Source organism: Cedecea sp. AS113, assembly GCF_037152415.1.
In the GTDB taxonomy this organism is placed as follows: Bacteria; Pseudomonadota; Gammaproteobacteria; order Enterobacterales; family Enterobacteriaceae; genus Cedecea.
In genome coordinates, this window is sequence record NZ_JBBCMI010000006.1 from 53958 (window position 1) to 110049 (window position 56092).

The following is a 56092-nucleotide window of genomic DNA, read 5'->3' on the forward strand; positions in this document are numbered from 1 at the left end:
GGTCGTTGACCGGGCTACGTTCGCCGTTGGCGCTCAGCACGTAAATAGGCACGCGCTGCATCAAGGCTTTCAGGCGCTCGGCCAGGGAAGATTTACCGCCGCCCACCGGCCCCAGCAGATAGAGAATTTGTTTCTTCTCTTCCAACCCCTGAGCCGCGTGTTTCAGGTAGGCCACGATCTGTTCGATAGCCTCTTCCATGCCATAAAACTCTTCAAACGCCGGGTAACGGGCAACCACCCGGTTTGAAAAGAGACGGGACAGCCGTGGCTCTGTGGCAGTGTCTACCATCACTGGCTCACCAATGGCCGTCAATAGCCGTTCTGCCGCATTCGCGTAGGCACTGCGATCTTGTTTACAGATAGCAAGAAATTCCTGCAGTGTGAACTCTTCGTCCTTGGCAGCTTCATAACGCTGGCGATAGTGATCGAATATATTCATGGCATGCCGTCCTTTCGTTTTTAGCACAGGTTAAAGAGCCGTTGGTATGTGTAATAGAGGCTCCCCGGAAGACGTCTGCTAAATGAACAGCAACCCTTGTGCCAGGTTGATACCGGGCGCTCACGCCGCCGTCTCAGCGTTTCACCTTCCTAAAATAAAGCGTAGATGGCATTTGCAAAACTTGCATACGGCCAACGCTCAATTTCAATGACATATCAATAACTCATCCTAAAAATTTCGTATTTGAGATAAGCGACAGTGTTTGCTTTCATCTGGCTGACATAAAGCTGAAAATCCGCCGTCATCTGATTGCGGGAAGCTAAAAAGTTGGTTGAAGGTTGTGACTAAGTAAATTATTTGGGATGGGAGCCAAGGGCGGTTACACTTCCTGCGCTGATTATTTGATTAAAGGACTGAAAGGATTGTGACCAAATTCAAAATTCTCGCATTAGGCGTACTGTTAGCCTCTTCCGTTACCGCTGCGCACGCAGAGGGCCCATGGTCTATCGGTGCGGGGGCGCTGGTTTCGCCAAACCCTTACAAAGGTGACCAGAACCGCGTCTATCCGGCGCCTCTGCTGGGCTATGAAGGTGACAATTTCTACTTCCGCGGGTTCAACGCGGGTTACTACTTGTGGAATGACCAGGCCGATAAGCTGTCCGTCACCGCCTATTATTCGCCGCTGCATTTCAGGCCGAAAGACAGCAATTACGACAGCATGCGCGCGCTGGACTACCGCCATTCTACCGTGATGGCGGGCCTGTCCTGGGTGCATAACACCGACTATGGCTTCCTGCGTACCGTGCTGGCCGGGGATATCCTGAACAACAGCAACGGCATCACCTGGGATACCGCCTGGCTGTATCGCTACAACGCGGATAGCCTGACGGTCACGCCGGGGATTGGTGTCGTGTGGGACAGCAAGAATCAAAACGACTACTACTACGGCGTGAGCGGCAAGGAGTCCAACCGCAGCGGCCTGAACGAGTACGACGCGGGTAACAGCTGGTCACCGTACGTTGAGCTGTCCGTCAACTATAAGCTGAACGCCGACTGGAACGTGTTCGGTATGGGCCGCTACATGCGTTTGTCCAAAGAAGTGACCGACAGCCCAATGGTCGACAGCAACTGGACTGGTGTGCTGCTGACGGGCGTCAACTACAGCTTCTAATAGGTGCAATCAGTGCACTAAAACGGGGCGCTTGCGCCCCGTTTGCTTTTTAATGGGGCAGAGGTTGACGGCCTTTGCCCTAAGCTGGTGAAAGTCGCTTAGCCTTTCTTCGCCACGCTGATGGTCTGGCTCAGACGGGTCGGTTTTTCCGCGCTGGCTTTCTGTTTTTTAGATGCGCAGGCGGTTTCTACGCAGACGAAGGTTTTGTAGCCGTCGTCCGGCATATCGCCCATCGAAACGGACAGCGCCGGGCCTGGGTTCCAGCCCACCACGTTGTAATGATGGTGATGAACCACGTTCAGGATGCGCTTCAACTGGCTGGCATCATGAATGACGCTGCACTCTTCCGGCTCCAGATAAAGACGATCGGTGCGGTCCGGGAAGGTTTGTACGCCGTCGGTCAACTGGCCCGGGGCTTCATTCAGCACTTTATCGATATACGGATTACCCAGGCCGCTGACCTTCACATCTGCGATGTCGCCGACGTTGAAGTAGGTGTGCAGGGCCGAGGTAGTTTCGAACTCACCGTGTGCTTCCAGCTCGATTTCACAGGTTTTGCCCAGCTTGAAGCGGGCATACAGCGTGAATTCATGCGGCCACAGCTTCAGCGTCTCGGCATTGTTATGCAGCTCAAAGGTCAGCACCACGCCGCTGGCGTCTTCATTGTGCGCGCTCAGCGTCCACGGCTGGTTGCGGGCAAAACCGTGCGCCGGCAGGCCAGGCTGCTCCGCCGGACCAAACCACGGCCAGCAAATAGGCACACCGCCGCGCAGCGCTTTGCCTTTATGGAACGGGGTGATGTCGCTCAGCCACAGCACCTCATCTTCACCGGCAGGCTGCCAGGAGAGCAGGTGTGCGCCCTGAAGTGCGAAAGATGCCCGAACCTGTGGGTGATCAACGACGATGACGTCCAGCTCATCGTTTACGCGGCGGGTAAGCACAGGGGTAATTTGTTCGACGACCGGAAGTGCAAAAATTTTATTAATCATTTCTTTTTTCCTTAGTCCTGGTGATTTGAGGCAAAAAAAAGAGCGACCGAAGTCGCCCTTTAGGATCAGGTTCTCATCTCAACTTATTTGGAGATGTGAGCGATCAGATCCAGTACTTTGTTGGAGTAGCCAGTTTCGTTATCGTACCAGGAAACCAGTTTCACAAAGTTGTCGTTCAGTGCGATACCAGCTTTAGCATCAAACACGGAAGTCAGTACTTCGCCGTTGAAGTCGGTAGACACTACGTCGTCTTCGGTGTAGCCCAGAACGCCTTTCATTGCGCCTTCGGAAGCAGCTTTGATTGCTTTCTTAATTTCTTCGTAAGAAGCAGCTTTTTCCAGACGAACGGTCAGATCAACAACGGACACGTTAGGGGTAGGAACGCGGAACGCCATACCAGTCAGTTTGCCTTTCAGCTCTGGCAGTACAACGCCTACAGCTTTAGCAGCACCGGTAGAAGAAGGGATGATGTTCTGAGCTGCGCCGCGGCCGCCGCGCCAGTCTTTGTGAGACGGGCCATCAACGGTTTTCTGAGTTGCGGTGGTAGCGTGAACGGTAGTCATCAGGCCTTCAACGATACCGAAGTTGTCGTTGATAACTTTAGCCAGTGGAGCCAGGCAGTTGGTGGTGCAAGATGCGTTGGAAACGATGTCCTGGCCTGCGTATTTTTCGAAGTTAGCGCCGCGAACGAACATTGGGGTGTTGTCTTTGGAAGGACCAGTCAGAACAACTTTTTTCGCGCCAGCAGTGATGTGCTTACGTGCGGTTTCGTCAGTCAGGAACAGACCTGTTGCTTCAGCAACAACGTCAACGTTCACTTCGTTCCACTTCAGGTTAGCCGGGTCACGTTCTGCGGTAACACGGATAGTTTTACCGTTAACAACCAGGTTGCCGTCTTTAACTTCTACAGTACCGTTGAAACGACCGTGAGTTGAGTCGTACTTCAGCATGTAAGCCATATAGTCAGCGTCTAACAGGTCGTTGATTGCAACGATTTCGATGTCAGAACGTTCCTGAGCAGCACGGAAAACGATACGGCCGATACGACCAAAACCGTTGATACCTACTTTGATAGTCATAGTATTCCACCAGCTATTTTTTAGTGAATAAAAGGTTGGCTGTAAAATTACAAAAACCTTACGCAGCGTCAAGCGGAATCGTGTCAATCATTGCGACAAATCAATCCTGTGACCAGGGTTTGTACGACTGAACGCCTCACGCTTCCTTTTGGGCTTAAATCCAAATGGGGACGATGCGGGGGATTTTAAACGCCAGTCCCAACAATAATGTGATTCACGTCACGCTTTGTGCCGTGCCAGAATTTCAGGGCTAAGTTTAGAACAAAAAGCAGCACGGTGTTGTTAATTTTTTGTTAGAATGGGGCCGTGAGCTGTCCCAATTGAACTGACCGAGATGTACACCTATGTCTAATCAATTACCCCCTGATTCAAATAAGAAAAACCTCAGCGAGATGCAATACTACGTGACCCAGAAGCACGGCACTGAACCGCCGTATTCAGGGCGTTTACTGCATAATAAGCGTGACGGGATTTATCACTGCCTGGTGTGTGAGGCCCCGCTGTTTCTTTCGGAAACAAAATACGACTCAGGCTGCGGCTGGCCAAGCTTCTACGAGCCTGTCAGCCCCGATGCCATCCGCTATCTGACCGATAATTCCCACGGCATGGAACGCGTTGAAATCCGCTGCGGCAGCTGCGACGCGCACCTGGGCCATGTGTTCCCGGATGGCCCGCAGCCGACCGGGGAGCGGTATTGCGTTAACTCGGCCTCGCTGAGCTTCACCGATGGGCAAAATGGTGAGCAGGTTGAGGGTTGAAGAATCGATTCAGCTAATTATTCTGCGACGGGGTGCCCAATGAGCAATCTGGATGAGATGTTGAGCGTGATGACGCCGGAGATTTATCAGCGCCTGGCGACCGCGGTCGAGCTGGGAAAGTGGCCTGATGGCGTGGCGCTGACCCAGGAGCAAAAAGACAACAGCCTCCAGCTGGTGATGCTGTGGCAGGCGCGCCACAACACGGAGGCGCAGCACATGACTATCGACACCAATGGCCAGATGGTGATGAAGAGCAAGCAGCAGCTGAAAGCGGAGTTTGGCATCGAGCCTGCGCCGTTTGTGACGATGAAGCTGCAGTAAACAAAAGGGAGACTCACTGGTCTCCCTTCGTTTTTCTGCGTTAACCGCTATTTAGCGTGATCGATGCCCAGCGACTCGGCGAGCTGTTTCGCCAACTGGTTGTTGTCATCCGCGCCGTATTCCCAGAACATCGCGCCGCCCAGCCCCTTCTCCTTGATGTACTCGGCTTTGATTTTCACCGAGCGCGGATTCTCATAGGAAATGGCAAACAGCGGTTTACCTTCAGCAGACTTCAGCGTCAGGTACGGCACCTTCGCGTCGTCATCCCACTCTTCGGTGAAGCGCTTCTGCGGGTCGTTCAGCATTTTCTTCACCAGGTCGTTGTATTTGACGTAAGTGTCTTTCGTCAGATCCACGCCCAGCGCGGTTTTAAACAGCTCCAGCTCACGCTCGCCGAAGTAGGGCTGTGTGACCGGATTTTTCTGCGCGTCGGGTTTTGACCAGTCAATGCCCGGCTCTACGGCACGCTTAGGTACGCGGCCATAGAAGCCGATGCCGAGGTTCATCTGCGCTGGTTTCAGCCCGGCTGCGAGATAGTTATTTACTACGAAATCAGCGCTGTACTTGTCGGCTTCGGCCACGGTCGGCCACTTTTTCGAATCATAGAGATTCGAGTTGAAGTACTGCGTGCCGTACGCCATGTCGTAGGTCATCAGGTTGATGTAGTTCAGCACCGGCGCAATGGCTTTCACATCAACCCAGCTTTTCGGGCTTTCGGCATTGGCCCCGACGGCAATGGTAACCAGTTTTTTGTCGCCCACGGCTTTGCGCAACTCTTTCAGCAGGGCGGTGAAATTATCCCGGTCGGCGTCCAGCTTATCCACCAGGCCCCAGGCGCCATTTACCGGGAACTCCCAGTCAAGGTCGATCCCATCCAGGCCATATTTGTCCATCACTTCCTGCACCGAGCGGATAAACACCGCGCGGTTTTCAGGCGTTGCTGCTGCGGCAGAGAAACCGCGAGCCCCCCAGCCACCAACGGACAGCAAGATTTTCAGCTGTGGATTCTGTTTCCGCAGTGCCGGCAGGGTTTCAAGGTCGGAGACAACTTTCGGGGAAAGATAGATTTGATGCAGTTTTGACGAATCTTTCAGCGCTTCGTTGGTTTCGCCTTTCTCGTCGTTATAAATCAGGCCAAAGGAGTAATTGAGGTGGGTAATCTGGCGAACATCAAGCTTATTGATATCCCCCCCGGGACCGGCAGTGACGTCGCCACCGCCGTTGAAGTAACCCACGGAAAGCAAAGATTCAGCCTGCGCAACGCCGCTGCAGGCGAGCGTCACCGCGGCCACCAGCGGTAACATTTTACGTGTGAATGACATAATGATTCCTCTTTGACGGGCACAACATAAAAGCTCCCCGGCCACGCTTAACAGACGAAAACGGCGGAAAGCGAAATCAGCTAACATGCTGAATAAATTCACTGAATATGATTATGAGAGCGCTCCCAGGCTAGGGCGAGCAAAAAAAGCGTAGATTGTGAGCGGAATCGATACAAAAGTGTGGGGCGGGGGGCCGCCCCTACGATTATTGGCAGGTAAAATCGGCGAAGGTCATTAGCGTGGCGCCTTCAACCGCCATCTCCTGGAATGCCTCCAGGCTGCTCTGGGGCCGCAGGTTCACGCCGCGACAGCCATCGGTGATGACTATCACTTCATAACCCAGCTCCAGCGCGTCAAGCACGGTAAATTTCACGCAGAAATCCGTTGCCAGCCCCAACACCACCAGGCTGCTGATGTCGTGCTCGCGCAGCCAGGCATCCAGCTCGGTTTGCTGCCGGTGGCCGTTATCGAAAAACGCGCTGTAGCTGTCGATAGCCGGATTTTGGCCTTTATAGACGATCTTATGGACGCCGGAAGCCTTCAGCAGCGGGTGAAGTTTCGCCCCTTCGCTGTTCTGAATGCAGTGATCGGGCCACCAGGTTTGCGCCAGGCCGTCGAGCATGCCCTCAGAAAAAGATTCAGTGCCTTGCGTACTGGCGAAACTTCCGTGCTTTGCCGGGTGCCAGTCTTGAGTGGCAACCACGTTTTCACCGCGGGCGTTAAACAGTTCGATAAGCTGGTTAGCGACCTCAACGGTGCTGTCACCTTCCGGGACCGCGAGCGTGCCACCGGCACAAAAATCGTTCTGCAAATCAATCAACAGCAAAGCACGTCGCGCCATTGGCGTTCCTTATTCGTCGGGGGTGAGTTCACCACGCAGGTTGCACGACATGGCATCACGGATCGCCTGGGCATCCAGACCCTGGCTCAGCAGATAGTGAAGCTTGGTTAACGTCGCTTCCACCGTCATATCAAAGCCGCTGATAACGCCCGCCTGCGCCAGCGCGTTGCCGGTAGCATAGCCGCCCATGTTCACTTTGCCGGACATACACTGCGTGAGGTTAACCACCACGATGCCGCGCGCGCTAGCTTCCTGCAACTCTTTAATGAACGCGCCCTGCTGCGGGGCATTACCCACGCCGTAAGAACGCAGGATCAGCGCCTTGACCGGCTGACGCAGGAAGTTGCCCACGACGTCGGCAGAAATGCCTGGATAGATGGTGACCACGCCAATCGGCTGCGGCGTGATCGGGTGGACAATCAGTTCGCCTTCGCCGTGCGGGGCCGGCGGCGTATTCAGCTTGCGGATGTGGATCCCGGCTTCCAGCAGCGGCGCAAGGTTAGGTGAAGCAAAGGCATCAAAGCCGTCGGCATGGGCTTTGGTGGTGCGGTTCCCGCGATAGAGACGATTGTTGAAGAACAGCGTCACTTCGTTGATCGGGTAGTTGGCCGCCACGTACAGCGAATTAAGCAGGTTGATTTGCCCGTCAGAACGCAGCTCCGCCAGCGGAATCTGTGAACCCGTGACGATCACCGGCTTGCTGAGGTTCTCCAGCATGAACGAGAGCGCCGAGGCGGTAAACGCCATGGTGTCCGTGCCGTGGAGGATCACGAAGCCGTCATACTCGTCGTAGTGGGCTTTGATGTCGTCGGCGATGTGCTGCCAGTCTTCAGGCGTCATGTCCGAAGAGTCCATCAGCGGATCGTATTCGTGGATCGTGAAGTCCGGCATTTCCGGGCGGTGGAATTCAGGCATCATCGCCAGCTGGCGCTGAAGATGGCCGGAAACAGGAATGTAGCCGTGTTCAGAACGCTGCATCCCGATAGTACCGCCGGTGTAGGCAACGTAGATAGATTTCTTTGGCATAGTTTTGCTCGAGGCTTTCGATATTTGCGGCAGAGTATAGAGAGGATGACGGAAAAAAAAAGCCCGGTTTAACCGGGCTTTGATTCATTTGAGTAAATTAACGCACATCGCCGCAGGTGAGGCAGAAGGCGTAACGGTTTTGCGGATCGTTCATGGTGCCGAATTTGTCATTCTGGGCCTTGACCGCCAGCGCGGCATCCGCCAGTGGCGCTGGCAGGTAAGCCTGAATGGCCTGCGGCAGCGCGGCGCGTACCGAGCCGGTCATGGCGTTAAAGACCATGTCGGTGAAGGTCGCGTCATCCTGCCAGAACGCCAGGTGCCAGCTTTTCAGCTTCGCCAGCTCGGCGGCTTTGGCCACGGCGTCGTCAAAGTCACCCAGGCTGTCCACCAGGCCGTTGGCTTTGGCATCTTCCCCGGTCCAGACGTGGCCCTGAGCAATCTGATCGATTTGCTCCGGCGTTTTCTTACGGGACGCCGCCACCAGGCCAATAAAGCGCTTGTAGCCGTTATCGATGCTGAGCTGCATCATCTGCTGTACTTCAGGCGGCAGTTTCTTGGTCACGGCCACGTCGGCCAGCGGCGACGTTGATACGCCGTCGGTATGCACACCAATCGCATCGAGGGTGTTTTCTACGGTGTTGATGACACCGAAAATACCAATCGAGCCAGTCAGCGTGCTTGAGTTGGCGATGATGTAGTTCGCCGGGGTGGAGATCCAGTACCCGCCGGATGCCGCCATGCCGCCCATGGAAACCACAATTGGCTTCCCGGCTTCACGCGCGGCCACAAGCTCTTCACGGATGGTTTCGGACGCAGTGACGCTGCCGCCAGGGCTGTTCACGCGGAAGACGATGGCTTTCACCTTCGGATCCAGACGCGCTTCACGGATCTGCATGGCCGTAGTATCGCCGCCGACCTGGCCCGGGGTTTCTTCCCCGTCCATAATCGCGCCGTTGGCGAAGATCACCGCGATGGCATCGCCTTGCTCAGACGGTTTTTTCACGGTGTAGTCGTAAATACTGGTGTAGCTAAAGTCTTTGTTGGCTTTGCTCCAGCCGAACTGCTTCACCAGTGCTTTGTCTACAGCAGCACTGCTCGCCAGCTCGTCCACGAGTTTATTGTCCAGGGCATATTTTGCGGTGTCGCCACCCAGTTTTTGCAGGTTATCCAGCAGCGCCTGAGCGCCAGGGAAAGCCTGCTGAGCGGTGATCTGGCGGTTGGCCGCGATGGTGTTCAGGTAGTTTTGCCACAGCTCACCAATCCAGCGGCTGTCCGCGTCGCGCGCGGCAGGGGACATATCGTCGCGGATATACGGCTCAACCGCTGATTTGTAAGTGCCGACGCGGAAGACGTGCGTTGAGACCTTCAGCTTATCCAGCAGGGTTTTGTAATACAGCGCGTTGGTGGCAAACCCGTGCAGGTCAACCATGCCCTGCGGTGAGAGCCAGATTTTATTGGCAAAGCTTGCCAGGTAGTACTGACTCTGGTTATAGCTGTCGCCCATGGCATAAACCGGCTTGCCGCCGTCGCGGAACTCGCGCAGCGCTTTACCGATGTACTGCATTGACGGCTGGTCGGCCCCGGCGAAATCTTTCAGATCCAGCACGATGCCGGTGATATTGCGGTCGTCTTTCGCCTGACGAATGGCGTCGACGATGTCGAACAGGGAATTCTCCTGCAGACGGTCAGAGCTGGCGCCCACCAGCTGGCGGCCAATCACGCCCAGCTTATTGCTGACCGACGGTTTGTCTACCACCACGCCGGTGATATCCAGCAGCAGCGCCCCGCGCGCAGGTTCTGCAGGCGTGCTTTTTACCTGCATCCAGATGCCGACTCCGACCAGGATCAGCAGGATAAGGAACAAGTTGAGAATAAATTCCCGAATAAAATTAAGCAGACGCCAGGTCCACTTAAAAAAGCCGCTAATAAATCGCCCAATGGTGCGCATGTTTTCTCCATAACCTTCAACAGGGGTATTACCCGCACGCCGCAATGAAGCTGGCTAAAGCGGCGAAAGTAAAGGCTATCCTAAAGAGAGGGCGAGGAAATGTCAGCAGGAAATCGGGGCGGCGCTGTAACAAAAACTACGGCTGTGTTAATTTTGTGAATGAAAATCATTTGACGGACTGGGGCAACCTCCACGCTTTGCCAGTCATTTCCTGTCAGTAAGGGGCTTTTAAATGGATGCACTTGAACTTTTGATTAACCGCCGTAGCGCCTCCCGTCTGGCCGAGCCGGCTCCGGCGGGTGAAGTGCTGGAAAATATTCTGCGTGCCGGAATGCGCGCGCCGGACCACGGTATGCTCCAGCCGTGGCGCTTCATTGTTATTGAAGGGGAAGGGCGCGAGCGCTTTGCTCAGCTTTTAGAGAAAGCAGCCCTTGCGGCCGGCATGGATGAAAAAAGCGTTGAAAAGGCGCGTACATCGCCGTTCCGCGCCCCGCAAATCATTGCTGTGGTCGCGCATTGCGAGACTAACCATAAAGTGCCGGTGTGGGAGCAGGTGGTTTCCGCAGGCTGTGCGGTGATGGCGATGCAAATGGCGGCGGTGGCCCAGGGCTTTAACGGTATCTGGCGCAGCGGCGCGTGGACTGAAAATGATTTGGTGCGCGAAGGACTGGGTGGCCGCGAGCAGGACAAAGTGGTGGGCTTCCTCTACCTCGGCACGCCGCAGTTGAAAGCGTCGACGACCATCAGCACCCCGGATACTTCTGCGTTCGTTTCTCGCTTCTGATTGGACATTATCCTGCCGGGCGCGCCCGGCAGGTTCCATTTCTTATTTCTTCTGCTGTTTCGCAAACTCGTCTTTCGCTTTCTGCAGCTGCTGCTGGAAGGCGGCGTTGGTATGCAGCGTGGCCACTACGGCAGATCCCACGACGCGAGCGGCATCAATATCGCTTTGCCAGTGGTAACCGCAAATCACCCGGCTTTGCCCCAGATCAAACCCGCGTTTCAGGATCTCGTTCTGGCGCTGCGGGTTGATTTCCGCCAGCACCAGCGCGGTAGCCCAGCCAATTGAGGTATGCCCGGACGGATAAGAGCCATTTTTCGACAGCTTATCCTGCTCTTTGGTGTTACAGGTTGGCACACCGTAGAAGGCAAACGGGCGGATGCGCATGTACTTTTCTTTTGCACCGCGCGTGGCGAGGTCACCGGCGTCCTCAATCATGTTGGTCAGCAGCTTGTGCAGTTCCGGCGCATCTTTTTCGGTAATTGGCGAGCCAAACGCGCCGGAGAAAGCGTTAGCCACGCCGCCACCGCTCAGGTTGGCATCTTCTTCGGCCAGCTTGCCGCGTTCGGTGGCGCGCAGCAGGCGGCCTTTCTCATACATCGCCTGATCGTTCAGAAACGCAATGCTGCCGATTTCAGGCGGCGGCGGCAGCAGCGCCAGGCTGTCAATGGCCTGGGCGTTGGTCAGGTAATAGAGATCGGGCTTGGTGGTGGCGTCATTTCCCGGAGGGGCAAGGGCAAAGGCCGCAGAGGAGAACAGGCCGGCAATACAGAAGGCTAATACGCGTTTTTTCATTGTTATTCCTTACATGCGTGGGTTGTCCAGATAGTTGCCTCGATGGTTGTAACATCACTGTCATATTTGAGTAAAAGAGCGCATCGGCAAAATGCGGCCTGGCTTCAAAAAACTTCCGCTTTGCCTGCTTAGTGAGCAACGGCACGCGAATTAGGACTGCCAGACTTACCACCAGGGCGTTTGAGCGCTACCATATTGGGTACAGAATTTGGCAAAGAAAGGAAAAGTCCATGAAGCAAACCGTTCGTTTGACCCAGTACAGCCACGGCGCAGGATGCGGCTGCAAAATTTCCCCGAAGGTGCTGGAAACCATCCTGCACAGCGAGCAGGCGAAGTTTGTCGATCCTAACCTGCTGGTGGGGAACGAAACCCGCGACGATGCGGCGGTTTACGACCTGGGCAACGGCACCGGTATCATCAGTACCACCGACTTCTTCATGCCGATCGTGGACGATCCCTTCGACTTTGGCCGTATCGCGGCGACCAACGCCATCAGCGACATCTACGCCATGGGCGGGAAACCGATTATGGCGATCGCTATTCTCGGCTGGCCGATTAATACGCTGGCGCCCGAAATTGCTCGTGAGGTTATCGAAGGCGGGCGTTTTGTCTGCCAGCAGGCGGGGATTTCTCTGGCCGGCGGCCACTCGATTGACGCGCCTGAACCGATTTTTGGCCTCGCGGTGACCGGCGTTGTGCCCACCGAGCGAGTGAAGAAAAACAGCTCTGCCGAAGCAGGCTGCAAGCTGTACCTGACCAAACCGCTGGGCATTGGCGTGTTGACCACCGCCGAGAAAAAATCCCTGCTGCTGCCAGAGCACAAAGGTCTGGCGGCAGAAACCATGTGCCAGCTGAACAAAGTCGGTGCAGAGTTTGCCGACATTGCGGGCGTGACCGCGATGACCGACGTCACCGGTTTTGGCCTGCTGGGCCACCTGAGCGAAATGTGCGAAGGCGCGGGCGTTCAAGCTGATGTCTGGTTTGAATGCGTGCCAAAATTATCGGGTGTGGAAAGCTACATCGAGCAGGGCTGCGTGCCTGGCGGCACCTCCCGCAACTTTGCCAGCTACGGGCAACTCGTCGGCGAGATGCCGGAGGCCTGGCGCAATCTGCTGTGCGACCCGCAAACTTCCGGCGGCCTGCTGCTGGCGGTTCGTGCGGATGCCGAAGCCGAAGTCTTTGCGGCTGCCGAGCGGAACGGCATTAAGCTCAGCGCCATCGGTGAATTGAAAGAGGCCCGCGCTGGCCGCCCAATGATCGAGATCCGTTAATTCATGCGGCTGTTTATTGCGGAAAAACCAAGCCTTGCGCGAGCCATTGCCGACGTGCTGCCCAAGCCCCATCGTCGCGGCGATGGGTTTATTGAATGCGGCAATGGCCAGGTGGTGACCTGGTGCATTGGCCACCTGCTGGAGCAGGCGCAGCCGGACGCCTACGACGGGCGATATGCCCGCTGGAACCTCGCTGACTTGCCCATTGTGCCGGAAAAGTGGCAGCTCCAGCCTCGCCCCTCCGTGACTAAACAGCTCAACGCGATTAAAAAGCTGCTGGCTCAGGCCACCGAAGTGGTTCACGCGGGTGACCCCGATCGCGAAGGGCAGTTGCTGGTGGATGAAGTGCTGGACTATCTCCAGCTTGCTCCGGAAAAGCGCCAGCAGGTGCAGCGCTGCCTGATCAACGACCTTAACCCGCAGGCCGTGGAGCGGGCGATTTCCCGCCTGCGCGCCAACAGCGAATTTATTCCGCTTTGCGTTTCGGCGCTGGCCCGCGCCCGTGCCGACTGGCTGTACGGGATTAACATGACCCGCGCCTACACCATTCTCGGGCGCAATGCGGGCTACCAGGGCGTACTGTCTGTGGGCCGCGTCCAGACGCCAGTCCTGGGCCTGGTCGTGCGCCGCGATGAAGAGATTGAAAACTTTGTCGCCAAAGATTATTACGAAGTAAAAGCCCACATCGTGACGCCAGCGGACGAGCGTTTTGTGGCGGTGTGGCAGCCGAGCGAATCCTGCGAACCCCATCAGGACGAAGAAGGCCGCCTGCTGAACCGCAAGCTGGCGGAGCACGTCGTCGCGCGTATCAACGACCACCCGGCGCTGGTCACCGCCTATAACGATAAACGGGAATCGGAAACCGCGCCGCTGCCGTTTTCGCTCTCCAGCCTGCAAATCGAGGCGGCGAAACGCTTTGGGCTGAGCGCCCAGAACGTGCTGGATATTTGCCAGAAGCTGTACGAAACCCACAAACTGATCACCTATCCGCGTTCCGATTGCCGCTATCTGCCCGAAGAGCACTTCGCCGGGCGGCATGCGGTGATGAACGCCATCAGCGTGCATCAGCCGGATTTACTGCCGCAGCCCGCGGTGGATGCCGATCTGCGTAACCGCTGCTGGGACGATAAAAAAGTGGATGCCCACCACGCGATTATTCCCACGGCCCGCAGCTCTGCACTCTCATTAAGTGAAAATGAGGCTAAAGTTTATGGCCTGATCGCCCGTCAATACTTAATGCAGTTCTGTGCCGACGCCGTATTCCGTAAATGCACCATCGATCTGGATATCGCCGGAGGCAAATTTATCGCTAAAGCGCGTTTCCTTGCCGAAGCGGGCTGGCGGGCGCTGCTGGGCAATAAAGAGCGCGATGAAGAGAACGACGGCACGCCGCTGCCGGTGGTGGCGAAAGGGGACGAACTGCTGTGCGAGCATGGCGAAGTGGTTGAACGGCAAACTCAGCCGCCGCGCCACTTTACCGATGCGACATTATTGTCAGCGATGACCGGGATTGCGCGCTTTGTGCAGGACAAAGATCTGAAAAAGATCCTGCGCGCCACGGACGGATTAGGCACCGAGGCGACGCGAGCCGGGATCATCGAACTGTTATTCAAACGCGCTTTTCTGGTCAAGAAAGGGCGCTATATTCATTCTACGGAGGCCGGGCGGGCGCTGATCCACTCGCTGCCGGAGCTGGCCGCCAGGCCAGACATGACCGCGCACTGGGAATCAACGCTGACGCAAATCAGCGAAAAGCAGTGCCGCTATCAGGACTTTATGCAGCCGCTGGTGCATACGCTTTATGAGCTGATTCATCAGGCGCGAACCACGCCGGTGCGGCATGCATTTAAGGGCATCAAAGCCCAGGATGACGGAAAAAAAGCAAAACGTTGGGTCAAAAAAGAGGGAAGTGATGATGCCAGTAAAAAGCCTGCTCGCCGCCGCCGTGGGGCTAATGATGAGTCTGCCAGCGATGGCGGTGCAGTCCCGTCAGCCTGACGTTGACGTGGTGATCCCGCCGGAAGTGTTCACCAACAGCAATCAGCCGCAGACGCCGCCCTGCAACCAGTGCTGTATTTATGAAAATAAAAACTATTCTGAAGGGGCGGTGGTGAAGACGGAAGGCATTTTGCTGCAATGCCAGCGTGATGACAAAGTCTTAGGGACTAATCCGCTGGTCTGGCGCCGCGTGAAGCCATAAACGCCTTCAACAGTGGGACATCCGCCGGGGCGAGGGCATAGCCAAGCGCCTCCGGCGGTTCACACCAGACCAGCTCGCTGTGGCAATGGGCGATGGGTTCGCCGCTAAAGGCCTCAACATGCCAGGCGTGCAGATGAATCATTCTCCCGCTCACTTCGCGCTGATGGCTGGCCACGTAGCCGCTAATTTGTGCCGTAATTCCCAGCTCTTCCAGGAGTTCCCGCGCCAGCGCTTCGGGCTGCGTTTCTCCCCTTTCTACTTTCCCACCTGGAAATTCCCACAGGCCGGGCTGATCGCCATTTTCAGGGCGACGGGCGAGCAGAATTTTGCCTTCGTGCTCGATAATAGCCGCGACAACATCAAGGTTTTTTAGCATGGGTGTCCATTTTCCGTGGGGCTGGCGTGGCATAATACTCGTCCTGAGATGCCAGCAAAAGAGTAACTGAATGATGGAAACGAAAAGCGAGCCCTGGATTGCCCCCCTTAAAACGCTGCCCAAAAGCCTGCGCCCGATTGCGGCGATGCAGGAGAAAAATTTTGGTGCGGTGCTGAACCCGACCCGCTGGTGGGGGCGACTGCCGTATTTATTCTGGCTGGTGGCGCTGTTTGTCGGCTTTCTGGAAAGACGCCGGGCAAAAATCGACCCGGTGATTCGTTCGCTGGTGATGACCCGGGTATCGCAGCTGTGCAGCTGTGAATTTTGTATCGACGCTAACAGCCTGCGTCTTGCAGAGCGTAGTCAGTCGATGGATAAGGTGCTGGCGGTGGCCAACTGGCAAAATGAGTCGATATTTAGTGAGAAAGAGCGGGTCGCATTGGCCTACGCCGAAGCGATGACCGCCACGCCGCCACAGGTGACCGACGAGTTAAAAAACAGGCTCAAGCAGCATTTCAACGACCAGGCGGGGACCGAACTCACCGCGCTGATTGCCTTCCAGAACCTTTCGGCTCGCTTTAACGCCGCACTGGATATTCCCTCCCAGGGGTTATGCCCGACGAAGGGAAAACGCTAGATGTTCGACAGCTACCTTCACCCGCGTATCAAACCCGTGCTTAATCGCCTGGCGGCCGTGCTTGATAAGCCCGCTATCACGCCGGACAGGTTGACGCTGGCAGGATTCGTGATTGGCGGGCTCACTTTGCCTTTTCTGGCACTGCAATGGTATGTCCCGGCGCTGGTTGCCATTATCTTTAACCGGCTTTTTGATGGCCTGGACGGCGCGCTGGCGAGACGCAGAGGGCTAACCGATGCCGGTGGCTTCCTCGATATTACGCTGGATTTTCTTTTTTATGCCCTTGTGCCGTTTGGCTTTATTCTCGCGGACCCGGCGCAAAATGCTCTCGCAGGCGCGTGGCTGCTGTTCTCTTTCATCGGCACCGGCAGCAGCTTCCTGGCGTTTGCTGTCCTGGCGCAGAAGCACGATATCGCGAATCCAGGCTACGCCCATAAATCGTTTTATTATCTGGGGGGACTGACGGAAGGTACCGAAACTCTCCTGCTGTTTGTGCTTGGCTGCCTGTTCCCGGACGGTTTTGCCTGGCTGGCGTGGATCTTCGGCGGGCTTTGCTGGCTTACCACGCTCAACCGCATCTGGGGCGGGTATAAGACGTTAAAACGACTGGATGACTCCGCAGATTAACCCCCTCACCCCGACCTTCTTCCAGGGGGCGAGGAAGTAAACAATTCCGCTCTGGGGGAGAATACAGGTGCTATTTATCCCCTCTGCCCGTGGGGGAGAGGATTAGGGTGAGGGGGGAAGTCCTCAAGTCGGCATCAGTTCGGTTTACGCTCGCCGCTCACGACAGGATTTTTAGGGTCAGCGCTCCATTCGTACCAGCCGCCGTCATACAAGCCAACGTCCTTCCAGCCCATTGCCCGCGCGTACATCAGCGTTTCGGAAGCGCGCCATCCGGTTCCGCAGTAAAAAGCAACCTGCTGATCCGGCGAGATATTCCAGGTTTTCCACATCGCGGCGATGTCGTCCCCTGCCCGCATGGTACCGTCCGGATTATGGAAGTCTTCCATATGCGTGGAGTCAGAGCCCGCGTGGCCCCAGCGGGCGCCCGCAATCTCGCCTTTGGGCTTGATGTAGCTGTACCCGCTGGTGGTGCCGATAAATTCCGGCCAGGAACGAATGCTGACCAGAGAAGCATCTTTACGGTGCAGCAGCGCGCGCGCCTGTTCCATGTCCAGCATCAGCTGAGGCTGGCCGGGAATCGGGGCACCGAAGTCGGGGGCTGGTGTTGGCTGGCTGGGCAGGCCACGTTCAACGGGCAGATCCGCCGCGCTCCACGTCGCCCAGCCTCCGTCCAGGAGACGGACGTCTTTCACGCCGGCGTACAGCATGATCGCCGCCACGCGCGCCGCCGCGTAGACATCACGCCCATACAAAATGACGGTCGTATCGTGCCGGATGCCGTGCTTCGCCAGCATGGTTTTCAGCTTGTCGTCGGACACTTTGTTCCACAGCGGCTCGCTCTCCACCTCTTCGGTGTTGATGTAGCCCGCGCCGGGAATATGGCTGAGCAGATATTTTTTCGGCGCGCCCCAGCCCGCTTCAATCACTTTCCACTCCCCGGCGGGCGCTGCGGTGACCGGTTTTTTATTCTGTAAATCATGGATCCATTGCGGGTACACCAGCTGCTCAAAATGCGCCAGCTTTTGCAGGCGGGAAGGATCCTGCAGGGCGTCGGTCAGCATTGCAATCTGCGTAAACCCCAGCTTTTCTAAGCGAGTTTTCACGGCCTGAGCGTCGCTACCATACAGCGCCATCAATCCGGTTTTGCTCAACTGATGCTGCTTAGCCCACGTTGAAAGCTGCTCATCGCTCATTAGGGCCAGCCAGGAGGCCGAAAGATTCAAGGCTGTGGGTTCATGGCCGCCGTTGCCGTTTAAGGTTTGCGGCCAGCCGTTGTAAAACGCGCTCGGCCGAGTATCAATCACGGCACCGTTTACGGCTTTTACGCTGGAGAGGTTCATTTCAGTGGGTACCGAGGCGGCAAAAGTGACCTGGGACAGCCCGGCAAGCAGCAGGGCGGTGGTTAGCTGAGAAACACGTTTCATCTAATAACCTAAAGGATAGCAAAAGAGCCGAAAGTTTAGTCCTCGCTGGCGCTGGCTTCTTTGCGATACCTCATGTTCGATGGGCTAAAGCTGGATAATCTGGCCGTGGGTCGGCGCATCCTGCTCATCGTGAGTCACCAGCACGACCGGCAGTTTGAGCAGTTGGGCTTTTTGCCAGACAAATTCCCGAAAGCCCTGGCGCAGCGGCAGGTCGAGCCGGGAAAAGGGCTCATCCAGCAGCAAAGCTTCGGGTTCGGCCAGCAGGGCGCGCAGGACGCTGACGCGCGCTCGTTCCCCGCCGGAGAGCGTGGCCGGATCTCTGCGACCATAGTTTGCCAGCCCGGCGCTTTCCAGGACCTCCGAAACAACACGCTGCCGCAGCGAGCGCCCAGCGACGGAGGCGGGAATCGCCATCAACAGATTTTGCCCAACGTTAAGGTGAGGGAATAGCAGCGCATCCTGGAACAAAATGCCGATGCGGCGCTGTTCAACGGGCAAATAAGTCAGGCTGCGCTGGTTAAGCTGCAGCGTGCCCTGGGCGCTAAAGTCCGGGGCTAAATCGCCGATCATCCAGTTCAGAAACGTCGATTTACCCACGCCAGACGGGCCCATCAGCGTAACAATCTCACCCGGCGCAACGTCAAAGCTGATATTCGCCAGCAGTGGTTCGCCATTGCGAGAGAGGGAGCAATTTCGCACGCTGAGCATTAGCGCAATCCTTTTCTGTGGGTGCCAGCCAGGCGGCTGGCTGAGATTGTGGCGATAAACACGGCCAGCGGCAGCAGCATTTGCAGCAGGGCCTGGATTGCAAACTGCTGTGGATCGCCGCCGCTGCTGAGCGCCACGGCTTCCGTTGTGACGGTGGCAAACCGGCCCGCCCCGGCATAAAGCGTAGGCAAATATTGCGCGATGCCGACCGAAAAACCGACGGCCAGCGCCGCCAGCAAAGGCCGGACAAGCAATGGGATCTGGATAAGGCAGAGAATTTTCCCCGGCGACCAGCCGAAAGTTTGCGCTGTCAGCACCAGACGAGCGTCAATCCGCTGCCAGGCTGGGGCCAGAATCAACAGCGTATAAGGCACGACCCACAGCAAATGGCTCCAGATAAGCGCGGCCCAGCTTCCTTCCATGTTCAGCCTGAGCAGGAGTTGATACTGCCCGGCGGCCAGCGGCAGCGCAGGCAGCAGCAGCGGCAGATACAGCCAGCGATCGTACCGGCGCGGGCAGCCCTTTAGCCACAATATTGTCACGACTGGCGCGATCAAAGCGCTGATAAGCCCGGCCACAAAACTTGTCCAGACCGGCACCAGTTCAGCCTGCTGCCAACCGCTAAGCGTTAAACTTTCAGGCCAGCGCGCCGGATAGAACCAGCCTTCAGCGAAGGACCAGGTGACAAGCATGGCGAGAGCCATGAAGCCGAACAGAGAAAGTGAAGCGCTGGCCACAGTGCCTGCTGAGGTAAGATTCAGGGCACATCGCTTGCCTGAAAAACGCTCGATTCGCAGTTTAAATGCTTCCCACGCTAACCGCCCGAAAACCATAAAACCGCCGAGCAAAAGCAGCAGCACGCAGGAGGCCGCCAGGCCCATGTCCTGCCGAGAAATATCGCTGTCCGTTAACCATTGCCAGGCCAGCACGGCAAAAGTGGGCGGGTTAGCGGGGCCAAGAATAAGCGCGGCATCCACGACCGAAAGGCTGTATGCCGTCACCGCCACTAAAGCCCAGCCCAGGCGCGGCAAGAGCTGCGGCACAAGCACGTAGAGACGGGATTGTAGCTCGCCGTAGCCGAGCGTTCTGGCAAACGTTATCTGCTGGCTCAGCGGTTCGCTTTGTAGCTGTGCGGCTGAGAACCATAGCAAGAACCAGGCTTCTTTTAGCGCCAGCATGAGGCCGAGGGTAAAGCCGTAGTTATCCGGCGGCAGAAAAAGGTTGAAAAGGCGCGCCAGCCAGCCGCTGGCTGAAAACAGGAAGAAAAAGCCGCTGGCAAGGGCGACGTGTGGCAGCGCCAGCAGCAGCGGCAGGCGCTGAAGATAGCGCTGCCAGCGCTCGCCGGGATACAGGGTGCAGAGAAGGATTAACGTCAACAGCAGCGAACCGCCCACGCTGAGAGTGGTTGAAACCAGCGTGGTCATTAAGGCTTCCGGCCACTGTGAGTCCTGCCAGACGGCAAGCCAGGTTTCACTTTGTAACAATGGCGGCACTATCAGCGCAAACCCCGGCAGCACCGGCACAAACACCAGGCCCGCCGCCAGTGCTCCGGCAAGCGTAAAGCCGCGGCTCATCGCGACCCGTAACGCTGAAGCCAGGCCTGCTCCAGCGCGTTAACCCAGGCGGCGTGAGGTTCTGCCAGGAAAGGAACCGGATGCTGGCTTTTGGGCACCAGATCCTCAAGCTGTGCTTTGTGCGGTGGCGGCAGTGCGTTGCTGCTCAGCACGCTCGCATCGCCCCAGACAGCCGGATCGGCTTTGCGGATTTGTGCTTCCGGGGACATCAGGAAATTGGCCACGATCTGCGCTCCGGCTTTGGCGCTGCTGTTCGCCGGAATAGCGACGAAATGCACGTTGCCCAGCATACCGGCGCTAAAGCCAAAGGATTCTGCCGACGGCTGGAGCTGGCGGCGAGCGATCAGATTGTCGACGTGCGCCGGGTTGAAGGTCACTGACAGCAGCAGCTCGCCGTCGGCCAGCATACGATCCATGCGCGCCGGCGTCGGCGGGAACGTTTTTCCTTTTTGCCAGAGGAACGGATGAAGCTGGTCAAGGTAACGCCAGAGCGGGGCGGTGACTTGCTCGAAGGTGCCGGGATCCGGGGCCGTTTTCAGCGCGGCCGGTTTTTCGGTCAAGACAATCAAAAGCTGTTCAAGGAACGCCGTGCCGGTAAAATCCGGCGGGCGAGGGTAGCTGAGCTTGCCGGGATGGGCTTTGGCGAAGGCCAACAGTTGTTCTGCATTTTGTGGGAAGGTCGGCGTGCGTTTCTTATCGCCGATGAACATCAGCTGGGCGCTTCCCCAGGGCGCTTCTGCCCCGTCAACCGGTACCGAGAAATCTTCCCGCACAGGTTTTTTCACGTCAACATATCGCCAGTTTGGCAGATTTTCGGCCCAGTTTTCGCTGAGCAATCCTGCCTGCTTGAGCACGCTAAAATTTTCACCGTTGACCCAAAGCAGATCTACCGATCCGTTGGTTTTTCTGCCCGCAGTCGCTTCGCTTTGAATGCGCCTCACCGCATCGGCCGCGTCCGCCAGCTTCACCACTTTAAGCGTCACGCCGTAATGCGTTTTTACCTCACGGCTGACCCAGTCCAGATAGCCGTTAACGGCAGGATCGCCGCCCCAGGCGTTGAAATAAACCGTCTGGCCGTTGGCCTGCTGGCGAATATTCTGCCAGGACTGAGGTTGGGCGACGGCGCTAAAGCCGATCATCGTCAGGGCAACCATCAGCGCCCGTATGCCAGATATTAAGCGTTGCAAGAGAAAGTCCTCAGCGTGTTATGGGGCGGTTCGTCTGGCCAGCCAGCGCGCGGCCAGCGGCAATAGCCCTAGCAGGGCAAACACCAGCATCATACCGGGGGAGAGAATATCGCCCAGGCTTTGTAGCTGGCTCAGCTGCCTGCCGGTGTTAATGTAGACCACGATGGCAGGCAGCATGCCGAGCAGGCTGATCGCGGCATAGCGAACGACGCCCATTGGCGTCAGGCCCATTAATAAATTCACCAGCACAAAAGGGAAGACCGGCGCGAGCCGCAGGGCAAAGAGATAATGGCCGCCGTCGCGCCGTATGCCCTGGTTCACTTTTTCCATCATGCGCGAGAAACGGCGCTGCACCCAGTCCCGCAGCAGGTAACGGCTGATTAACATGGCGACGGTCGCACCTGCAGTGGCCGCCAGGGCAACCAGCACGGTGCCCTGCACCACACCAAAGATAGCGCCGCCCAGCAGTGTGAGCAGGGTGGCACCGGGAATGGAAAAGGCGGCGGTGAGAAAGTAGCAGCCCAAAAAAATCACAATCGCCAATATTGGGTGCTGCGCATGCCAGTGCGCAAACGCTATCTGAGAGTGCTGAAGTGCCGACAGGCTTATTGTGCCCGGAGGAAGCAGATACCAAAACAACCCCGCCATGATGACCAGCAGCGCAAAGAGACTCTTACGCACATCTACCTCTTCTCTTTTGTTTATCCATCGTCATACCGTACCGCTGCAGTAAAGGCGTGGAGTATAGCGGAGGGAGCGTGACAGCGAGCTTGAGCCAGGTCATGAAGCGGATACAGACTTATACATTTTGGCCTGGCGGAGAACATATGGCAGATACATAGCGGTAGTTAAATGGCGGCTCTTCTTACCCACGATTGAGGAATCACGATGTCCAGCAAACTCGAGAAAGTGCTTTATACCGCCCATACCACTACCGTTGGCGCTCGCAGCGGGCACGGGCGTTCGGACGACGGCAGCCTGGACGTGCAGCTCAGCACGCCGGGGTCCGGCAAGCCGGGGACGAATCCCGAACAGCTTTTTGCCGTCGGTTATTCCGCCTGCTTTATGGGGGCGATTGGGCTGGCGGGGAAAAAATTGGCTATCCGCATTCCGGAGGAAACCGCCGTGGACGCCAGTGTTTCGCTGGGAAAAGTCGATAACGACAGCCAGTTTGCGCTGGCGGTGACGCTTCACGTCAGGCTACCTGGGCTGAGCGAGGCCCAGCGGGAAACTTTGCTCGCGACCGCCCACGCCACTTGCCCGTACTCGCGTGCGATTAGCGGCAATGTTGACGTGACGCTGCTTTCACAAGGGTAACGACAAAACGCCTTCGATAGCCGGGGGCGTTTAACTTTTTAAGCGGGTTCTTTTTATCAGCCAGTGAGACAGGAGCGGCAGCAGGCCAATCAGCGCCAATAACAGCAGCATGGTGGGGGAAATAATGTCCCGCAGGCTTTCTACCTGGCTAAGCTGGCGGCCGGTGCTGATGTACAGCACGATAGACGGCAGCAGGCCAAGCAGCGTCACTATCGCGAAGCGAACGGCGGAAATCGGCGTCAGCCCCATCAGCAGGTTGATGATGGAAAAGGGCAGAACCGGCACCAGGCGAAGGGCAAACAGGCAGTGTGTAATATTGTGCTTAATGCCCTCGTTGATCTTTGCCATGGTGGTGGCAAAGCGCCGCTGTACCCAGTCATGCAAGAAATAACGGCTCAGCAACATCGCCACGGTTGCGCCGCTGGCTGCCGCCGTAGCAACCAGTACGGTGCCTTCGACCAGCCCAAACAGCGCACCGCCCATCAGGGTCATAATGCGCGTGCCGGGGATGGAAAGGGCGGAAATCAGGAAATAACCAAGGAAGAAGGCGCTCATCACCAGCGCCGGGCGTTCGGCGTGCCAGAGACTAAGCTGAGCGTGATATTTCTGCAGCGTCGCCAGGCTAAGGGTGCCCGGCGGCAGCAGGATTAACAGCGAGATGACCAGCGTGGCCAGCAGCAAAAACAGGATTTTACGCATTCTGTTCGCGCCTCGTCAGGGGGAAAAACGGCATCTCGCTATCCTTGTCTGAAGATGTGTCTACCTTCAGTATTTCCCTTACCGCTTAAACTGCGCCCAAACAGGGGCGTGGTCGGACGGTTTTTCCATGCCGCGAATGTCGTAGTCGATCCCGGTTGCCACGCAGTGCGGCGCCAGCCCCTGGCTTGCCAATAGCAGATCTATACGCAGGCCACGGTTATCGTCGAAGCCTTTTGAACGGTAGTCAAACCACGAGAATTTGTCCTGTGCTTCCGGGTTAGCGTGGCGGTAAGTATCCACCAGGCCCCAGCCGAGCAGGCGAGCCATCCACTCACGCTCTTCCGGCAGGAACGAGCATTTCCCGGTGCGCAACCAGCGCTTGCGGCTATCTTCACCGATCCCGATGTCGAGATCCGTCGGGCTGATATTCATATCCCCCATGATCAGCACCGGATTTTCCGGGCGCAGTTCACCCTGCAGGAAGTCCTGCAGATCCTGGTAAAACTTAGTCTTGGCCGGGAATTTGGTTTCATGATCGCGGCTTTCGCCCTGCGGGAAGTAGCCGTTGATCACCGTCAGGTTGCCAAATTCAGACGGGATTTCCGCCATGATAATGCGCCGCTGGGCGTCTTCGTCGTCGGTCGGGAAGCCTTTTCGCACCGAAATCGGCTTCTCTTTGGTCAGCAGCGCCACGCCGTAATGACCTTTCTGGCCATGATAAAACACGTGATAGCCGAGTTTCTCAACGTCTTCCAGCGGGAACATATCGTCGTGCACTTTGGTTTCCTGCAGACCAATAACGTCCGGCTGATGCTGTTCCACGATGGCTTCAAGCTGATGAGGACGGGCGCGCAGGCCGTTGATATTAAAAGAGACAAATTTCATAGTCGCTGCCAGGTTGTCAGGTTAATTGTTGCAGGATGGTAGCAGAAAACGGCGCAGGTTGCTGCGCTGAAGCTAATCGTTGCCATAGGCGCGTCTGGCGGACAAAAATAAAGCAACATTTGCACCAAAATTGATCTCGATGCGCAAAAAGGGGGCGAAAACGGCAGGCAAATCCCGAAGGCGATCACAATTCCAGCATTATATTTTACCACTGCATAATATTTCTTGTTTTCGTGTCGAAAATCAGGCGGCACGTTAAAACTATGCACTTTTTATTCATTTTATATGAATAGTGTGTGTTTTTAAGTTATTGATTTTTCGTTTACCCCTCCGGTTTATGCATTTTTATCGCTGGCTGGCACGATGCCTGCAATCTACATTTACAGCGCAAACACTCAATTATTTAACATTTAATAAACTTTTTGTTTACCGTGAGGGGTCACTATGTCGCAGTCAATTACACGCCAACATTTCGACGAATGGATGATGCCGGTTTATGCCCCTGCGCCTTTTATTCCGGTTCGTGGCGAGGGTTCCACCCTGTGGGATCAGCAGGGAAAAGACTACATCGACTTTGCCGGTGGCATCGCGGTTAACGCCCTGGGACATGCTCACCCTGAAATGCGCAAAGCGCTGGAGGAGCAGGCGGCAAAATTCTGGCACACCGGCAATGGCTACACCAATGAGCCGGTATTGAAGCTGGCGAAGCAGCTCATCGACGCTACCTTTGCGGAGAAAGTGTTCTTCTGTAACTCAGGGGCCGAGGCCAACGAGGCGGCGCTGAAGCTGGCGCGTAAGTATGCCCATGATAATTTTGGCGCACAGAAAAGCGGCATCGTAGCGTTCAAGAACGCGTTCCATGGCCGCACGCTGTTTACCGTCACGGCCGGTGGTCAGCCCGCTTATTCTCAGGACTTTGCGCCGCTGCCGCCGCAGATTAACCACGCGGTATTTAACGATTTACAGTCTGCCCGTGAGCTGATTAACGACGAAACCTGTGCGGTGATCGTCGAGCCTATGCAGGGTGAAGGCGGGGTCGTTCCAGCGACGCCAGAGTTCCTTCAGGGGCTGCGCGAACTTTGCGACAAACACAACGCCGTACTGATTTTTGACGAAGTACAAACCGGCGTGGGCCGCACCGGCTCGCTGTATGCCTATATGCATTATGGCGTGACGCCGGACGTACTCTCGACGGCCAAAGCGCTGGGCGGCGGCTTCCCGATCGGCGCGCTGCTGACCACCGATCGCTTTGCCAAAGTGATGGTGGTGGGCACCCACGGCACCACCTACGGCGGCAACCCGCTGGCCTCTGCTGTGGCCGGACGCGTGCTGGAAATCATTAATACGCCGGAGGTGCTCAACGGCGTGAAGCAGCGCCATGACTGGTTTGTTGAGCGCCTGAACCACATTAACCAGAAGCACCAGCTGTTCAGTGAAGTACGCGGCTTAGGGCTGCTGATCGGCTGTGCCCTGCGCCCTGAACATGCCGGTAAAGCGAAACTTATTCTGCAGGCTGCCGCGCAGGAAGGCCTGATGATGCTGATCGCCGGGGCTAACGTGCTGCGTTTTGCCCCTGCGCTCATCGTCAGCGAAGCAGAAGTTCAGCTGGGCCTGGATCGCTTCGAGCGTGCCTGCGAACGCTTCCTCGCGGGAGTTTCATCATGATGGTAATCCGCCCGATTGAACGAGGCGATCTGCCGGGGTTGCTTAAGCTTGCCGGGAAAACCGGGGGCGGACTGACCTCGCTCCCCGCCGACGAAAAAACGCTGGCCGACCGAATCGAACGCTCGCTGCAGACCTGGCAGGGCGGGTTGCCGAAGGGCGATCAGGGCTATGTTTTTGTGCTGGAAGATACCAGCAGCGGCCAGATGGTGGGGATTTGCGCCATTGAGGTGGCCGTGGGCCTGAACGACCCCTGGTACAACTACCGGGTCGGGACGCTGGTTCATGCCTCCAAAGAGTTGAATATCTATAACGCACTGCCGACGCTTTTTCTCACCCACGACCACACCGGAGCGAGCGAGCTTTGCACGCTGTTCCTCGACCCGGCCTGGCGTAAAGAGGGCAACGGGTATCTGTTATCCAAGTCTCGTTTTCTGTTTATGGCCGCCTTCCGCGAACGCTTCAACGACAAAGTGGTTGCCGAGATGCGCGGGGTAATCGATGAACACGGGCATTCACCGTTCTGGGAAAGCCTTGGGAATCGCTTCTTCTCTATGGAGTTCGCTCGCGCTGACTACTTGTGTGGCACCGGGCAGAAAGCTTTTATTGCCGAGCTGATGCCAAAACACCCGATTTATACCGACTTCCTTTCCAAAGAGGCTCAGGCGGTTATTGGCCAGGTGCATCCGCAAACGGCGCCAGCGCGCACCGTGCTTGAAGCCGAAGGATTCCGCTATCGTAACTATGTCGACATCTTCGACGGTGGTCCTACGCTGGAGTGCGATATCGACCGCGTGCGGGCGATCCGCAAGAGCCGCCTGCAAACCGTCGCTGTCGGCCAGCCTGCTACCGACGAACTGCCCGTTTGCCTGGTCGCCAACGAAAATTACCACCAGTTCCGCGTGATGCTGATCAAAGCCGATCCCAAAGGCGAGAAACTGGTTATTGATGCCGCCACCGCCGATGCGCTGAAGTGCGCCAGCGGCGACACCGTGCGCGTGGTGCGCCTGTGCCCTGAGGAGAAAAAAGTATGACTAACTGGATCAACGGACAATGGGTGCCGGGCCGCGGCGAAGCGCTGTTAAAACATAACCCTGTCAGCGGCTCGCTGCTGTGGGAAGGGCTGGTGGCGGATAAAACGCAGGTAGAAGAAGCCTGCCGTGCGGCTCGTGCGGCGTTTCCCGCCTGGGCGAAACGCCCGTTTGCAGAACGCCAGGAGATTGTGGAGCGTTTTGCCGGCCTGCTTGAGACGAATAAAACTGCACTCGCTGAAACAATTGCGCAGGAAACCGGCAAACCTCGCTGGGAAGCGGCCACCGAAGTGACCGCGATGGTCAATAAGATTGCCATTTCCATCAAGTCTTACCACACCAGAACGGGCGAAACGCACACCGCGATGCCGGACGGGGCGGCGACTTTACGCCATCGCCCTCACGGCGTGCTGGCAGTCTTTGGCCCTTACAATTTCCCTGGCCATTTGCCCAACGGTCATATCGTGCCGGGACTGCTGGCCGGCAACACCCTGGTGTTTAAGCCGAGCGAGCTAACGCCGCGTATCGGTGAGCTGGTGATGAAGTTGTGGGAGGAGGCCGGTATCCCGGCTGGCGTGCTGAACCTGGTGCAGGGGGGACGCGAAACCGGCGAGGCGCTGTCTAATCAGTCGGAACTTGATGGGCTCCTGTTTACCGGCAGTGCGGGCACCGGCTACCACCTTCACCGGCAGTTTGCCGGGCAACCGGAGAAGATCCTTGCCCTGGAAATGGGCGGGAACAACCCGCTGATCGTCGAAGATCCGCAGGATATCGACGGCGCCGTTCACGTGGCTATCCAGTCGGCGTTTATCACCGCCGGGCAGCGCTGCACCTGCGCCCGCCGTCTGCTGGTGAAACAGGGTGAGCAGGGGGATGCATTTATTCGTCGCCTGGTTGAAGTCTCTGCCCGTTTGCAGCCGGGGGAATGGGACGCTATGCCACAACCGTTTATTGGCGGATTGATTTCGGTGCAGGCGGCTGAAAGGGTGCTGACCGCGTTTCAGGCTCACGTAGCCCGCGGCGGTAAACCGCTGCTTGAACCAAAAATGATTCGGCCAGGCACCTCTTTACTGACGCCGGGCATCGTGGAGCTTAGCGGCGTGGTCGACGTGCCGGATGAAGAAGTGTTTGGCCCGCTACTGGCGATTTACCGCTATGACAGCTTTGACGACGCGATTCGGATGGCGAACGACACACGCTACGGCCTGGCGAGCGGGCTGATTTCACCGTCCCGCGAACAGTTTGACCAGCTTTTACTGGAAGCCAGAGCCGGGATCGTGAACTGGAATAAACCGCTGACCGGGGCCGCCAGCATTGCGCCATTCGGCGGCGTGGGCGCTTCAGGTAACCACCGCGCCAGCGCCTGGTATGCGGCGGATTACTGCGCCTGGCCGATGGCCTCGTTGGAAAGTACAAGCTTCGCGTTGCCACCAACCCTGAGTCCAGGGCTAGATTTTAGCCGCGAGGAGCAGCCATGAAGAAAGCACGTGAGGCCAACTTCGACGGACTGGTGGGGCTGACCCACCATTACGCCGGGCTGTCGTTCGGCAATGAAGCCTCGACGAAGCACCAGTTTCGCGTGTCTAACCCGAAGCTGGCGGCGAAGCAGGGGCTACTGAAAATGAAAGCGCTGGCAGACGCGGGTTATCCGCAGGGCGTGATAGCCCCGCAGGAGCGTCCGAATATTGGCGTGCTGCGTCAGATAGGCTTTAGCGGCAGCGACGAGCAGGTTGTTGAGAGTGCTGCTCGGCAAGCTCCGCAGCTGCTGTCCGCCGCCAGTTCGGCCTCTTCGATGTGGGTGGCCAACGCGGCGACGGTATCACCGTCAGCCGATACGCTGGACGGTAAAGTGCATCTCACCGTCGCCAACCTGAACAATAAGTTCCACCGTGCCAGCGAAGCACCGACGACGGAAAGCGTGCTGCGGGCGATGTTCCGGGATACCGGGTGTTTTGCCGTGCACGGCGCGCTGCCGCAGGTGGCGATGTTTGGTGACGAAGGTGCCGCCAACCATAACCGTTTAGGCGGCGAGTATGGCGAGCCGGGCGTGCAGCTGTTTGTTTATGGTCGCGAAGACTCGAAAAGCGGGCAGGCACCGGCCCGCTATCCCGCTCGTCAGACGCTGGAGGCCAGCCAGGCCGTGGCACGTTTGAATCAGGTACGTTCTGAGCAGGTTATCTTCGCTCAGCAAAACCCGGCGGTGATCGACCAGGGCGTTTTTCACAACGACGTTATTGCAGTTTCTAACCGCGAGGTGCTGTTCTGCCACCAGCATGCGTTTGTGGATCAGCCGGGGCTTTATCAGCGCCTGCGCGAAAAAGTCCCGGGCTTTACGGCCCTGGAAGTCCCGGACGATTTGGTTTCGGTGGCGGATGCGGTTTCGACCTATCTGTTTAACAGCCAGCTGTTGAGTCGCGCCGACGGCGGCATGACGCTCGTGCTGCCGGAAGAGTCTCGCCAGCATCCAGGCGTCTGGCGCTACCTTAATCAACTGCTGGAGGCGGATAACCCTGTCCGTGAGCTGCAGGTGTTTGATCTGCGCGAAAGCATGGCTAACGGCGGTGGCCCGGCCTGTTTACGCCTGAGAGTGGTACTGACGGACGAAGAGCTCAAAGCCGTTAATCCGGCGGTGATGATGAACGACACGCTGTTTATGACGCTTAATGGCTGGGTTGATCGCTGGTATCGCGACCGTTTAACCCAGGCTGATTTAGCCGACCCGCAGCTGTTGCGCGAGGGGCGTGAAGCCCTGGATGAACTGACGCACATTCTGGATTTAGGTTCCGTGTACCCGTTCCAGCAATAGGGGAGAAATAATGATTGATTTTCTGGCGCAGACGCTGGCCGGCAAGGCGCCTGAACAAACCTCCGGGGAGAATGCTTATCTCAGCTGGCGCTGGTGGGATGAAGGTATTCTGACGTTGACGCCGCGTGAGGCGGCAGGGAAAGCGCTGGTCATATCGGCCGGGATTCACGGCAACGAAACCGCCCCGGTGGAGATCCTTGGCCAGTTGACCAACGGCTTGATCGCGGGGCAGCTTCCGCTGCAGTGGCGCACGATGATTATTCTGGGTAACCCAGCGGCGCTGCGCGCGGATAAGCGTTATACCCATAGCGACATGAACCGTATGTTTGGCGGGCGCTGGCAGCAGTTTCCTGAAAGCGTAGAAACCCAACGTGCGGCCAGGCTTGAACATGCCCTCGAGCAATTCTGGTCGCGAAGTGAGGAGCAAACTCGCTGGCATCTGGATATGCATACCGCTATTCGTGGCTCTTATCACCCCCGGTTTGGCGTGCTTCCTGCGAGGCCGCTGCCTTATAGCGAGAGCTTTTTAACCTGGCTGGGCTGCGCCGGGCTGCAGGCGCTGGTGTTTCATCAAAAGCCCGGTGGCACCTTTAGTCATTTCAGCAGTGAGCATTTTGGGGCGCTGAGCTGTACGCTCGAGCTGGGAAAAGCCAGGCCGTTTGGGCAGAACGATCTTGGTCAGTTCGCGATAACTAAAGAAGCAATCTCAGCGTTGTTAAGCGGGGCAGAGCCGCCGGTCATGGAGATAGAACCGCAGCGTTACCGTGTCGCTCAGCAAATCACCCGACAGTCGGAGAAATTTGTGCTGCATATGTCCGGCCAAACGCAGAACTTTACCGCGTTTTCGAAGGGCACCCTGCTGGCTGAAGATGGTGAGAAGCGTTATGTCGTTGCCGGCGAAAAAGAGTACGTTTTATTCCCCAACCCGGATGTGGCGCTGGGGCTGAGAGCGGGCCTGATGCTGGAGGAAATTTAAACTTTAAGCAGCTCTGAATAATTGAGCTGCTTAATCATTTCGTATTGTTAATTTATTTGCGGATAATTCCTGGGTACAGGGTTTATTCGTTAGGTTAATTGCTGTACACTCTTCATATTGTCTTTATAATCAGTGCTTTGTTATATTTAGTTGCACTATTCCCCGCCTTAATCCTTATTTTCTTCATAATTGATGCATTCTTGTTTTATACCCTTTCAATGATTTACGGATGCCACCGTCTCCTTGACGATAAGACTCGTAAACTCATTCTCGTCAACACGGCATCGTCGTTTTAAGCGAGCCGTCAATTTAATGAAAAGAGAAGGTTAAAAATATGCGTAAATTAACTGCACTGTTCGTCGCTTCTACCCTGGCTCTGGGTGCCGCTAACCTGGCGCATGCTGCAGACGCCACCCCGGCTGCGGCCCCACAAACCGATGCTCCGATGATGCACCATAAAATGATGCGCGGCCCTATGCACGACATGATGTTTAAAGACCTGAACCTGACCGATGCGCAGAAACAGCAAATTAAAGACATTATGAAAGAACAGCGCGGCAAGATGCAGCGCCCGTCCGTTGACGTACGCCGCGCCATGCACGACGTGATTGCCAGCGACAGCTTCGACCAGGCTAAAGCCCAGGCGCAGATTGATAAAATGGCCGAGCAGAACAAAGCGCGTATGCTGGCGCATCTGCAAACCCAGAACAAAATCTACAACATTCTGACCCCGGATCAGAAAAAACAGTTTAATGCGAATTTTGAGAAGCGTCTGACAGAACGCCCTGCGCATGAAGGTAAAATGCCAGCTGCTCAGTAAGCCTGAGCGACTAAATTAAGACCGCCGGTCCTGTTCACAATAGCGAGGTACGCTGTGAACAGGATCGGCGGTTTTCTCGTTTAATCATGTCACTCCACTCTTTCCCCTTCGCTCGACTCAAATAATACCGCCCGGCAATAATCACGCCGACGGGATAAGCCATTTTAAACACTCAATTTCAGCAGCTTACATTCAAAATTGCAGTTCACTCCGCAGATTTTACCGACCGGTATTGAGGGCGATAAATTTACTTTGCTTCCCGATAAAAAAGCCGCTAAATCATTGTCACAAAAATAGAACCAGGGCTACAGCAACCGGCCACGGCTGCCGATAACACTGGCGTCAGGCACAGATCTGACGAACAAAACAGAGAACTGATGAGCAGGCCGCCGGGGGAGCTCTTCCTTTGGGGTCGCTCAATTTAAAGAGCAAATGCCAGGGCACACGGATGCCGTGCGTCCTCAGGAGTGGTGATGGAATTCTTTGATATACGAAAGGTGCCGGTTAACCTCTGGCGCAACGGCGCCGGGGAAACGCGAGAAATATGCTGTTTTCCACCCGCGACGCGAGATTTCAACTGGCGTGCCAGTATCGCCTCTTTGGCCCACAACGGCGAGTTTCCGGTCTTTCCGCAGGTTGACCGGGTAATGACTCTGCTGGAGGGGAGCGAGGTCGTTCTCGACGGCGGAAAGGCGTTCAGGCATACGCTCAAGCGCCATCAGCCTTTTACTTTTGCCGGTGAGCAGCCCGTAAAGGCCGAGCTGACTCGCGGCATGTCGATGGACTTTAACGTGATGACTCGCCGGGACCGATGCCGGGCCCAGGTGCGGGTGGCGTACAGAACCTTTACCACTTTTGGTACCCGAGGCGGCGTTGTTTATGTCCTGAGCGGGGAATGGCAGCTGGAAGATAAGCTGCTTTCACCGGACCAGGGCGCCTGGTGGCAGGAGGGCAGCCACACGCTGCGGCTGTTAAAAAACGAAGGGCAACTGCTGTTCAGCGAAATTACCTATTTGTAGACCGAATGCCCGGAAAACTGGCCGGGCAATGCTCTTTCTTCCTGATGAATATCCTCAGAAACTGCTGTGCAACTGCGGTTTTGTTCTTCATTTCCCCTGCCTGTAAACGCCCGGCAGCATCCCGTGCTGGAAAAATTTCACAAGCGCGATCCGGCTCACCGATCGATAAAAAAGTCCTATGACCCGCTGGCGGATTATTTGGTTTATTAGTTAAGTTGTATATACAAATATAGACAAAAACCCGATGCAAACAGGATGCTGACATGTCAACGCAAAAGAAGCTATGCAGTCTCACTCCAGGTTCCGTTTCACTGGCCACTCTGCGCGAGATCTACCATGGAAACGTGCTGCTCAGGCTTGACCCCGGGGCGGTTGCCGCCGTTGAGCGTGCGCTCGGCACGGTAGAAGCGATTGTTGCCCACGGCGACGTGGTTTACGGTATTAACACCGGTTTTGGCAAGCTGGCACAAACCACCATCGCCACCGATCATCTGGCTGAACTTCAGCGTAATCTGGTGCTTTCTCACAGCGTGGGGCTTGGCGAAGCGCTGCCGGATGATGTTGTCCGACTGGTGATGGCCAGTAAAATTATCAGCCTGTCACGCGGGCATTCCGGCGTTCGTCTGCTGGTGATTGATAGTCTCATTGCGCTGTTTAACTCGGGCGTAATGCCGGTGATCCCGGAGAAAGGCTCGGTGGGGGCATCCGGTGACCTGGCCCCGCTGGCGCATCTGTCGCTGATGTTGCTCGGGGAAGGGAATGTCAGGGTGAACGGCGAACAGATCCCTGCCGGTGAAGGTTTGAAGCTGGCAGGCGTAAAGCCGCTGGTACTGGGGCCAAAAGAGGGCCTGGCGCTGCTGAACGGGACCCAGGTTTCGACGGCGCTTGCGCTGCGAGGGTTGTTTGAGGGCGAGAAGGTGTTTGCTGCCGGGCTGGTGGCGGGGGCCTTGTCGCTGGAGGCTATCAAAGGCTCAGTGAAACCATTCGACGCGCGTATCCACCAGGCTCGCGGCCAGGCGGGACAAATTGATGTGGCTGCGGCGGTCACTGCACTGCTTGCCGACAGTAAAATCGTTGATTCTCATGCCCACTGTGGCCGCGTGCAGGATCCTTATTCCATTCGCTGCGTGCCGCAGGTTATGGGCGCGTGTCTGGATAACCTGCGCCATGCGGCGCGTGTTCTGCAGATTGAGGCCAACGCCGCCTCGGACAACCCGCTGGTGTTCAGCGACACCGGAGAAGTGATTTCCGGCGGCAACTTCCACGCAGAGCCCGTTGCCTTTGCCGCCGATATTATCGCGTTAGCGGTGGCGGAAATTGGCGCAATTTCGGAACGTCGCCTGGCGCTGCTGCTGGATACCGGGCTGTCCGGCCTGCCGCCGTTCCTCGTGAAAGAGGGCGGGATTAACTCCGGCTTTATGATTGCGCAGGTCACCGCTGCGGCACTGGCCTCGGAGAATAAATCGCTCGCTCATCCGGGTAGCGTCGACAGTCTGCCAACGTCTGCAAATCAGGAAGACCATGTTTCGATGGCGACCTATGCGGCTCGCCGTCTGGGATCTATGTGCTTTAACACTGCGGCAGTGGTTGGGATTGAGGCTATGGCGGCCGCTCAGGGCATCGAGTTTCACCGGCCGTTGCGCAGCTCACCCCTTCTTGAAAACGTCTTCGGGGATATTCGCGAACGCGTGGCATTTCTGGAAAAGGACCGCCTGCTGGCACCGGATATCGAGCAAATGCGTCTCTGGGGCTGCAGCGACGGCTGGCCGGAAGCTATCACGAAGCTTCTGCCTTCGTCGGCGGCTTAGCACTTTTAGACTCCTCTCTTGGGGGGAGTCTACTCCAGTTCTATCACCTCATATTCCCCGCTCAGCATCAGCTTGCAAAGGATCTTGTAGCCGTCGTTATCAAAGCCCTCCGGCGGCTGGCGGCGGGTTGTCGCGTCAGTTAACTGTTGCACGGACCCAAGATAAAACCAGTGATCGATCAGGTGATACTCGGTCATCTCCGGGCTGCGTTCCACGATGGCGACGGCGTTTTTCCATGGCCAGCAAATCAGGCGAACCTGTTCGAGAGCCTGAACCAGGCGGGCATGATGCTCGGCCTGAGTCTCTTTCCCGCAACAGGCTCCGGCGCAGCGTTTGAGCGCTGAGCGAAAACAGGCCCGGCCCTTACTCAGTGATTCCAGGCCCAGCATGCCGTAACAGAGGCGATGCTCATCGGCCAGCCCTTGCAGCGTTTGCAGCGCGGCCCGGCGGTTAGCGTACAACCCATACAGGCCCGGCTGGCGGGAGAAATCGACATCTTTGGCATATACAACCTGCGGTGTGTCCCCCTGAAGAGACAGGGAACAAAGCTGGCGGTTACGACGCAGGCGTTTGTTGAACAAAGGCTGTTGCTCTTTGATCATTTGCGCTTCGAGCAGCAGCGCTCCGAGTTCGCCGGCAGTGCGGATAAAGGTAATACGGCGAGACTGCCTCAAGAGTGCGGCTTCATCAGGCGTACGAAAATGGGACATCACGCGCGTGCGGATATTGACACTTTTGCCGATATACAACGGCATAACGTCGCTTTCACCGTGAAAAACATAGACGCCGGGTTTTTTGGGCAGGTCATCAAGCCATGGCCTGAGATGCTCCGGATATTCATAGACCGCCGCGGCTTCAAACTCTAACCGCGACGAATTTGCACGCCTGACCACATCGGACTCCTGGGTACTGTTTATTTCACCAGTATAGCAGTCGTGAAGGTGAAGAGGGAATCGCCCTTAACCATAGTGTCGCGTGGCAAGCCAGCAAAGCAGAGAGCCGCCTACAACCATCAGTACGCCTTGCCAGAAAGCAAAGCCGGGATGCAGACCCAGCCACAGCGTGGCGAGCAGGGCTGATAATACCGGCGTGAAGTAGGAAGCCGTGGCAAGCAGCGTCATGTTTCCCCGCTGGATACCAACATTCCAGGCTGAATAGGCGACGGCGGTAGAAATCCCCATAAATAACAGCTGCGCCGTACCGGATAGCGTGAAATGCATTGTTGGATGTGCCACAAAGGCGAACTTAATCCACAGCACCAGCGCGGTGGCGCAGAAAAACAGGCTGACGCCGCTTTTACCTTCGCTCCAGCGGCGAGTCAGGTTGCAGTAGAGCGCCCAGATGATGGCGGCGGCAAAAGCCAGGCCGTAGGCCAGTGGGTTATCGAGAATGTTGTGCCACATCACGAGAGGCGACCAGTCGCCGTCTCCTTTCATTACCTGCACAATCCCCGCCAGGGAAAGCGCGAGCCCAGGCCACAGCCATAAATTGCTGCGCTGGCCGTTAATAAACAGGGCGAAAAAGACGGTCAGGCAGGGCCAGAGATAATTGATCATCCCCAGTTCCAGGGACTGAGCGCGGGTGTGCGCCAGGCCAATTGAAAGCGCCAGGCTTATTTCATAGCCCACAAAGAGCAGCCCGCCAACCCAGAGATAACGGGGTGGGAGTTCGCGTATTTTGGGCAAACCTCGGGCGAGGCAAAGACACAGCGCGCTGACGGTGTAGAGCAGGGCCGCGCCGCCGACTGCGCCAAAGTGCTCGCTGATGCTGCGCAACAGGCCAACGGAGGTACTCCAGAGCAGGATTGCGATAAGGCCGATAAGCGTGGCGCGTTGCGAAGAGGTGTCCATGTCCATCCTGTAAAAAAGGCGGCACTACGCCGCCCTGAAAAATGCTAATGCAAAGTTGTTTCTGACTATTTTTTCCAGAAATCATCAAACACGGTAATCGGCGGACGGCGTTTGTGTTCCGTTTTCAGATACCAGCCTTCGATGATTTTTGCGGTTTCAGCCGGTACGGTTTTGCCTTCCAGATAATCGTCAATTTGCACGTAGGTTACGCCGAGGGCCGCTTCATCCGGCAGAGAAGGGCGATCGTCTTCGAGATCGGCTGTCGGGGCCTTCAGGTACAAATGTTCCGGGCAGCCGAGCGTTTTCAGCAGCAGTTTGCCCTGGCGTTTGTTGAGGCGGAAAAGAGGATTAATGTCGGTGCCGCCGTCGCCATACTTGGTGAAGAATCCGGTTACGGCTTCCGCGGCATGGTCAGTCCCCACGACGACGCCTTTGGTCATCCCGGCGATGCTGTACTGCGCTTTCATGCGCTCGCGGGCTTTTTCATTGCCACGAACAAAATCGCTCAGCTCGATTCCCGCTTCGCGCAGAGCCTGCTCGCTGGCAAGCACGGCGCCCTTGATGTTCACCGTTAACACGCGATCCGGCTGGATAAACGCAATGGCATCTTGGCAATCCTGCTCGTCGGCCTGTACGCCAAACGGCAAGCGCACGGCGATAAACTGATAGCTGTCGTCGCCGCTTTCTTCACGCAGTTCGCTGATAGCTAGCTGGCAGAGTTTGCCCGCCAGAGTGGAGTCCTGGCCGCCGCTTATCCCCAGCACCAGAGATTTAATAAACGGGTAGGTTTTAAGGTACGTTTTCAGAAAATCAACGCTGACGCGGATCTCTTCGCTGGCGTCGATCTGTGGCTTGACGCCCAGTGCCTGAATAATCTCTTGTTGCAGAGCCATTTAACCCCTCCAATAAGCTGTACCCGCAACGCGCAGGCCGCAAAATTTAACTGTCCTAAAACTTACCCTGTTGCGCTGAAAACGACAAGGCTCAAAGGCTTACCCGGCCTGCAGACGGCGAGTTTTTCTGCAAACCAGACAGGATCCTTATGAATACTCTTATTGTCCGAATTTTCACGCATTAAGGGTAACGAGTTGAAAAATGTTCTTTTATATTCCAGGCTTATCTAACACGCAGGATCAATACATTCATTGATGAGGATAATTATGAATAATAAATTTGCAGGATTTTTAGGCGCGGCAGCGGTAATGACTATGCTGGCAGGGTGTACCGCTTACGATCGCACCAAAGATCTGGTGACTGAGCCGGTGGTGAAAGATGTGAAAAAAGGCATGACTCGTGCCCAGGTTCAGCAGATTGCGGGTAAACCGTCTTCCGAAATCACCATGATCCACGCCAAAGGGACCTGCCAGACCTATATTCTGGGCCAGCGTAACGGTAAAGCTGAAACCTACTTTGTCGCGCTGGATGACACCGGTCGCGTGATGAATTCGGGCTACCAGACCTGCGCTGAATACGACACCGATCCGCAGGCACCTAAAGCCTAAGCTAGCACGCCGTAAAGGACCCGGCTGCAGTCTCTGCGCCGGGCTTTTTTTTGCCTTACGGGCGGAGACAGAGAAGAGGGGGCGACGAGGAAGGGTGAGATCCGCTATCATGGTGAGGTTGTTCACTAATTCAGTTCCAATCCCGTTGCCTATGAAACCACTGCGCCAACCGAATACACGCCCAATCATTACCTACACGCCCCGCGTGGAGCCAGCTCCGCCTTCTCATGCGTGGCGAGTAGACGGGTTCAAAGATGTCTATCTGCTGCGCGGGCAGTATGTAGCGTTTGTTTTACTGGGTGATGCCTTCCGCCAGTCGCCGCCGTTTACTTTGCCCGAGTCGGCACAGCGCTGGGCGAAACAGGTTCGGCAGGAAAACGAAGTATAAAAAAAGGCCGCTAGTGATAGCGGCCTTTTTGTTTTTCAGTTCAGATTAACGGTGGGCTAATTCCACTTCATCGTCGCTGTTCAGAATCTCTTTGTCGGTCTGCTTCATCAACTGGCTGGTAATGGTCCCGGCGGTCATCGACCCGCTAACGTTCAGGGCGGTACGGCCCATATCAATCAGCGGTTCAACGGAAATCAGCAGCGCGACCAGCGTGACCGGCAGCCCCATCGCGGGCAGCACAATCAGCGCAGCGAAGGTTGCACCACCGCCCACGCCGGCTACGCCTGCGGAGCTAACGGTCACAATCCCTACCAGCGTCGCAATCCAGACAGGATCCAGCGGGTTAATCCCTACGGTCGGAGCCACCATCACGGCAAGCATTGCCGGGTAGAGACCTGCACAGCCGTTCTGGCCGATGGTTGCACCGAAGGAGGCAGAGAAGCTGGCGATAGATTCTGGCACGCCAAGACGGCGGGTTTGCGCTTCCACGTTCAGTGGAATACTCGCTGCGCTGGAGCGGCTGGTGAACGCGAAGGTCAGCACCGGCCAGACTTTGCGAAAGTATTTCACCGGGCTAACGCCGTTGAAAGCCAGCAGAACGGCGTGAACGCCAAACATAATTGCCAGGCCAAGGTAAGACGCCACCACGAAGCTGCCCAGCTTGATGATGTCCTGCAGGTTTGAGCCCGCCACTACTTTGGTCATCAGCGCCAGCACGCCGTATGGCGTCAGCTGCATGACCAGGCGAACCAGCTTCATGACCCAGCTTTGCAGGGTGTCGATAGCCACCAGTACGCGCTCACCTTTAGGGGCATCATCTTTCAGCAGCTTCAGCGCTGCGACGCCCAGGAAGGCGGCAAAAATCACCACGCTGATGATAGACGTCGGGCTGGCACCGGTCAGGTCAGCAAACGGGTTTTTCGGCACGAAGGAGAGAATCAGCTGCGGGACGGTCAGGTCAGCCACTTTACCAATGTAGTTGGATTGAATCGCCGCCAGACGAGCGTTTTCTGCATTGCCCTGCACCAGGCCTTCAGCGGTCAGGCCAAACAGATTGGTGACCAGCACCCCGACCAGCGCGGCAATCAGCGTGGTAAACAGCAGTGTACCGATAGACAGAACGCTGATTTTCCCCAGCGAAGATGCATTATGCAGTTTGGCGACGGCACTCAGAATTGAGGCGAAGACCAGCGGCATAACAATCATCTGCAGCAGCTGCACATAGCCGTTACCGACAACATTAAACCACTGAATGGAATCTTTCAGCACCGCGCTGTCGGAACCATAAATGGTGTGCAGCGCCAGGCCAAAGATCACGCCCAGTACCAGACCTGCCAGCACTTTTTTGGCAAGGCTCCATTGCTTGTGGCGAGTTTGCGCCAGCAGCAATAGCAATACAACGAACACCACAATGTTCGCTACCAGTGGAAAATTCATCCCCGTATCTCCTGATTTATTGTCACGCGGCCGCGCAGGGGCGACCGTTATGTTGCAAAGCGTAACAGATGGCAGGGCGTTGGCTTATATTCAAAAGGAATTGATTATTACCAAATGAATGATATTGGCTGTTTAACGCTCAGACTGGTGAGTTATAAAGCTATTAAAGGTGGTTTGCAGCGAATTTATCATCTGCGAAGACCAGCGTACTGCACCGTTTTCGGGCAGGCCCTGGGGCATCCAAACCGCAAAACCAAACAGCGCCATGCACAGGGCGCGCTCAAGCTGATTGCCTTTTTGCGGGCGAACGATGGGGAAACGGAAACGCCAGCGGCACGGCCACAATAGCGGCACCCCGGCAGGCGTTAGCATGTCGGCAAGGATATGGCTGAGGTAACCCAGCACCATACCCTGCAGCGCATCGGCCGGAATGACCCAGCTTTCCGGTACCTTGAGGTAAAACAGTGCCAGCCCGGCGAACACCACAAACAGGCTATGGGTAAACCCCCGGTGGCCGCACATTCGCGCCACCGGTTTTGAGATCCAGCTTAGCCGCTGGCCCAGAAAGGATTTTGGGTGGTCAATATCCGGCAACAGGCAGGTCAGAATCGCGGACGGCACAATATGCCACCAGTCACCCTGGGCGAGGACGGGCGTCAGTTCGGCGTTTTTGGCAAAAACTGCGCAGGCAATAGAAAAGAGCAGGTGGCCTTCCGCCGTCATGATACAACCTGAATGAAGAAACTGTCGATTCATCCAGTATAGGGTTTTTGTACAGTATTCGGAAGAGGTGACGGTGTAACATTTTGTCAGGAAGATGGGCGGCCTGAGCCGCCCGACAGGTTTAGCCTTTCAAGCTTGTTTCCGTTAGCTGAACCAGAGAAGGAAGTTTGACGTCCGCCAGGCACCAGCGTGGGTCCGCAAAGTTCTCCTCGGCAGGCACCACAATGGAGCGCATCCTCGCCGCTTTAGTAGCGATCATACCGTTGACGGAGTCTTCGAGCGTCACGCAGGAGAGCGGATCGATCCCCAGCTTCGCGGCCGCATCGAGATACACTTGTGGATGCGGCTTGCTGTAAGGCAGATGTTCAGCGGAGGCAATAGCGTCGAAGTCCTGGCGCAGGTCGAACATTTCAAGCACCTTTTCCAGCATGTGCAGCGGAGACGCAGAGGCCAGACCAACCTTCAGGCCCAGCGTTTTGCAAAGCTTCACCGCTTCAATAACGCCAGGCAGCAGCGGGCGCTGTTCCTCAACCAACGCAATAGCACGTTCGATAACGCGCGCGGTCACTTCCTCACGGGATGGTCCGGTCCACGGCTGGCGTGAATACCAAAGTTCAACCACCAGGTCGATGCGTAATCCCAGCGTGTCGGGCAGTTCGTGACGACGCGTAATATCGACGCCGATGCTCTCCAGCACGTCCAGCTCCGCACGATCCCAAAGCGGTTCGGAATCTATCAGCAGCCCATCCATATCAAAAATTGCTGCGAGGATTTGGCGCGTTTCGGCCATAAAATGACTCCTTTCTGTTCGTCAAAATAAAATGTTTGTGTATCTTTAGCCGGAAACAAAGCTCGAAGCTACCGCTTTTGCGAATTTAGCCCGCAAAGCTCAGGCGAAATAGCGCCACACAGGGTAGACTTTGAGCGTATAACGTTACGTCCTAATAAAGGGGAGTACATGACGTATCAACAAGCTGGACGCATTGCGATTTTAAAGCGCGTGGCGGGCTGGATTATTTTTATCCCGGCGCTTCTGTCGACGGTAATTTCCATCCTGAAATTTATGTATCAGCACAGCGAAAAACAGCCGGGCATTGACGCCGTAATGATGGATTTCGCCCACGTGATGATTGAGATGATGCGGTTCAATACGCCGTTCCTGAATCTCTTCTGGTACAACTCGCCGCTGCCGGATTTTAACGGCCAGGTGAACGTCTTCTTCTGGCTAATATTTGCGCTGATTTTTATCGGTCTGGCGCTGCAGGACTCCGGGGCCCGCATGAGCCGTCAGGCAAAATTCCTGCGCGAGGGCGTGCAGGATCAGCTGATTCTTGAACAGGCCAAAGGGCCGGAGGGACTCAGCAAAGCGCAGCTCGATGCAAAAGTGGTTGTGCCACATCACACGATCTTACTGCAGATTTTTCCGCTTTATGTCCTGCCGGTGATTGTCATCGTGGTGGGCTATTTCTTCTTCAAGCTGCTCGGCTTTTTATAAAATAACGGGCCACGCCGTTCAGGCGCGGCCTGCTTTTTACGCCACTAATACTTTCTCCAGCGCTTTTTGCGCCGTCACCAGGTGCTGCCCGCCGAACAGAATCGCCCGGTTAAGCAGGGTATAAAGTTGGTAAATGGGTTGGCGGTCGAGGAAGCCCGCCGGAAGAGGAGAGACGGACTGATAGCCGTCGTAAATTTGCGGCGGCTGGTCGTTGTGCAGCGGCAGCATGGCCAGGTCGCATTCCCGGTCACCCCAATAGCAGGCGGGGTCGTAAATAAAGGGCCCGTCAGGCCCGAGGGCGCAGTTGCCCGACCAGAGATCGCCATGCAACAGGGAAGGCTGAGGCTGATGCGAGGCCAGCGCCTGCTGGACAAAATCAACGATCAAATCAATATCGCCATAGTCGATGCCTTTTTCCGCCGCCATTTCCAACTGCCAGCCAATGCGCTGCTCGGCAAAGAAGGTCGACCAGCGTCGCTGCCAGGCGTTGGGCTGCGGGGTGGTGGAGAGATCGTTGTCGAAGTCCAGACCGAACTGCGGCTGGTCGCTCCATTGATGAAGCCGGGCCAACTGCTGACCGAGGAGAAACGCGTTATGGGCATCGAGGGGTTTAGAAGGCAGATACTCCAGCAGCAAGAAGCTGTAATCTCTGTCGCTGCCGAGCGCCCAGACCTTGGGTACTCTGACGGTCTTACTGCGCGACAGGAGCTCTAGCTGATCGGCTTCTGCCGTGAAGATGGGCAGCATTTCGCGTTCGTCACACTTGACGAAAATCTCGTGGCCCGCATAACGAATATGCCATGCCGCGTGAATTTCGCCGCCGGGTAGCTCAGTGCGCTGTTCAATCTCTGCTTCGCCTAACTGCTCGCTTAACAAATGACGGATGGCTTGCCACATGACTTTTCTCCCCAGGTTGGCTGGTAGACACTGCAATCAATAGCTTATCGCCGTTTGCCGGGCAAAAACACGCGCTGACGCACAACCCCGGCCAGTACTTACTTTTGTTTCTGCCAGGCTTCCCAGCGGGTAACGACGACGTCAGGCTCCGTGCCAAGCGCTACGCTTCCCAGCCCTCTGGCCAACGCTGCAACTTCTTGTTCATCAAGCGGACTGATTAGCCCGAAGCTGCCCGGGCCAAGTTCGTGAATTTTGCCTTGATCATCGGTGAGCGTGAGGGTAAAACCGCCGCGCGTGAGCTGGTTGTTCAGCTCGTTGATGTCGGCCAGGCTTTGCTCTTCAAATTGCACCGTTATCAGATAGCGTTCAACTTCGCTCATAGTCACCCCGTTGTTATCCTGAAGGTTTTAGCATAGTTCATGCTGCCGGAATGGCGATATTCTCGCTCGGCGGCAGCCCGTTTATTCTGCAACGAAACGTTAGCCTCGTAGCCAGGCGTAGATCTTCTGCGTATTTTCCAGCGAGCAGAGGCGGGTGCCTTTGTTCAGCGTAGCGGCACTGCCGGCAGCCACGCCATAGCGAACGATATCCAGCAGAGGCGCGTTTTCCGCAAGCTTGAGCGTCATGGCGCCAACCATGCTGTCTCCGGCGCCGACGGTGCTTTGGCTTTTGACCGGCGGTGGCACAACGTGCACACACTCTTGTGTATCAACCGCCAGGGCTCCCTGGGCTCCCAGAGAAACCACGACGCGTTTTGCCTGGCCGCTGTCGACAAGGTGCTGCGCGGCGGCTCGCACATCGTCCGGCTGCGTAAGTTCGCGCTGAACTAAGGCGCTCAGCTCTTTTTGGTTTGGCTTCACCAGTTCGATGTTGCCTAACGCGAGTGTGGCTTTCAGTGCCTCTCCTGAGCTGTCCACGATGCAGCGTATGCCTTTCTCCTGAGCCATTTTTACCAGGCGGCAGAGCTTTTTGAGATCAACGCCCGGCGGCAGGCTCCCGCTGATCGCCAGAATATCGCCGGAATGAAGGGCAAGGGCTTTTTGTTCCAGGTGCAGGAATTCATCCTCCGTCAGGGCGGCTCCAGGCATAACGAATCGATATTGTTCGCCGGTAGATTCGGTATGTACGTGCAGGTTCTGGCGAGTCCAGTCTTTCGCTTCCACGGTGTCCACGGTGACATGCTCTTCAAGCAGCAGATCGCGAAGGTGCTGGCCAGTCGCGCCGCCGACCGGAAATATCGCCGTGGCGTGTCCCCCCAAATGGACAATGGCACGGGCAACGTTTATACCGCCGCCGCCGGGTTCAAAGATGGGCGAGGTGCAGCGAAGTTTCCCTTCAGGATAGATTTGCGCCGTGACGGTGGCGCTGTCGAGGGAAGGGGCGAGGGTGAGTGTAAAAATAGCGGTCATGTCTCCTCCTTTTTTAGCCATTGTCCTAAAGCGTAGCACCGAAGCGGGAAGTGAAATGTTAATTAAAATCATGATTTATCGAATGATTATCCAAAAACCATAACCTTCGTATCCTTATGAAAATAAAGATATTTTAAGAGCTCTCTTATACAAAAAATGAAACAAGAATCCATTGCTATGTTATTGCGGAGTTTTTATAATTTGTAACCTTTCCGGGGCGGCTTCGATTTGATCCCGAGGAAAGATTCCGGAACCTTAATGGTTTCTTTTTTGTGTTGTACGGATTAATAAATGAAGCTTTTAAAGACAGTGCCGGTTGCGCTTTTACTCACCGGTGGAGCGTTCTTTAGCCATTTCGCAGTGGCAGATGACTCAGTATTTACTGTCATGGATGACCCGACTACCGCGAAGAAACCCTTCGAAGGTAATCTGAATGCAGGCTATCTTGCGCAGGCAGGCAATACCAAAAGTTCCAACTTGACTGCAAACACCAATATGACCTGGTACAATACGGCTACCGCCTGGTCAATTTGGGGTACCGCCAGCAACACCTCTTCCAACGATGTACGCTCTTCCGAGAAATACTCAGCGGGTGGGCGTGGTCGTTACAACATGACTGACTATGACTATCTCTTTGGTCAGGCCAGCTGGTTGACTGACCGATACAACGGCTACCATGCGCGCGATGTCTTCACTGCGGGTTATGGTCGCCAGTTGCTGAACGGTCCAGTTCACAGTCTGCGTGTGGAATTCGGTCCAGGTGTGCGTTATGACGAATTTACCGATGGTAAAAACGAGACTCAGGCGTTGGGCTATGCGTCTGCGACTTACAACTGGCAGCTGACCGACAACGCTAAGTTTATTCAGGGCGTGTCCGTGCTGGGCAGTGACGACACCACGGTGAACTCCGAAACGGCGCTGGATGTGGCTATCAGTGAGCACTTTGGCCTGAAAGTAGGCTATAACGTGACCTGGAACTCCGATCCGCCGTCTACTGCACCAAACCATACCGACAGACGTACGCAAATTACGCTCGGGTATAAAATGTAAGATTAAGAAGCCGGACAATATCCGGCTTTGTTTTTTCCTCGTGCGCCCACTCTTCGTTTTTTCCTATCCTTTTGAGAACCAAAACCACCTGGCAAAACGCATCGCGCCCTGAGAATAATCGTGCATGACTATCTATCGCGTACGAGTGGGGTTTCATAACCCTTCAGCCCTGACCTTCAGGCAGCTTGATGAAATTCTGGAGCCGCAGCGATTCTGGCGCACTGAGTCCGGCGGTGGGACTTTTCGCTATTTTATGGAATACGAATATGAGTCGGAACTGAGAGACCTTTGTGCGGTGTGCGACCTGGCTTACTCCCAGGCTTGTAAGGTAAAAAAATGCCCGCTGGTGCTGGTGGAAGAGAAAGACAAAGCGGCATAACGCGCATTGAAAAGGGTGGGCGACGGCCTTATTTATCAAGCTCGTTCACGGCAACAAGGGATGTATTCCCCTTCCTGTTAGTGTTACCATCTGCGATTCAGGTGAGATGGCAGTGATGCCATTTTCATTTGTACACCAGACTGCGTACCAATTCGGCGATTGTTGGTCAAATGGTTACGCAACGAGTTGTTCTAAATCCAATTTCTCTACTGTATGTGATCTTTCGTGTGGGTCACCACTGCAGATAAGGACTTAACATGCCTGTTATTACTCTTCCTGATGGCAGCCAACGCCATTACGACAAACCCGTTAGCCCAATGGACGTTGCGCTGGACATCGGTCCAGGTCTTGCCAAAGCGTGTATCGCTGGCCGCGTAGACGGTGAACTGGTTGATGCTTCCGATATTATCGAAAACGACGCGAAGCTCGCCATTATCACCGCTAAAGACGAAGCGGGTCTGGAAATTCTTCGCCACTCTTGTGCTCACCTGCTCGGTCATGCCATCAAGCAGCTGTGGCCGCACACTAAAATGGCGATCGGCCCGGTTATCGACAACGGTTTCTACTACGACGTTGATCTGGACCACACCCTGACGCAGGAAGATCTTGAGCTGCTCGAGAAGCGTATGCACGAGCTGGCCGAGAAAGATTACGACGTTATCAAGAAAAAGGTGAGCTGGCAGGAAGCGCGTGAGACTTTCGTCAACCGCGGCGAAAACTACAAAGTTGCCATTCTTGATGAAAATATCAGCCATGATGACAAACCAGGTTTGTATCATCATGAAGAATACGTGGATATGTGCCGCGGGCCACATGTGCCAAACATGCGTTTCTGCCATCACTTCAAGCTGCAGAAAACCTCCGGCGCATACTGGCGCGGTGACAGCAACAACAAGATGCTGCAGCGTATCTACGGCACTGCCTGGGCGGACAAAAAGCAGCTGAATGCTTATCTGCAGCGTCTGGAAGAAGCATCCAAGCGCGATCACCGCAAAATCGGCAAGCAGCTTGACCTGTACCATATGCAGGAAGAAGCGCCGGGTATGGTGTTCTGGCATAACGACGGCTGGACGATTTTCCGCGAGCTGGAAGTGTTCGTCCGTTCCAAGCTGAAAGAGTACCAGTACCAGGAAGTGAAAGGTCCGTTCATGATGGACCGCGTTCTGTGGGAAAAAACGGGCCACTGGGACAACTACAAAGACGCGATGTTCACCACCTCTTCCGAGAACCGTGAATACTGCATCAAACCGATGAACTGCCCGGGCCACGTGCAGATCTTCAACCAGGGCCTGAAGTCCTACCGCGACCTGCCGCTGCGTATGGCGGAATTTGGTAGCTGCCACCGCAATGAGCCTTCGGGCGCGCTGCATGGCCTGATGCGTGTTCGCGGCTTTACTCAGGACGACGCCCACATCTTCTGTACTGAAGAGCAGGTTCGCGATGAAGTAAACAGCTGTATCCGCATGGTCTACGACATGTACAGCACCTTCGGTTTCGAGAAAATCGTGGTGAAACTGTCTACCCGTCCGGAAAAACGCATCGGCAGTGACGAAATGTGGGATCGCGCGGAAGCGGATCTGGCTGTTGCATTGCAGGAAAACAATATCCCGTTTGACTATCAGCCGGGTGAAGGTGCATTCTACGGCCCGAAAATTGAGTTCACGCTGTATGACTGCCTGGATCGTGCCTGGCAGTGCGGTACCGTTCAGCTTGACTTCTCCCTGCCAACCCGCTTGAACGCCTCCTATATTGGCGAAAATAACGAGCGTTTGGTGCCGGTAATGATTCACCGCGCCATTTTAGGTTCAATGGAACGCTTTATCGGTATTCTGACCGAAGAGTTTGCTGGTTTCTTCCCAACCTGGCTTGCTCCGGTGCAGGCGGTGGTGATGAATATCACCGACGGCCAGGCAGAATACGTTAACGAATTGACTCGTAAACTCCAAAATGCGGGCATTCGCGTAAAAGCAGACTTGAGAAATGAGAAGATAGGCTTTAAAATCCGTGAACACACGTTACGTCGTGTCCCTTATATGCTGGTTTGTGGCGATAAAGAGGTCGAAGCAGGCAAAGTTGCCGTTCGTACCCGCCGCGGCAAAGACCTGGGGAGCATGGACGTCAACGAATTGATTGAAAAGCTGCAGCAAGAAATTCGCAGCCGCAATCTTCATCAACTGGAGGAATAAAGTATTAAAGGCGGAAAAAGAGTTCAACCGGCGCGTCCTAATCGCATTAACAGAGAGATTCGTGCCACTGAGGTTCGTCTGACCGGTATTGATGGCGAGCAGATTGGTATTGTCAGTCTGAATGAAGCTTTAGAAAAAGCCGAAGAGGCTGGGGTTGATTTAGTAGAAATCAGTCCAAACGCCGAGCCGCCTGTTTGCCGCATCATGGACTACGGCAAGTTCCTCTACGAGAAAAGCAAATCTTCTAAGGAACAGAAGAAGAAGCAAAAAGTTATTCAGGTTAAGGAAATTAAATTCCGACCTGGTACCGATGATGGCGACTATCAGGTAAAACTCCGCAGCCTGGTTCGCTTTCTGGAAGACGGAGACAAAGCCAAAATCACCCTGCGTTTCCGTGGGCGTGAAATGGCACACCAACAGATTGGTATGGAAGTGCTTAACCGCGTCCGTGACGATTTGAGTGAACTGGCAGTGGTCGAATCCTTCCCAACGAAGATCGAAGGCCGCCAGATGATCATGGTGCTTGCTCCGAAGAAGAAACAGTAAGGCCATCAAGTAACAGACCGCGGGGCTTAGGCCTCGCGGGTTTTGTTCGCCTACTGGTTCGTTTTATTAACAATGCGAAGTGGAAATTGAAATGCCAAAGATCAAAACAGTACGCGGCGCCGCTAAGCGCTTCAAAAAGACTGCTTCTGGCGGTTTTAAGCGTAAGCACGCTAACCTGCGTCACATTCTGACTAAAAAGTCTACCAAACGTAAACGTCATCTGCGTCCGAAAGGCATGGTCTCCAAAGGGGATCTGGGCTTGGTTGTCGCTTGCCTGCCGTACGCATAAGTAAACTTTTTTTAATTAATTCAGAATAGAAACAGGAGAGCTAAATGGCTCGCGTAAAACGTGGTGTAATCGCACGTGCTCGTCACAAAAAAATCCTCAAACAAGCTAAAGGCTACTACGGTGCGCGTTCTCGCGTATACCGCGTTGCCTTCCAGGCTGTTATCAAAGCTGGTCAGTACGCTTACCGCGACCGTCGTCAACGTAAACGTCAGTTCCGCCAGCTGTGGATTGCACGTATCAACGCTGCAGCTCGTCAGAACGGTATCTCTTACAGCAAATTCATCAACGGCCTGAAAAAAGCCTCTGTTGAAATCGACCGTAAGATCCTGGCTGACATCGCCGTATTCGACAAAGTGGCATTCACTGCCCTGGTTGAGAAAGCGAAAGCAGCTCTGGCATAAGCCAGTTATAAGAGGGAGCTTGCTCCCTCTTTTAATTTATCCCCGTCATACTTCAATCTGTAGCTGCGTTAACTGCACTTGCTGACCCCAGTCACTTACTTAAGTAAGCTCCCGGGGATAATCGAGCTTGTCGCCTTACTACAAATCGAATTATTAGGGCATAACACAATCAATTTATTGACTTTCAACGCCGTAGCTCGTTCAATAGCCAAAGCGAAATTTGTCAAAACAAGGTAACTGCAAGCATGAATGCTGCTATTTTCCGCTTCTTTTTTTACTTTAGCGCCTGATTCAGGGGGCTTTGCGCGTAAGAAAAGAAACGAAAAACAGCGCCGAAAGCCTCCTGTACGGAGGCTTTTTTTTTGCGTTTCGTTTTCGAATCAGACCAACTACCCCGGCAGTTTGCCGGCATAAGAGGAATACCATGCCACATCTCGCAGAGCTGGTTGCCAGTGCCAAAGCAGCCATAAACGATGCCCAGGATGTTGCCGCGTTAGATAATGTACGCGTCGAATATTTGGGGAAGAAGGGGCATCTGACCCTTCAAATGACCACCCTGCGTGAACTGCCACCGGAAGAACGTCCGGCTGCGGGCGCGGTGATTAACGAAGCTAAAGAGCAGGTTCAGGAAGCCCTGAACGCCCGCAAAGCTGCACTCGAAAGTGTCGCACTGAACGAACGTCTGGCTGCAGAAACGATTGACGTTTCTCTGCCTGGTCGTCGGATTGAAAACGGTGGCCTGCACCCGGTAACCCGCACCATCGATCGTATCGAAAGCTTCTTCGGCGAACTGGGGTTCACCGTAGCAACTGGCCCTGAAATCGAAGATGACTACCACAACTTCGATGCGCTGAATATTCCAGGGCACCACCCGGCGCGCGCGGACCACGATACTTTCTGGTTTGACGCGACCCGTCTGCTGCGTACCCAGACTTCTGGTGTGCAGATCCGCACCATGAAAGACAAGCAGCCGCCAATTCGTATTATTGCCCCGGGCCGCGTCTACCGTAACGACTACGATCAGACCCACACCCCGATGTTCCACCAGATGGAAGGCCTGATCGTTGACACCAACATCAACTTCACCAACCTGAAGGGAACGCTGCACGATTTCCTGAATAACTTCTTTGAAGAAGACCTGCAGATTCGCTTCCGCCCGTCCTACTTCCCGTTCACCGAGCCGTCCGCTGAAGTGGACGTGATGGGTAAAAACGGCAAGTGGCTGGAAGTACTGGGCTGCGGCATGGTGCACCCGAACGTGCTGCGTAACGTAGGTATCGATCCGGAAGTTTACTCCGGCTTCGCCTTCGGTATGGGCATGGAGCGTCTGACCATGCTGCGCTACGGCGTGACCGATCTGCGTGCATTCTTCGAAAATGATTTACGTTTCCTCAAACAGTTCAAATAAAGGCGGGATATCCAATGAAATTCAGTGAACTCTGGTTACGCGAATGGGTAAACCCAGCCAACAGCAGTGACGAACTTTCCAGCCAGATAACTATGGCCGGGCTTGAAGTTGACGGTGTCGATGCCGTAGCAGGGGCTTTTCACGGCGTTGTGGTCGGGGAAGTGGTCGAGTGCGGTCAGCATCCAAACGCCGACAAACTGCGCGTAACAAAAATTAACGTCGGTGGCGATCGCCTGCTGGATATCGTCTGCGGCGCACCAAACTGCCGTCAGGGTCTTAAAGTTGCCGTGGCGACTGTTGGCGCCGTGCTGCCGGGCGATTTCAAGATCAAAGCGGCCAAACTGCGCGGTGAGCCGTCCGAAGGGATGCTGTGCTCCTTCTCCGAGCTGGGTATTTCCGACGATCATAATGGCATTATCGAGCTGCCAGCGGACGCGCCAATCGGCACTGACATCCGCGAATACCTGAAGCTGGACGACAACACCATTGAAATCAGCGTCACGCCAAACCGTGCCGACTGCCTCGGTATTATCGGCGTAGCTCGCGACGTGGCGGTGGTGAACAAGCTGCCTCTGGTTGAGCCAGAAATTACCGCCGTGGCTGCGACTATCAATGACACGCTGCCTATTCGCGTAGACGCCGCAGAAGCTTGCCCACGTTACCTGGGCCGCGTTGTGAAAGGCATCAACGTTAAGGCACCCACGCCGCTGTGGATGAAAGAGAAGCTGCGTCGCTGCGGTATTCGTTCCATTGATGCGGTGGTTGACGTGACCAACTATGTGCTGCTGGAGCTTGGTCAGCCGATGCACGCCTTCGACCTGAACCGTATTGAAGGCGGGATCGTGGTGCGTATGGCGGAAGAGGGCGAAACCCTGGTCCTGCTGGACGGCAGCGAAGCGAAGCTCAATGCCGACACCCTGGTTATTGCCGATCACAATAAAGCGCTGGCCATGGGCGGTATCTTCGGCGGCGAGCATTCAGGCGTAAACGACGAAACCCAGAACGTACTGCTGGAATGTGCCTTCTTCAGCCCGCTGTCTATCACCGGTCGTGCGCGCCGCCATGGTCTGCATACCGATGCTTCCCACCGCTATGAGCGCGGCGTCGATCCTGCGCTGCAGTATAAAGCGATGGCGCGAGCGACTCGCCTGCTGGTGGATATCTGTGGCGGTGAAGCTGGCCCGGTTATCGATGTCACAAGCGAAGCGCACCTGCCTAAGCGCGCTACGATCACGCTCCGTCGCAGCAAACTGGACCGTCTGATTGGTCACCACATCGAAGATGCTCAGGTTAGCGACATTCTGCGTCGTCTGGGCTGCGAAGTGACCGAAGGTCAGGCGCAGTGGACTGCCGTGGCGCCGAGCTGGCGTTTCGATATGGAAATTGAAGAAGACCTGGTGGAAGAAGTGGCCCGCGTTTACGGCTACAACAGTATTCCAAACAGCCCTGTACGGGCAGGTCTGGTGATGGGCACCCATCGCGAAGCCGACCTTTCTCTGAAGCGTGTGAAAACCATGCTGGTGGACAAAGGTTACCAGGAAGTCATTACCTACAGCTTCGTCGACCCGAAAATTCAGCAGCTTTTGCACCCTGGCGAAGAAAATCTGATTCTTCCTAATCCGATCTCTACCGACATGTCCGCTATGCGCCTGTCGCTGTGGAGTGGCCTGCTGACAACCGTGGTTTATAACCAGAATCGCCAGCAAAGCCGCGTGCGTATTTTCGAGTCCGGCCTGCGCTTTGTGCCTGATACTCAGGCAGACCTTGGGATTCGTCAGGATCTTATGCTGGCGGGGGCTATCTGCGGCAACCGCTATGAAGAACACTGGGATCTGGCGCGCAACACCGTTGACTTCTATGATCTGAAAGGCGATCTGGAGTCCGTTCTGGCCCTGACCGGTAAACTTTCAGACATCGAATTCAGAGCGCAGGCAAATCCGGCCTTGCATCCTGGGCAAAGTGCTGCCATTTATTTAGCAGGTGAATGCATTGGTTTCATTGGTGTTGTTCACCCGGAACTGGAGCGTAAGCTGGACCTTAACGGCCGCACGGTGGTGTTTGAGGTGCTGTGGAGCAAGCTCGCAGACCGCGTGGTGCCTGAGGCGCAGGACGTTTCCCGCTTCCCGGCAAACCGCCGCGATATCGCTGTTGTGGTGGCTGAAAACGTCCCGGCAGCAGATGTTTTGGCCGAGTGTAAGAAAGTTGGCGCAAATCAGGTAGTTGGCGTAAACTTATTTGACGTGTACCGTGGCAAGGGCGTAGCCGATGGCTACAAGAGCCTGGCCATAAGCCTTATCCTTCAGGATACGGGCCGTACACTCGAAGAAGAGGAGATGGCCGCTACCGTTGCAAAATGTGTAGAGGCATTAAAAGAGCGATTCCAGGCATCATTGAGGGATTGAACGTATGGCGCTTACAAAAGCTGAAATGTCAGAATATCTGTTTGATAAGCTTGGGCTTAGCAAACGAGATGCCAAAGAGCTGGTAGAGCTGTTTTTCGAAGAGATCCGTCGCGCTCTGGAAAACGGTGAGCAGGTTAAACTCTCGGGCTTTGGTAATTTTGACTTACGCGATAAAAACCAACGTCCCGGGCGCAACCCGAAGACCGGTGAAGATATTCCCATTACGGCGCGCCGTGTGGTGACCTTCCGACCTGGTCAGAAGCTAAAAAGTCGGGTTGAAAACGCGTCGCCAAAAGACGAGTAACCTGAGTTAACAAAAAAGGCCGCATTCGCGGCCTTTTTCTTTTGCTTTTAAGTCCTGTTGCTTAACGACATGTGCTTGACAAACATTTCTGTCAAATGGTTGTATTGTACAACCATATTTCAACGGTATCGATCATGTCTGACAGCACCCTAATCGAATCTATACGCGCCTCATCGCGCCAGGTTGTACGCGAGCTTGGTTTTCTCAACTCAACGCTTGCCGCCACGAACTACTCTGCTTCTGCGGTTCATGCTTTGCTGGAAATTGATTCACGGGAGAACGTCACTGCGGCCGATCTGGTCCAGATTCTTGGTCTGGAGAAGTCTAGCGTCAGCCGAATGATAGGCAAACTGCGCAAGGCGGGAGAGCTTTTCGAGAGCGTTTCAGACGAAGACGCCAGAGCCAGACGACTCCGTTTGACCGCCCAGGGTAAACAAACGGTCAGGGAAATCCACAGATACGGCAGAATGCGGGTAGAGAAGGCTCTGGCGCACCTGAATACTCCGGCGCAGCAATCAGTGGCTGCTGGCCTGTCTAACTATGCTCAGGCGCTGAAAGCCTGTCGTGGTGAGTTGACGGGCGACGAGGGAAGAAAAAACTTCGAGATAATGACGGGATACCAGCCGGGTGTAATTGGCCGCGTGGCGGAAATGCACGCTAACTATTACTCAAAGCACTATAACTTCGGCTATTTTTTTGAAGGGAAAGTCGCCGCCGGGCTGGCGGAGTTTTCAGGGCGGCTGGATCGCCCGTGTAACCGCATCTGGGTGGTGCTCCACAACGGCAAAATAGTGGGTTCTGTATCCATCGATGGTGAGGATCTGGGCAATCACGAAGCCCATTTACGCTGGTTTATTCTCGACGATGAGTACCGTGGCAGCGGTATCGGGCGAGCGCTTTTACTTGAGGCGATGCGCTTTTGCGATGAGTATGGGTTTTCCTCCGTGCAGCTGTGGACTTTTAGCGGACTGAATGCAGCTCGCCATCTTTATGAGTCGATGGGATTCAAGCTAACCAGGGAATGGCAGGGCGAGCAGTGGGGAAGCTCAATGCTGGAGCAGCAGTTCACTCGTAAACGGCCAGTAGAAAAGTAATTCGGGACAGGTGCGGTATTAAGGCCTTTTCTTTGCTTGTTCTCTTCGGCGAACTCCCCGTAAAATCAGGCGCATAAACGGGGCAGAGGGAGCCTTTACGGAATGCTGAATTTTGTAACCAGACAACGCAGGTTTGAGCGACGCTGGCTAGTGGCCCTGGTCTTTGCCACGGCGACGATGCTGGCCTTGAGCCTGTGCGCCGGGGATGTCTGGTTTTCCCCTCTTTCCTGGTGGAATGATGAGGCCCGGCTCTTTATCTGGCAAATCCGCCTGCCGCGAACGTTGGCCGTCCTGCTGGTGGGGGCGGCTCTGGCCGTGACCGGCACGATTATGCAGTCGCTGTTTGAAAATCCGCTGGCCGAACCCGGTTTACTTGGCGTCTCCAACGGCGCCGGCGTTGCGCTGGTTGTTGCCCTGTTGCTCGGGCAGGGGATGCTGCCGGGCTGGGTGCTGGGGCTGTGCGCCATTTTCGGTGCCTTAGCGATCACTTTTATTCTGTTACGTTTTTCCCGTCGTCATCTCTCCACCAGTCGTCTATTACTTGCAGGTGTCGCCCTCGGCATTATTTGTAGTGCCCTGATGACCTGGGCGGTCTACTTTAGCTCAAGTCTCGACCTGCGCCAGCTGATGTACTGGATGATGGGAGGCTTTGGCGGCGTGGACTGGCGTCAGGGCTGGCTGATGGTCACGCTGCTGCCGGTGGTGGTCTGGCTGTGCCGACAGCATGCGCCGCTCAACCTGATGGCGCTCGGAGAAAACTCAGCCCGGCAGTTGGGGCTTTCCGTCTGGCTGTGGCGCAATATTTTGGTTGTGGCTACCGGCTGGCTGGTTGGCGTCAGCGTGGCGCTTGCCGGCGCGATTGGATTTGTCGGTCTGGTGATCCCGCACATGCTGCGACTCGCGGGGTTAACCGATCATCGCGTTTTGCTGCCTGCCAGTGCGCTGGCTGGGGCCGCGATCTTAACCGGCGCGGATGTGGTGGCAAGGCTTGCGCTAAGTTCTGCCGAGCTGCCCATTGGCGTGGTCACCGCTACGCTCGGCGCGCCGGTGTTTATCTGGCTATTATTGAAAGCCGGACGTTAATTCGGCTCACAGAGGAAGAGGATGATATGCAAAGCAATGTTCTGAATACCGAAGTCACCACCATTGACGGCGAAAACACCACGCTGGAGAGCTGGCAGGGAAAAGTGCTGCTGGTGGTGAACGTCGCTTCCAGGTGCGGCCTGACGCCGCAGTATGAGCAACTGGAAAACCTGCAAAAAGACTTTGAAGCTCAGGGGTTCAGCGTGCTTGGTTTCCCATGTAATCAGTTCCTGGGGCAAGAGCCTGGCAGCAGCGAAGAAATTAAAACCTTCTGCAGCACTACCTACGGCGTGACGTTCCCGCTGTTTAGCAAAATCGATGTCAACGGCGAGCACCGACATCCGTTTTATCAGAAGCTGATTGATGCGCGCCCGGCAGCCATTGCCCCGGAAGGCAGCGGTTTTCTGGAGCGAATGAGCAGCAAAGGGCGTGGCCCGCTTTACCCTGACGACATCCTGTGGAATTTCGAAAAATTCCTGATTGGCCGTGATGGCAAAGTGATTCAGCGTTTCTCTCCGGACATGACGCCGGAAGATCCTGTGGTGCTGGACGCCATTAAACAGGCGTTGGCTAAATAAGTTGTCCCTGCTGCAGCTGACAGGCGTCACCGTCGCGGGCCGGGTTGGGCCAATATCTGCGGCGGTGGAGCCCGGAGAACTTATCCATCTTGTCGGGCCGAACGGGGCAGGTAAGAGCACGCTGCTCGCGCGAATGGCAGGGTTAAGCGCCGGGCAAGGCAGCCTTCTGTTTAA

General features: G+C 55.7%; 60 protein-coding genes and 1 other annotated feature (2 of these 61 only partly in view). Of the genes, 35 read left to right on the forward strand and 25 right to left on the reverse strand.

Annotated elements, in window-relative coordinates; translation table 11 throughout:
* Positions 1–439, reverse strand: partial view of a protein kinase YeaG gene (gene yeaG / locus WFN87_RS08900; protein ID WP_008456669.1) — the 5' portion only. 1496 nt of this gene lie to the left of the window's left edge; the window shows 439 of its 1935 coding nt (coding positions 1–439); its start codon is at positions 437–439; its stop codon lies beyond the left edge, outside the window.
* Positions 440–863: 424 nt separating this feature from the next.
* Between yeaG and WFN87_RS08905 the strand changes: the two genes are divergently transcribed.
* Positions 864–1610: a MipA/OmpV family protein gene (locus WFN87_RS08905; RefSeq protein WP_008456668.1), complete on the forward strand. Its 747-nt coding sequence runs from the start codon at positions 864–866 to the stop codon at positions 1608–1610.
* A gap of 98 nt (positions 1611–1708) precedes the next feature.
* On the opposite strand, the gene WFN87_RS08910 is transcribed toward WFN87_RS08905, so the two are convergent.
* The gene (locus WFN87_RS08910; RefSeq protein WP_336982519.1) at positions 1709–2599 is read right to left on the reverse strand and encodes a D-hexose-6-phosphate mutarotase; all 891 of its coding nucleotides are present in this window, start codon (positions 2597–2599) and stop codon (positions 1709–1711) included.
* An 83-nt stretch (positions 2600–2682) separates the two neighbouring features.
* On the reverse strand, positions 2683–3678 hold the full coding sequence (gene gapA / locus WFN87_RS08915) for a glyceraldehyde-3-phosphate dehydrogenase (RefSeq protein ID WP_008456666.1): 996 nt from the start codon (positions 3676–3678) through the stop codon (positions 2683–2685).
* 344 nt (positions 3679–4022) lie between these two features.
* Between gapA and msrB the strand changes: the two genes are divergently transcribed.
* Together msrB and WFN87_RS08925 are read left to right on the forward strand one after the other, a co-directional pair.
* Positions 4023–4436 (forward strand): peptide-methionine (R)-S-oxide reductase MsrB, encoded by a 414-nt coding sequence (gene msrB / locus WFN87_RS08920; RefSeq protein WP_008456665.1) that lies wholly within the window; start codon positions 4023–4025, stop codon positions 4434–4436.
* A gap of 39 nt (positions 4437–4475) precedes the next feature.
* A complete protein-coding gene (locus WFN87_RS08925; protein WP_008456664.1) occupies positions 4476–4757 on the forward strand; it encodes a YeaC family protein in 282 nt (93 codons plus the stop codon).
* A gap of 47 nt (positions 4758–4804) precedes the next feature.
* Here the strand turns inward: WFN87_RS08925 and WFN87_RS08930 are convergent, their stop codons facing one another.
* The 4 genes from WFN87_RS08930 to sppA form a co-directional block, all read right to left on the reverse strand.
* Complete coding sequence (locus WFN87_RS08930; protein ID WP_166993978.1) at positions 4805–6079, reverse strand: glycosyl hydrolase family 18 protein; 1275 nt, start codon at positions 6077–6079, stop codon at positions 4805–4807.
* Between the two features lie 205 nt (positions 6080–6284).
* Positions 6285–6920 carry a bifunctional nicotinamidase/pyrazinamidase gene (gene pncA / locus WFN87_RS08935; protein WP_166993980.1) on the reverse strand — a complete coding sequence of 212 codons (636 nt, stop codon included), beginning with the start codon at positions 6918–6920 and terminating at the stop codon, positions 6285–6287.
* A gap of 9 nt (positions 6921–6929) precedes the next feature.
* Complete coding sequence (ansA, locus tag WFN87_RS08940; RefSeq protein WP_008456661.1) at positions 6930–7946, reverse strand: asparaginase; 1017 nt, start codon at positions 7944–7946, stop codon at positions 6930–6932.
* 97 nt (positions 7947–8043) lie between these two features.
* Positions 8044–9894: a signal peptide peptidase SppA gene (gene sppA, locus WFN87_RS08945; RefSeq protein WP_336817708.1), complete on the reverse strand. Its 1851-nt coding sequence runs from the start codon at positions 9892–9894 to the stop codon at positions 8044–8046.
* Between the two features lie 232 nt (positions 9895–10126).
* On the opposite strand from sppA, the gene WFN87_RS08950 reads away from it, so the two are divergent.
* Entirely contained in the window at positions 10127–10678 is a 552-nt protein-coding gene (locus WFN87_RS08950) for an NAD(P)H nitroreductase (RefSeq protein WP_336982523.1), read from the forward strand.
* A gap of 42 nt (positions 10679–10720) precedes the next feature.
* On the opposite strand, the gene phoC is transcribed toward WFN87_RS08950, so the two are convergent.
* Positions 10721–11470, reverse strand: a complete 750-nt coding sequence (phoC, locus tag WFN87_RS08955; RefSeq protein WP_008456655.1) for an acid phosphatase PhoC — start codon at positions 11468–11470, stop codon at positions 10721–10723.
* 230 nt (positions 11471–11700) lie between these two features.
* On the opposite strand from phoC, the gene selD reads away from it, so the two are divergent.
* From selD to WFN87_RS08970, 3 genes are read left to right on the forward strand one after another with little or no spacing between them, the layout of a single operon-like run.
* Entirely contained in the window at positions 11701–12741 is a 1041-nt protein-coding gene (gene selD, locus WFN87_RS08960) for a selenide, water dikinase SelD (protein ID WP_336982525.1), read from the forward strand.
* A gap of 3 nt (positions 12742–12744) precedes the next feature.
* Positions 12745–14739 (forward strand): DNA topoisomerase III, encoded by a 1995-nt coding sequence (locus WFN87_RS08965; protein ID WP_336982527.1) that lies wholly within the window; start codon positions 12745–12747, stop codon positions 14737–14739.
* The gene (locus tag WFN87_RS08970) at positions 14696–14941 is read left to right on the forward strand and encodes a YnjH family protein (RefSeq protein WP_286180254.1); all 246 of its coding nucleotides are present in this window, start codon (positions 14696–14698) and stop codon (positions 14939–14941) included. Before WFN87_RS08965 ends, WFN87_RS08970 begins: the two co-directional genes overlap by 44 nt.
* Here the strand turns inward: WFN87_RS08970 and WFN87_RS08975 are convergent.
* On the reverse strand, positions 14907–15317 hold the full coding sequence (locus WFN87_RS08975) for a pyrimidine (deoxy)nucleoside triphosphate diphosphatase (RefSeq protein WP_336708025.1): 411 nt from the start codon (positions 15315–15317) through the stop codon (positions 14907–14909). The two genes, WFN87_RS08970 and WFN87_RS08975, sit on opposite strands and share 35 nt — an antisense overlap.
* A gap of 70 nt (positions 15318–15387) precedes the next feature.
* Between WFN87_RS08975 and WFN87_RS08980 the strand changes: the two genes are divergently transcribed.
* Complete coding sequence (locus WFN87_RS08980) at positions 15388–15954, forward strand: carboxymuconolactone decarboxylase family protein (protein ID WP_336982530.1); 567 nt, start codon at positions 15388–15390, stop codon at positions 15952–15954.
* Positions 15955–16581, forward strand: coding sequence for a CDP-alcohol phosphatidyltransferase family protein (locus WFN87_RS08985; RefSeq protein ID WP_336982532.1), 627 nt, complete (start codon positions 15955–15957; stop codon positions 16579–16581).
* Between the two features lie 134 nt (positions 16582–16715).
* Here the strand turns inward: WFN87_RS08985 and WFN87_RS08990 are convergent, their stop codons facing one another.
* The 5 genes from WFN87_RS08990 to WFN87_RS09010 all read right to left on the reverse strand — a co-directional run bounded on the left by WFN87_RS08990 (position 16716) and on the right by WFN87_RS09010 (position 22155).
* The gene (locus WFN87_RS08990) at positions 16716–18005 is read right to left on the reverse strand and encodes a sulfurtransferase (RefSeq protein WP_336982534.1); all 1290 of its coding nucleotides are present in this window, start codon (positions 18003–18005) and stop codon (positions 16716–16718) included.
* Positions 18006–18089: 84 nt separating this feature from the next.
* On the reverse strand, positions 18090–18713 hold the full coding sequence (locus WFN87_RS08995; RefSeq protein ID WP_336982536.1) for an ATP-binding cassette domain-containing protein: 624 nt from the start codon (positions 18711–18713) through the stop codon (positions 18090–18092).
* Positions 18713–20287: an ABC transporter permease gene (locus tag WFN87_RS09000; RefSeq protein ID WP_336982538.1), complete on the reverse strand. Its 1575-nt coding sequence runs from the start codon at positions 20285–20287 to the stop codon at positions 18713–18715. The genes WFN87_RS08995 and WFN87_RS09000 overlap by 1 nt, the downstream gene beginning before the upstream one ends.
* A complete protein-coding gene (locus WFN87_RS09005; RefSeq protein ID WP_336817897.1) occupies positions 20284–21441 on the reverse strand; it encodes an ABC transporter substrate-binding protein in 1158 nt (385 codons plus the stop codon). Before WFN87_RS09005 ends, WFN87_RS09000 begins: the two co-directional genes overlap by 4 nt.
* Before the next feature lie 51 nt (positions 21442–21492).
* On the reverse strand, positions 21493–22155 hold the full coding sequence (locus WFN87_RS09010) for a TVP38/TMEM64 family protein (protein ID WP_336982540.1): 663 nt from the start codon (positions 22153–22155) through the stop codon (positions 21493–21495).
* A 207-nt stretch (positions 22156–22362) separates the two neighbouring features.
* Between WFN87_RS09010 and WFN87_RS09015 the strand changes: the two genes are divergently transcribed.
* On the forward strand, positions 22363–22791 hold the full coding sequence (locus WFN87_RS09015; RefSeq protein WP_008456632.1) for an organic hydroperoxide resistance protein: 429 nt from the start codon (positions 22363–22365) through the stop codon (positions 22789–22791).
* Positions 22792–22821: 30 nt separating this feature from the next.
* Here the strand turns inward: WFN87_RS09015 and WFN87_RS09020 are convergent, their stop codons facing one another.
* Both WFN87_RS09020 and xthA read right to left on the reverse strand, forming a co-directional pair.
* Positions 22822–23490 (reverse strand): VTT domain-containing protein, encoded by a 669-nt coding sequence (locus WFN87_RS09020; protein ID WP_166994000.1) that lies wholly within the window; start codon positions 23488–23490, stop codon positions 22822–22824.
* 78 nt (positions 23491–23568) lie between these two features.
* The gene (gene xthA, locus WFN87_RS09025) at positions 23569–24375 is read right to left on the reverse strand and encodes an exodeoxyribonuclease III (protein ID WP_008456628.1); all 807 of its coding nucleotides are present in this window, start codon (positions 24373–24375) and stop codon (positions 23569–23571) included.
* A gap of 444 nt (positions 24376–24819) precedes the next feature.
* Here xthA and WFN87_RS09030 point away from each other — a divergent pair, with 444 nt between their 5' ends.
* The 8 genes from WFN87_RS09030 to hutH all read left to right on the forward strand — a co-directional run bounded on the left by WFN87_RS09030 (position 24820) and on the right by hutH (position 34497).
* Positions 24820–26040 carry an aspartate aminotransferase family protein gene (locus tag WFN87_RS09030; RefSeq protein ID WP_166874910.1) on the forward strand — a complete coding sequence of 407 codons (1221 nt, stop codon included), beginning with the start codon at positions 24820–24822 and terminating at the stop codon, positions 26038–26040.
* Positions 26037–27071, forward strand: a complete 1035-nt coding sequence (astA, locus tag WFN87_RS09035; RefSeq protein ID WP_039302203.1) for an arginine N-succinyltransferase — start codon at positions 26037–26039, stop codon at positions 27069–27071. Before WFN87_RS09030 ends, astA begins: the two co-directional genes overlap by 4 nt.
* Positions 27068–28546: a succinylglutamate-semialdehyde dehydrogenase gene (gene astD / locus WFN87_RS09040; RefSeq protein ID WP_336982544.1), complete on the forward strand. Its 1479-nt coding sequence runs from the start codon at positions 27068–27070 to the stop codon at positions 28544–28546. Before astA ends, astD begins: the two co-directional genes overlap by 4 nt.
* Positions 28543–29874 (forward strand): N-succinylarginine dihydrolase, encoded by a 1332-nt coding sequence (gene astB, locus WFN87_RS09045; protein WP_336982546.1) that lies wholly within the window; start codon positions 28543–28545, stop codon positions 29872–29874. The genes astD and astB overlap by 4 nt, the downstream gene beginning before the upstream one ends.
* 10 nt (positions 29875–29884) lie before the next feature.
* On the forward strand, positions 29885–30850 hold the full coding sequence (gene astE, locus WFN87_RS09050; protein ID WP_008456619.1) for a succinylglutamate desuccinylase: 966 nt from the start codon (positions 29885–29887) through the stop codon (positions 30848–30850).
* Between the two features lie 334 nt (positions 30851–31184).
* On the forward strand, positions 31185–31670 hold the full coding sequence (gene spy / locus WFN87_RS09055) for an ATP-independent periplasmic protein-refolding chaperone Spy (RefSeq protein WP_336982549.1): 486 nt from the start codon (positions 31185–31187) through the stop codon (positions 31668–31670).
* A gap of 473 nt (positions 31671–32143) precedes the next feature.
* Positions 32144–32689 carry an environmental stress-induced protein Ves gene (gene ves / locus WFN87_RS09060; RefSeq protein ID WP_336982551.1) on the forward strand — a complete coding sequence of 182 codons (546 nt, stop codon included), beginning with the start codon at positions 32144–32146 and terminating at the stop codon, positions 32687–32689.
* A gap of 263 nt (positions 32690–32952) precedes the next feature.
* Positions 32953–34497 carry a histidine ammonia-lyase gene (gene hutH, locus WFN87_RS09065; protein ID WP_336982553.1) on the forward strand — a complete coding sequence of 515 codons (1545 nt, stop codon included), beginning with the start codon at positions 32953–32955 and terminating at the stop codon, positions 34495–34497.
* 29 nt (positions 34498–34526) lie between these two features.
* Here hutH and cho read toward each other — a convergent pair whose 3' ends face one another.
* The 3 genes from cho to nadE all read right to left on the reverse strand — a co-directional run bounded on the left by cho (position 34527) and on the right by nadE (position 37240).
* On the reverse strand, positions 34527–35390 hold the full coding sequence (cho, locus tag WFN87_RS09070; RefSeq protein ID WP_336982555.1) for an excinuclease Cho: 864 nt from the start codon (positions 35388–35390) through the stop codon (positions 34527–34529).
* A 66-nt stretch (positions 35391–35456) separates the two neighbouring features.
* Complete coding sequence (yddG, locus tag WFN87_RS09075) at positions 35457–36347, reverse strand: aromatic amino acid DMT transporter YddG (RefSeq protein ID WP_008456610.1); 891 nt, start codon at positions 36345–36347, stop codon at positions 35457–35459.
* 65 nt (positions 36348–36412) lie between these two features.
* Complete coding sequence (nadE, locus tag WFN87_RS09080; RefSeq protein WP_008456608.1) at positions 36413–37240, reverse strand: ammonia-dependent NAD(+) synthetase; 828 nt, start codon at positions 37238–37240, stop codon at positions 36413–36415.
* Positions 37241–37507: 267 nt separating this feature from the next.
* Here nadE and osmE point away from each other — a divergent pair, with 267 nt between their 5' ends.
* Together osmE and cedA are read left to right on the forward strand one after the other, a co-directional pair.
* Positions 37508–37849 carry an osmotically-inducible lipoprotein OsmE gene (gene osmE, locus WFN87_RS09085; RefSeq protein ID WP_008456607.1) on the forward strand — a complete coding sequence of 114 codons (342 nt, stop codon included), beginning with the start codon at positions 37508–37510 and terminating at the stop codon, positions 37847–37849.
* 151 nt (positions 37850–38000) lie between these two features.
* Complete coding sequence (gene cedA / locus WFN87_RS09090) at positions 38001–38237, forward strand: cell division activator CedA (protein ID WP_008456606.1); 237 nt, start codon at positions 38001–38003, stop codon at positions 38235–38237.
* Positions 38238–38282: 45 nt separating this feature from the next.
* On the opposite strand, the gene WFN87_RS09095 is transcribed toward cedA, so the two are convergent.
* From WFN87_RS09095 to hxpB, 3 genes are all read right to left on the reverse strand, one after another.
* On the reverse strand, positions 38283–39674 hold the full coding sequence (locus WFN87_RS09095) for an L-cystine transporter (protein WP_336982557.1): 1392 nt from the start codon (positions 39672–39674) through the stop codon (positions 38283–38285).
* A gap of 132 nt (positions 39675–39806) precedes the next feature.
* Positions 39807–40397: a metal-dependent hydrolase gene (locus WFN87_RS09100; protein WP_008456602.1), complete on the reverse strand. Its 591-nt coding sequence runs from the start codon at positions 40395–40397 to the stop codon at positions 39807–39809.
* Positions 40398–40518: 121 nt separating this feature from the next.
* Entirely contained in the window at positions 40519–41187 is a 669-nt protein-coding gene (gene hxpB, locus WFN87_RS09105) for a hexitol phosphatase HxpB (protein WP_008456600.1), read from the reverse strand.
* Positions 41188–41355: 168 nt separating this feature from the next.
* On the opposite strand from hxpB, the gene WFN87_RS09110 reads away from it, so the two are divergent.
* Positions 41356–41892: a YniB family protein gene (locus tag WFN87_RS09110; protein ID WP_166874878.1), complete on the forward strand. Its 537-nt coding sequence runs from the start codon at positions 41356–41358 to the stop codon at positions 41890–41892.
* A gap of 36 nt (positions 41893–41928) precedes the next feature.
* On the opposite strand, the gene WFN87_RS09115 is transcribed toward WFN87_RS09110, so the two are convergent.
* From WFN87_RS09115 to pfkB, 3 genes are all read right to left on the reverse strand, one after another.
* On the reverse strand, positions 41929–42789 hold the full coding sequence (locus WFN87_RS09115) for a fructosamine kinase family protein (RefSeq protein ID WP_336982560.1): 861 nt from the start codon (positions 42787–42789) through the stop codon (positions 41929–41931).
* A 98-nt stretch (positions 42790–42887) separates the two neighbouring features.
* Positions 42888–43169: a type V toxin-antitoxin system endoribonuclease antitoxin GhoS gene (gene ghoS / locus WFN87_RS09120; protein ID WP_008456593.1), complete on the reverse strand. Its 282-nt coding sequence runs from the start codon at positions 43167–43169 to the stop codon at positions 42888–42890.
* A gap of 99 nt (positions 43170–43268) precedes the next feature.
* Entirely contained in the window at positions 43269–44198 is a 930-nt protein-coding gene (gene pfkB / locus WFN87_RS09125) for a 6-phosphofructokinase II (RefSeq protein WP_336982563.1), read from the reverse strand.
* Positions 44199–44489: 291 nt separating this feature from the next.
* On the opposite strand from pfkB, the gene WFN87_RS09130 reads away from it, so the two are divergent.
* The 14 genes from WFN87_RS09130 to btuD all read left to right on the forward strand — a co-directional run.
* The gene (locus WFN87_RS09130; protein WP_008456590.1) at positions 44490–45248 is read left to right on the forward strand and encodes a DUF481 domain-containing protein; all 759 of its coding nucleotides are present in this window, start codon (positions 44490–44492) and stop codon (positions 45246–45248) included.
* Positions 45249–45372: 124 nt separating this feature from the next.
* Entirely contained in the window at positions 45373–45627 is a 255-nt protein-coding gene (locus WFN87_RS09135; protein ID WP_008456587.1) for a hypothetical protein, read from the forward strand.
* A gap of 257 nt (positions 45628–45884) precedes the next feature.
* Positions 45885–47813, forward strand: a complete 1929-nt coding sequence (gene thrS / locus WFN87_RS09140) for a threonine--tRNA ligase (protein WP_008456585.1) — start codon at positions 45885–45887, stop codon at positions 47811–47813.
* Between the two features lie 3 nt (positions 47814–47816).
* Entirely contained in the window at positions 47817–48359 is a 543-nt protein-coding gene (gene infC / locus WFN87_RS09145; protein ID WP_071530481.1) for a translation initiation factor IF-3, read from the forward strand.
* 91 nt (positions 48360–48450) lie between these two features.
* A complete protein-coding gene (rpmI, locus tag WFN87_RS09150) occupies positions 48451–48648 on the forward strand; it encodes a 50S ribosomal protein L35 (protein ID WP_006118955.1) in 198 nt (65 codons plus the stop codon).
* Between the two features lie 44 nt (positions 48649–48692).
* Entirely contained in the window at positions 48693–49049 is a 357-nt protein-coding gene (gene rplT / locus WFN87_RS09155) for a 50S ribosomal protein L20 (RefSeq protein WP_000124850.1), read from the forward strand.
* Between the two features lie 240 nt (positions 49050–49289).
* Positions 49290–49413, forward strand: a sequence feature (Phe leader region).
* Complete coding sequence (pheM, locus tag WFN87_RS09160) at positions 49295–49339, forward strand: pheST operon leader peptide PheM (protein WP_106120997.1); 45 nt, start codon at positions 49295–49297, stop codon at positions 49337–49339. It overlaps the preceding feature by 45 nt.
* A gap of 60 nt (positions 49414–49473) precedes the next feature.
* Entirely contained in the window at positions 49474–50457 is a 984-nt protein-coding gene (gene pheS, locus WFN87_RS09165) for a phenylalanine--tRNA ligase subunit alpha (protein WP_336982576.1), read from the forward strand.
* A gap of 14 nt (positions 50458–50471) precedes the next feature.
* Entirely contained in the window at positions 50472–52859 is a 2388-nt protein-coding gene (gene pheT, locus WFN87_RS09170) for a phenylalanine--tRNA ligase subunit beta (RefSeq protein ID WP_336982578.1), read from the forward strand.
* A 4-nt stretch (positions 52860–52863) separates the two neighbouring features.
* A complete protein-coding gene (ihfA, locus tag WFN87_RS09175) occupies positions 52864–53163 on the forward strand; it encodes an integration host factor subunit alpha (protein ID WP_001229265.1) in 300 nt (99 codons plus the stop codon).
* 134 nt (positions 53164–53297) lie between these two features.
* Complete coding sequence (locus WFN87_RS09180; protein WP_336982584.1) at positions 53298–54257, forward strand: bifunctional helix-turn-helix transcriptional regulator/GNAT family N-acetyltransferase; 960 nt, start codon at positions 53298–53300, stop codon at positions 54255–54257.
* A gap of 102 nt (positions 54258–54359) precedes the next feature.
* Positions 54360–55340 (forward strand): vitamin B12 ABC transporter permease BtuC, encoded by a 981-nt coding sequence (gene btuC, locus WFN87_RS09185; RefSeq protein WP_336982586.1) that lies wholly within the window; start codon positions 54360–54362, stop codon positions 55338–55340.
* A 26-nt stretch (positions 55341–55366) separates the two neighbouring features.
* Positions 55367–55918 carry a glutathione peroxidase gene (locus WFN87_RS09190; RefSeq protein WP_336982588.1) on the forward strand — a complete coding sequence of 184 codons (552 nt, stop codon included), beginning with the start codon at positions 55367–55369 and terminating at the stop codon, positions 55916–55918.
* Between the two features lie 10 nt (positions 55919–55928).
* Positions 55929–56092, forward strand: the start of a protein-coding gene (gene btuD / locus WFN87_RS09195) for a vitamin B12 ABC transporter ATP-binding protein BtuD (RefSeq protein WP_442892764.1). It continues 574 nt past the right edge of the window; 164 of the gene's 738 nt are visible here — the first part of the coding sequence; it begins with the start codon at positions 55929–55931; its stop codon lies off the right edge, out of view.

Coding starts and splice junctions, on each gene's coding strand:
- WFN87_RS08910 (WP_336982519.1), bottom strand. CDS start 2,599: ATGATTAATAAAATTTTTGCACTTCCGGTCGTCGAACAAATTACCCCT.
- gapA (WP_008456666.1), bottom strand. CDS start 3,678: ATGACTATCAAAGTAGGTATCAACGGTTTTGGTCGTATCGGCCGTATC.
- msrB (WP_008456665.1), top strand. CDS start 4,023: ATGTCTAATCAATTACCCCCTGATTCAAATAAGAAAAACCTCAGCGAG.
- WFN87_RS08925 (WP_008456664.1), top strand. CDS start 4,476: ATGAGCAATCTGGATGAGATGTTGAGCGTGATGACGCCGGAGATTTAT.
- WFN87_RS08930 (WP_166993978.1), bottom strand. CDS start 6,079: ATGTCATTCACACGTAAAATGTTACCGCTGGTGGCCGCGGTGACGCTC.
- pncA (WP_166993980.1), bottom strand. CDS start 6,920: ATGGCGCGACGTGCTTTGCTGTTGATTGATTTGCAGAACGATTTTTGT.
- ansA (WP_008456661.1), bottom strand. CDS start 7,946: ATGCCAAAGAAATCTATCTACGTTGCCTACACCGGCGGTACTATCGGG.
- sppA (WP_336817708.1), bottom strand. CDS start 9,894: ATGCGCACCATTGGGCGATTTATTAGCGGCTTTTTTAAGTGGACCTGG.
- WFN87_RS08950 (WP_336982523.1), top strand. CDS start 10,127: ATGGATGCACTTGAACTTTTGATTAACCGCCGTAGCGCCTCCCGTCTG.
- phoC (WP_008456655.1), bottom strand. CDS start 11,470: ATGAAAAAACGCGTATTAGCCTTCTGTATTGCCGGCCTGTTCTCCTCT.
- selD (WP_336982525.1), top strand. CDS start 11,701: ATGAAGCAAACCGTTCGTTTGACCCAGTACAGCCACGGCGCAGGATGC.
- WFN87_RS08965 (WP_336982527.1), top strand. CDS start 12,745: ATGCGGCTGTTTATTGCGGAAAAACCAAGCCTTGCGCGAGCCATTGCC.
- WFN87_RS08970 (WP_286180254.1), top strand. CDS start 14,696: ATGATGAGTCTGCCAGCGATGGCGGTGCAGTCCCGTCAGCCTGACGTT.
- WFN87_RS08975 (WP_336708025.1), bottom strand. CDS start 15,317: ATGCTAAAAAACCTTGATGTTGTCGCGGCTATTATCGAGCACGAAGGC.
- WFN87_RS08980 (WP_336982530.1), top strand. CDS start 15,388: ATGATGGAAACGAAAAGCGAGCCCTGGATTGCCCCCCTTAAAACGCTG.
- WFN87_RS08985 (WP_336982532.1), top strand. CDS start 15,955: ATGTTCGACAGCTACCTTCACCCGCGTATCAAACCCGTGCTTAATCGC.
- WFN87_RS08990 (WP_336982534.1), bottom strand. CDS start 18,005: ATGAAACGTGTTTCTCAGCTAACCACCGCCCTGCTGCTTGCCGGGCTG.
- WFN87_RS08995 (WP_336982536.1), bottom strand. CDS start 18,713: ATGCTCAGCGTGCGAAATTGCTCCCTCTCTCGCAATGGCGAACCACTG.
- WFN87_RS09000 (WP_336982538.1), bottom strand. CDS start 20,287: ATGAGCCGCGGCTTTACGCTTGCCGGAGCACTGGCGGCGGGCCTGGTG.
- WFN87_RS09005 (WP_336817897.1), bottom strand. CDS start 21,441: ATGGTTGCCCTGACGATGATCGGCTTTAGCGCCGTCGCCCAACCTCAG.
- WFN87_RS09015 (WP_008456632.1), top strand. CDS start 22,363: ATGTCCAGCAAACTCGAGAAAGTGCTTTATACCGCCCATACCACTACC.
- WFN87_RS09020 (WP_166994000.1), bottom strand. CDS start 23,490: ATGCGTAAAATCCTGTTTTTGCTGCTGGCCACGCTGGTCATCTCGCTG.
- xthA (WP_008456628.1), bottom strand. CDS start 24,375: ATGAAATTTGTCTCTTTTAATATCAACGGCCTGCGCGCCCGTCCTCAT.
- WFN87_RS09030 (WP_166874910.1), top strand. CDS start 24,820: ATGTCGCAGTCAATTACACGCCAACATTTCGACGAATGGATGATGCCG.
- astA (WP_039302203.1), top strand. CDS start 26,037: ATGATGGTAATCCGCCCGATTGAACGAGGCGATCTGCCGGGGTTGCTT.
- astD (WP_336982544.1), top strand. CDS start 27,068: ATGACTAACTGGATCAACGGACAATGGGTGCCGGGCCGCGGCGAAGCG.
- astB (WP_336982546.1), top strand. CDS start 28,543: ATGAAGAAAGCACGTGAGGCCAACTTCGACGGACTGGTGGGGCTGACC.
- astE (WP_008456619.1), top strand. CDS start 29,885: ATGATTGATTTTCTGGCGCAGACGCTGGCCGGCAAGGCGCCTGAACAA.
- spy (WP_336982549.1), top strand. CDS start 31,185: ATGCGTAAATTAACTGCACTGTTCGTCGCTTCTACCCTGGCTCTGGGT.
- ves (WP_336982551.1), top strand. CDS start 32,144: ATGGAATTCTTTGATATACGAAAGGTGCCGGTTAACCTCTGGCGCAAC.
- hutH (WP_336982553.1), top strand. CDS start 32,953: ATGTCAACGCAAAAGAAGCTATGCAGTCTCACTCCAGGTTCCGTTTCA.
- yddG (WP_008456610.1), bottom strand. CDS start 36,347: ATGGACACCTCTTCGCAACGCGCCACGCTTATCGGCCTTATCGCAATC.
- nadE (WP_008456608.1), bottom strand. CDS start 37,240: ATGGCTCTGCAACAAGAGATTATTCAGGCACTGGGCGTCAAGCCACAG.
- osmE (WP_008456607.1), top strand. CDS start 37,508: ATGAATAATAAATTTGCAGGATTTTTAGGCGCGGCAGCGGTAATGACT.
- cedA (WP_008456606.1), top strand. CDS start 38,001: ATGAAACCACTGCGCCAACCGAATACACGCCCAATCATTACCTACACG.
- WFN87_RS09095 (WP_336982557.1), bottom strand. CDS start 39,674: ATGAATTTTCCACTGGTAGCGAACATTGTGGTGTTCGTTGTATTGCTA.
- WFN87_RS09100 (WP_008456602.1), bottom strand. CDS start 40,397: ATGACGGCGGAAGGCCACCTGCTCTTTTCTATTGCCTGCGCAGTTTTT.
- hxpB (WP_008456600.1), bottom strand. CDS start 41,187: ATGGCCGAAACGCGCCAAATCCTCGCAGCAATTTTTGATATGGATGGG.
- WFN87_RS09110 (WP_166874878.1), top strand. CDS start 41,356: ATGACGTATCAACAAGCTGGACGCATTGCGATTTTAAAGCGCGTGGCG.
- WFN87_RS09115 (WP_336982560.1), bottom strand. CDS start 42,789: ATGTGGCAAGCCATCCGTCATTTGTTAAGCGAGCAGTTAGGCGAAGCA.
- ghoS (WP_008456593.1), bottom strand. CDS start 43,169: ATGAGCGAAGTTGAACGCTATCTGATAACGGTGCAATTTGAAGAGCAA.
- pfkB (WP_336982563.1), bottom strand. CDS start 44,198: ATGACCGCTATTTTTACACTCACCCTCGCCCCTTCCCTCGACAGCGCC.
- WFN87_RS09130 (WP_008456590.1), top strand. CDS start 44,490: ATGAAGCTTTTAAAGACAGTGCCGGTTGCGCTTTTACTCACCGGTGGA.
- WFN87_RS09135 (WP_008456587.1), top strand. CDS start 45,373: ATGACTATCTATCGCGTACGAGTGGGGTTTCATAACCCTTCAGCCCTG.
- thrS (WP_008456585.1), top strand. CDS start 45,885: ATGCCTGTTATTACTCTTCCTGATGGCAGCCAACGCCATTACGACAAA.
- rpmI (WP_006118955.1), top strand. CDS start 48,451: ATGCCAAAGATCAAAACAGTACGCGGCGCCGCTAAGCGCTTCAAAAAG.
- rplT (WP_000124850.1), top strand. CDS start 48,693: ATGGCTCGCGTAAAACGTGGTGTAATCGCACGTGCTCGTCACAAAAAA.
- pheS (WP_336982576.1), top strand. CDS start 49,474: ATGCCACATCTCGCAGAGCTGGTTGCCAGTGCCAAAGCAGCCATAAAC.
- pheT (WP_336982578.1), top strand. CDS start 50,472: ATGAAATTCAGTGAACTCTGGTTACGCGAATGGGTAAACCCAGCCAAC.
- ihfA (WP_001229265.1), top strand. CDS start 52,864: ATGGCGCTTACAAAAGCTGAAATGTCAGAATATCTGTTTGATAAGCTT.
- WFN87_RS09180 (WP_336982584.1), top strand. CDS start 53,298: ATGTCTGACAGCACCCTAATCGAATCTATACGCGCCTCATCGCGCCAG.
- btuC (WP_336982586.1), top strand. CDS start 54,360: ATGCTGAATTTTGTAACCAGACAACGCAGGTTTGAGCGACGCTGGCTA.
- WFN87_RS09190 (WP_336982588.1), top strand. CDS start 55,367: ATGCAAAGCAATGTTCTGAATACCGAAGTCACCACCATTGACGGCGAA.